Below are 56,422 nucleotides of genomic sequence, written 5' to 3' on the forward strand. Positions count from 1 at the left end.
GTGAAGGGCCGTCGGGACGGTGACGCGGCGACCGAGCTGGTGGAGGCGGCGCTGCCGGCGGTGGTGTCGGTGACGGACCAGTCGGGTGAGGCCCGGTACCCCTCGTTCAAGGGGATCATGGCGGCGAAGAAGAAGCCGGTCCAGTCGCTGGACCTGGACGACCTGGGGATCGAGGCCGACGAGGTCGGTCTGGCGGGTGCGTGGACGGCGGTGGAGTCGGTGGCGGCGCGTCCGGCGCGTACCGCGGGCACCGTCGTCAAGGACGAGGGCGAGGGCGGCAAGCAGCTCGCCGGCTTCCTCGCCGACCAGAAGTTCATCTAGTCCCACCCGTTCGCGCATCCAACGATCGATCAGGAGCAACGAATCATGGCTGAGATCCTGGTTCTCGTGGACCACGCCGACGGTGTGGTCCGCAAGCCGGCCCTCGAACTGCTGACCCTGGCCCGCCGGATCGGTGAGCCGTCCGCGGTCGTGCTGGGCGTCGGCGCCGCCGCGGCCGACATCGCCGCGAAGGCCGCCGAGTACGGCGCGGCCAAGGTGTACGTCGCCGACGGCGCCGAGTTCACCGACCAGCTGGTCGTCCCCAAGGTGGACGCCCTCACCCAGATCGCCAAGGCCAACGACGCCGCGGCCGTCCTCCTCACCTCCTCCGGCGAGGGCAAGGAGATCGCCGCCCGCGTCGCGCTGCGCCTGGGCTCCGGCATCATCACCGACGCGATCGACCTGGAGGCCGGTGACGGTGGTCCGGTCGCCACGCAGTCGGTGTTCGCCGCGTCCTTCCAGGTGAAGTCGAAGGTCACGAAGGGCGCACCGGTCATCACCGTCAAGCCGAACGCCGTCGCCCCCGAGGCCGCGGCGGCCGTCGGTGCGGTGGAGAACGTGGCGGTGGAGTTCACCGGGAACGCGGCCAAGGTCACCTCGCGTACCCCGCGGGTCTCGACCGGTCGTCCGGAGCTGACCGAGGCCGCGATCGTGGTCTCCGGCGGCCGTGGCGTCGGCGAGGCGGCCGGCTTCGGTGTCGTCGAGGAGCTCGCGGACGCGCTGGGTGCGGCCGTCGGCGCCTCGCGTGCCGCCGTCGACGCGGGCTGGTACCCGCACAGCAACCAGGTCGGTCAGACCGGCAAGCAGGTCTCGCCGCAGCTGTACATCGCGGCGGGCATCTCGGGCGCGATCCAGCACCGGGCCGGCATGCAGACCTCGAAGACCATCGTGGCCGTCAACAAGGACCCCGAGGCCCCGATCTTCGAGCTGGTCGACTACGGCGTGGTCGGCGACCTCTTCGCCGTGCTGCCGCAGCTGACCTCCGAGGTGAAGGCCCGCAAGGGCTGATCCTCCCCGCGCGGAGCAGCGGAGGGCGTGGCACCGGGCAGCCGGTACCACGCCCTCCGACGTGTCCGGCGCCGCCAGGCGGGCGGTGGCGGTGGCGAGGCGTCGGCTGTGCGTGGGCCGGACGGGTGTGGCCCGTAGAGTCGGCGCGACAGCGTGAGACGAGGGCGAGGACGGAAGCATGGCACTGCTGACCGCACTTCAGGGCGACTACGGGGACGCGGCGGACGCGCTGCGGATCGACGGACGGGCGCTGTCCCGCGAGGAGCTGCTGGGCGCGGCGACCGCCGTCGCCGACCGAGTGGCCGGCGCCCCCGCGCTCGCGGTGCTCGCCCGGCCCACCGTCGAGACGGTCGTCGCCGTGGTCGGCGGTCTGCTGGCGGGCGTGCCCGTGGTGCCGCTGCCGCCCGACTCCGGGCCCAAGGAGCGCGAGCACATCCTGCGCGACTCGGGCGCGGCGCTGCTCGCGCATGCCGTGGGTGACGCCGGTTCAGGGGGCGTGCAGGGGCTTCCGGTCGACCCGGCGGAGCGCGCCGCGACCACGTACGCCGAGCCGGCGGCGGACGCCACCGGCTTCGTCCTCTACACCTCGGGCACCACCGGGGCGCCCAAGGGCGCGGTGATCCGGCGCGAGGCGATCGCCGCCGATCTGGAGGCGCTCGCCGCGGCCTGGCAGTGGACCGCCGAGGACACCCTCGTCCACGGCCTGCCGCTGTTCCACGTGCACGGCCTCCTGCTCGGCGTCCTCGGCGCCCTGCGCACCGGCAGCCGGCTCGTGCACACCGGGCGGCCCACCCCGGCGGGGTACGCGGCCGCGGGCGGCAGCCTGTACTTCGGCGTGCCGACCGTCTGGTCCCGGGTGGCGGCCGACCCCGAGGCGGCGCGGCGGCTGACCTCGGCCCGGCTGCTGGTCTCCGGCAGCGCGCCGCTGCCGGTACCGGTGTTCGAGAAGCTGGCGGCGCTCACCGGGCACGCCCCGATCGAGCGCTACGGGATGACCGAGTCGCTGATCACGGTCAGCACCCGGGCGGACGGCGAGCGTCGGCCGGGCAGCGTCGGCCTGCCACTGGACGGGGTGCGCACCCGGCTGGTCGGCGAGGACGGTGCGCCGGTGCCGTCCGACGGGGAGAGCGTCGGCGAACTGCAGATCGCCGGGCCGACCCTGTTCAGCGGATACCTCAACCGGCCCGACGCGGATGCCGAGGCCTGGACGGCGGACGGCTGGTTCCGCACCGGGGACGTCGCCGTGATCGGCGCGGACGGCTTCCACCGGATCGTCGGTCGCGCCTCCGTCGACCTGATCAAGAGCGGCGGCTACCGGATCGGCGCAGGCGAGGTGGAGGCCGCGCTGCGCGACCACCCCGCGGTCGCGGACGCTGCGGTGGTCGGCGCACCGGACGAGGACCTCGGGCAGGCGATCGTCGCGTACGTCGTCCCGGACGGCGCCGTGACGGGGGAACAGCTGACGGCTTTCGTGGCCGAGCGGCTCTCCGCGCACAAGCGGCCGCGCCGGGTCGTGCTGGTGCCCGAACTGCCCAGGAATGCCCTGGGAAAGGTGCTCAAGAAGCAGCTGCTGACGGAGGCCGGCGAGAAGAAGTGACGGTGCGTCTGGTGCCATGCGGGTGACGGGTTGTTCACCCTGATGCACCGTCAGCGCCGGGCGAACCCTCCTATTGGCGCACTCCGCTGCGCGCTGTGAGTGGACGCGTGCTTAACGTGACACGCAGGCAGAACTGAATCCCTGGGCGACATGCCGCGGCTTCCGGTCGCACGACCGGAGGCTGCGGCATGTCGGGCGGGGTCTGCCGATCCGTACGTGCCGATCCGTCGGGACGTACCGCGAGTCCGTAGCCGATTCCGCAGCCGTCACCGTGGCGGCAGTTCGCAGTAGTGAGGGAAGACAGCAGGATGACCACTGTCAACACCAGTGCGCCGGGTACCGCCGACGAACCGACCAGGCAGCACGCTGCCGTCACCGTCACCGTCACCGCCACCGACCAGCGGGCGGCCGCCGCCCGTCCCGTCCGTCCCTCCCGGGCCGCGCGGGTCCGGAGGGGGATCGGCATGGTGGCCGTGATCGTGGCCGGCGCGGGTGTGATCGGCCTCGGCACCAGCGTGGGCCCCGCGGCTGCCGAACCGGCACCGGCGCACGCCGGGTGGGACGGCTCGCGGTACTGGTTCAAGAACAGTCAGGGGCAGTGGCGCTGGACCACGCACTACAGCGTGTACGTGGCACGGACGGGGGGCGGATCCTCCTCCGCGACGTCCTCCACGACGAGCACGACGTCGAGCGGTGGGATCAAGCAGGGGTGGGACGGGTCGCGGTACTGGTTCAAGAACAGCAAGGGGGAGTGGCGCTGGACCACGCACTACGACGTGTACGTGGCGCGGACGGGGGACGGGTCGGCGGGGTCCTCCGCTGCCCCGTCCGGTTCGTCCTCGTCGGGGTCGTCCGCCGGCGCGGTGGCGGCGGACCGGAACGTCGAGAACGCCGTGCAGTTCGCGCTCAGCCAGCTGGGCAAGCCGTTCCGGACCGCGGGCAACGGGCCGGACGGGTACGACTGCTCGGGCCTGGTGCAGCAGGCGTTCCGGCGCGGCGGCATCAACCTGCCGCGGGTGGCCAACGACCAGTACGCGGCGACCACGCCGATCAACGCGAGCCAGCTGCGCCGGGGCGACCTGCTGTTCTGGTCCCCCAACGGCACCAAGCGGGGCATCCAGCACGTGGCGATCTACCTGGGCAACAACCAGTACGTCGAGGCGGCGCGGCCGGGGACGCTGATCCGGATCTCCAGGATCAGCAGCGGCTACTACCCGTCGTACATGGGGAGGCCTTAGGCGGGCGGTCGGGCTGGCTGTTGGGCAGGTGGCCGGGGGCGTCCGGGAGTTGTCGTCCCGGGTGTCCCCGGGCGGTGCTGCCGGGGGCGGTCGGTGGGTCGGTCCGCGGATCGCTCAGCGGGCCGGCCCGAGATCGCTCGGGCGGGGGAGCGCGCCACGGGCGCCGAGGGCGGTGACGGCGAACGCGCCGGCGGCCACGGCGGTGGCGGCCGCGTCGGGCAGGGACGTGCCGCGGGCGAGCTCGGCTGCGAGGGCGCCGCAGAAGACGTCGCCGGCGCCGGTGGTGTCGACCACCTGGACGGCGGGGGCGGGCAGCCGGGTCCGCCGTCCGTCGGCGGCGACCAGCGCGCCCTCGCCGCCGAGGGTGAGTACGGCGCCGTCGGCGCGGCGGGCGAGGGCTTGGGCGGCCTCCTCGACCGTGCGGGTGCCGGTCAGCTGGCGGGCCTCGACGGCGTTGGCGACGACCAGGGGGCGGCGTCCGGTCGGGCCGGTGTCGGGGAGCGCACCGGCGGGGGCGGCGTTGTGCACCCAGCGGGTGCCGTCGGCGGGCAGGGCGGCGGCGGTCGCGCGGATGCACTCCTCGGGGACCTCGCCGCTGGTGAGCAGCACGTCGACGGGGAGCAGGCGCAGGCGGGCGAGTGCGGCGGTGACCTCTGCGGCGGTCAGGCGGGCGTTGGCGCCGGGGACGACGACGATGCTGTTCTCGCCGGCGGGGTCGACCATGACGATCGCCTGACCGGTGGGCGCGTCGGGGTGTGTGAGTACGGCGCCCGTCTCGACCTCCGCGCTGCGCAGATCGGTGAGCGCCGCCTCGCCGTCGGCGTCGGTGCCGACCTTCGCGACCAGGTGTGTCGCGGCCCCCATCCGCGCTGCTGCCACGGCCTGGTTCGCGCCCTTGCCGCCGAAGCCCCGGGCGGCGGCGGTGGCGAGGACGGTTTCGCCGGGGGCGGGGAGTACGGGGCAGCGGAGGATGCGGTCGGTGTTGACCGAGCCGATGACGACGACGCGACCGGCGGGGAGCAGCTTCATCGTCCATCTGTACGTGCTGGGGCGTGCACGGCGCAAGCAGGCGCTGGGGAGCGTTGGGGGCGCGAGAGGGGCGCGGGGAGGAATATGCAGACCGGTCTACTGAATTATGTCGACCGGTCTATAGATTACCGGGCGGAGTTTGTCGGTTGGTCGCCGCAGCCGGGCCGGTGGGGGCGATGGTGCCGCACGGGAAGTCGGACAGGTCGAACTCCTGTGCGTGAGGCATGAGGAGTGGGTGTAGCTTTCATGTAGACCGGTCTACATATTCTCCTGGGAAGGTGGCTGGCCTGGGCACATGCCCCTGTCAAGGGGCGGGCTGGGGCGCAACGGCGGGCGCGGTGGGGAGGCATGGGGAGCGGCGTGGCGCGGGTACCACCACGGGTAGCGCTGGTTCGGCCGACGGGGGCGCCGCCCGATGCGAACGGCATCGGGGCAAGTCGAGGGCAGGGGACGTTGTGATCGTCTGGGTCAATGGCACATTCGGGGCGGGCAAGACGAGTGCCTGCCGCGAGCTGGTGGAACTGCTGCCCGGGAGCGTGCTCTTCGATCCCGAGCTGGTGGGCTTCGGTCTGCGTCGGATGCTCCCGTCCGACCGGCTGGCGACGGTGTCCGACTTCCAGGACCTGGCGGCCTGGCGCCGGCTCGTCCCCGAGACGGCGGCCGCGCTGCTCGGTGAGGTGGCGGGCCCGCTGGTGGTCCCGATGACCCTGCTCAGAGAGGACTACCGGGACGAGATCTTCGGCGACCTCGCCTCCCACGGCATAGCGGTGCACCACTTCGTCCTGGACCCAGAAGAAACGATCCTGCGTGACCGCATCGCTCGCCGCGACGAGTGCCCGGGCGATCCGGAGGCCAGCGAGCGGGTCCGCACGTGGTGCTTCGAGCACGTGGCCCGCTACCGGGCCGCCCGGCGCTGGCTGGTCGAGGACGCCCGGATGCTCGACACCAGCGAGCTCACCCCCCGCGAGACCGCCCACCGTATCGCCGAAATGGTCCGCGTCGGCGCCGCCCGCTGCCCGATCGTCCAGACCCCGGAACCGACCGGGGACACCGTGGCCTCCGCGGTCCTGTTCTTCGACGAGCAGGACCGCGTCCTCCTGGTCGATCCCGTCTACAAGCCCGACTGGGACTTTCCCGGAGGCGTGGTCGAGCGCGGCGAGGCCCCCACCGACGCGGCCCTGCGCGAGACCGCAGAGGAGTTGGGCCTGCGGCTCGACCCGTCCGGGCTGCGCCTGCTCGCCGTCGACTGGGAGCCGCGCACCGGCCCGCGCCGCGGCGGCCTGCGCCTGATGTACGACGGGGGCCAGCTGGACGCCGCCGCCCGGCAGAACCTGCTGCTCCAGGCGGAGGAACTGCGCAGTTGGCGCTTCGTCACCCTGGACGAGGCCGCCGACCTGCTGCCCCCGAGCCGCTACCTGCGCCTCGCCGCCGCCCTGGACGCCCGCCGCAGCGGCGAGTTGCGTTACCTGGAGGCGGGCCGCCGGGTCGCGCTCGGCCTGGCCAGCACGGCGGACGCCGCCTAGCCGCACCGATCGCAGAGATCGTTCTCACGCCCCCGAACCACTCCCGACCCCTGACCGCCGTGGGCGTTGGCCGGCCGGTCGGTGGGGGCGGGAGGATGGGGGCATGCCGTTCACACTGAGCCACCCCGCCGCCGTCCTCCCGCTGCTGCGTGCCGCCGGGGAACGCGGGCCGTTGGTCGCCTCGGCGCTGGTCGCCGGGTCGATGGCGCCCGACGTCCCGTTCTTCGCCGAGTCGCTGCTGCCCGGGGTGTACGGGCACGGCGGTCTGACGCACCGCTGGTGGGCCGTGCCGACGCTGGACGTGGCGATCGCGGGCGCGCTGGTGGTCGGCTGGCACGGCCTGCTGCGCGCGCCGCTGGTGGCGCTGCTGCCCGACCGGTGGGCGGGCGCCGCCGAGGCGCTGACGGTTCGGAGGCCCGCCAGTGGGGTGCTCGGTATGGGGGCGCTCCGTACGGGGGCGGCCTGGTTCGCGGCGTCGGCGGCGATCGGTGCGGCCACCCACGTCGGCTGGGACGCGTTCACCCACGAGGGCCGGCTCGGCGTCCGGCTGCTCCCGGTGCTGGACCGGCAGGTGGCCGGGACCCCGCTCTACTCCGCGCTGCAGTACGGCAGTTCGGCGCTCGCCCTGGCCGCGATGGCGGGTTGGGCGGCGCGCGCCGTACGGGCCGTCGAGCCGGTCCGCCCGGCCGTCGTCCTCGCGCCGCGGGCGCGTCGGGCCGCCGTCACGGCGCTGGGCGCGGCGACGGCGGCCGGGGTGCTGCACCGGCTGGTCCCGCTACGGCGGAACCTGATCCCGGAGTTCTGCTTCGGCGCCGGGGCCGGGCTCGCGGTGGGCGCGGTCGGCTACGCGGTGGCGGCGACCGTCGCCCGCAGGCTCCGCGGCGGGCGTCCGGGATCGGGGCCGGGGACCACCACCGGCAGCCCCCGGCCCAACGCGCGTCAGACGGAGCGCAGTTCGGCGTAGCGGCGGAGGAACAGGGCCTCGGTGAGGGCCATCCGCTCCAGCTCCTGCGGGTCGACGCTCTCGTTGACCGCGTGGATCTGGGCGGTCGGCTCCTCGACGCCGATGAGCACGATCTCGGCCTTCGGGTAGAGCGAGCGCAGGGTGCTACAGAGCGGGATCGAGCCGCCCTGGCCGGACGTGACCATCGCGGTGCCGAAGGCCTCGGCCATGGCCTCGCCCATCGCCTCGTACGCCGGGCCGGTGGTGTCGGCGCTGAACGGGGCGCCGTTGCCCTGGCGCTCGATGGTCAGCCGGGCGCCGAGCGGGACCAGCGCCTCCAGGTGGGCGACCAGCGCGTCCTGGGCAGCCGCCGGGTCGCTGCCCGGCGGGACGCGCAGGCTGACCAGGGCCTTGGCGGACGCCTGGACGGAGGAGGTGGCGCCGATCACCGGCGGGGCGTCGATGCCGAGGACCGTGACGGAGGGGCGGGCCCAGAGGCGGTCGGCGATCGTACCGGTGCCGGTCAGGGCGACGCCGTCAAGCACCTTGGCGTCGGAGCGGAACTGCTCCTCGGGGTACTGGACGCCGGTCCAGGTCTGGTCGCCGGCCAACCCGGCCACCGCGACGTCGCCGTTCTCGTCGTGCAGCGAGGCGAGCATCCGGACCAGCGACTGCAGCGCGTCCGGGGCGGCGCCGCCGAACGCGCCGGAGTGCAGGTTGCCGGCCAGGGTGGTGACCGCGACCTCGACGATCGTCATGCCGCGCAGCGAGGCGGTCACGGTGGGCAGGCCGGGGGCGAAGTTACCGGTGTCGCCGATGATGATGGCGTCGGCGGCGAGCAGCTCGGGGTGGGCCTCGGCGTAGCGCTCCAGGCCGCCGGTGCCCTGCTCCTCCGAGCCCTCGACGATGATCTTCAGGCTGACCGGGTAGGCGTCGCCGTACGCCTGGCGCAGCGCCCGCAGGGCGGTCAGGTGCATCAGGATGTTGCCCTTGCAGTCGGCGGCGCCGCGCCCGTACCAGCGGCCGTCGCGCTCGGTCAGTTCGAAGGCGGGGCTGAGCCAGGCGTCCTCGTCGAGCGGGGGCTGGACGTCGTAGTGCGAGTAGAGCAGGACGGTCGGCGCGCCCTGGGGGCCGGGCAGTTCGGCGTAGACGGACTGGGTGCCGTCCGGGGTGTCCAGCAGCCGGACGTTGGTCAGGCCCTCGGCGGCGAAGGCGTCGGCGACCCAGCGGGCGGCCTTCTCGCACTCCTCGACCGGGAACTGGCGCGGGTCGGCGACCGAGGGGAAGGCGACCAGTTCGGCGAGGTCGGTGCGGGCACGGTCCATCAGGGACCGGACGGCGTCGGCCAGGGGCTGTGACATCGGGGCTCCGGGGGACGGGTCCGCCCGAGGGGTGGTGCGGGCGGAGGGGGTCGGTTGGGGTACCGCCGATCATAGGCGGAGTCGAACACGGCGGTCCGGCGGTTCGGCCCGGTGGTTCGGTCTGGCGTTCGGGGGCGGTGCGGCGACCGGCGGGACCGGCGGACGCATAGGATTGCTCGACGTGACTGACTCCGGAAGCTCCGATTCCCGCAGCCCACTCGACACCGAGGCCTCGCCGCTCGACGCCGAGGTGCCCGGACGGCCGTCAGGCCGGTCGTCGGGTCAGGCGTCAGGTCTGCCGTCAGGCGAGGCGGCCGAGGCGGCCGAGGCGGTGCCCCAGGTGGTGTCCGAGACCGCGGCCGAGGCTGAGACCGCGCCCGAGGACGAGACCGGGCTTGCGGCGGTGCCCGAGGCCGCGCCGCAGACCGACCGGGTGGCGTCCGACCCGCACGACGGTGTCTGGGACGTCGTGGTGGTCGGCGCCGGACCGGCCGGGGCCTCGGCCGCGCACGCCGCAGCCGTCCAGGGCCGCCGGGTGCTGCTCCTCGACAAGGCCGAGCACCCCCGCTACAAGACCTGCGGCGGAGGCATCATCGGCCCGTCCCGGGACAGCCTGCCGCCCGACTTCCGGCTGCCGCTGCAGGACCGCGTGCACGTCGTCACCTTCGCGTACGACGGGCGGTTCACCCGGACGCGTCGTTCCCGGCAGATGCTGTTCGGCCTGGTCAACCGGGACGAGTTCGACCTGCGCCTGGTCCAGGCGGCCAAGCAGGCCGGGGCGGTGCTGGTCACGGGAGTGACCGTCACCGGCGTCGAGCAGCGCGGCGGCGAGCACCGGACGGCGCTGGTGACGGCCACCGACGGGCGCACCTTCGAGGCGCGCGCGGTGGTCGGCGCGGACGGCAGCGCGAGCCGGATCGCCCGGCACGTCGGCGTCACCTTCGACCAGATCGACCTCGGCCTGGAGGCGGAGATCCCGGTGCCGCCGCAGGTCGCCGCGGACTGGTCCGGCCGGATCCACCTCGACTGGGGCCCGCTGCCCGGCAGTTACGGCTGGGTGTTCCCGAAGACCGAGTCGAGCAGCCTGACCGTCGGCGTCATCTCGGCACGCGGCGACGGGGAGCGGACCAAGCAGTATCTCGCCGACTACATCCGGCGGTTGGGCCTGTCCGGCTTCACCCCGAGCGTGGAGTCCGGGCACCTGACCCGTTGCCGGGCCGAGGACTCGCCGCTCTCCCGCGGCCGGGTCCTGGTCGCCGGGGACGCGGCCGGACTGCTGGAGCCGTGGACCCGTGAGGGCATCTCGTACGCGCTGCGCTCGGGCCGGCTGGCCGGCGAGTGGGCGGTGAAGGTCGCGGAGGCGGGCAAGGCGGCGGACGTGCGGCGCGAGGCGCTGAACTACGCGTTCGCCATCAAGGCCGGGCTGGGCGTGGAGATGCGCGCCGGCAAGCAGCTGCTGGGGGCCTTCGAGCGGCGCCCGTACCTGTTCCACGCGGCGGTCTGCCTGGCGCCGCCGGCCTGGCGGGCCTTCGCCCGAACCACCCAGGGGCACACCACCTTTGCCCAGGTGCTGCGGCAGTACCGCGCGGCCCGGAAGCTGGCGGCGATGGCGTCCCGCTGAGGGGGGGCCGTCCTGCGCGGGCGTTTCGCTGAGGGATGGCCTGTCCGGCGCGGGCGTTCCGCTGAGGGATGGCCTGCCCGGCGCGGGCGTTCCGCTGAGGGATGGCCTGCCCGGCGCGGGCGTCTCCGTCGTGCGGAGGCCGATGCGGGACGACGAGGGACGCAGGGACGACGTGGGCCGGCGCTCCGCTGCTCTGGAGCGCCGGCCGTCTCGCGTCACCGGTCCAACAGGCCGGTCTTCCCGGCTACTTGAGGCCGGAATCGAGGGCGTTGATGAGCGTGCCGGACGGGGTGTCGCCGGACATCTCCCAGATCATGCCGCCGAGCAGGTTCTTCGACTTGAGGTAGGCCGTCTTCTGAGCGATCGACCAGGTGTCGTCGAAGGTCCACCACTGGCCACCGGCTCCCGTGTAGCCGTACGTCGCAATGGACTTGGGGTCGTGGTAGACGGTGAGGTCGGGGACGCCGGTGATGAGGTTGTTGTAGCCGCGGGTACCGGCCTCCTCGGCGAACTGGCCGGGGGCGGCGCCGTTCGCGGACTGCCACACGCCGGAGGCGCCGCCGTCCGCCACGCCCTGCCAACCGCGCCCGTAGAACGGGAAGCCGATGGTGAGCTTGCGCGGGTTGACCCCGGCGCCGAGGTAGGCCTGGACCGCCGCGTCCACGCTGAAGTGGACGTTGTACGGGTCGTTCGGGTCGCTGTAGAGGTTGGCCTGCGGGCCGGTGCGGTTGGGCTCCCAGGAGTTGTCGCTGCCGGAACCGTGGAAGTCGTAGCCCTGGACGTTGGCGATGTCCAGCGAGCTGAAGATCTTCGTGAGGTCCCAGCCCGCGGCGACCTTCGCCGGGTCGGCCGGGGTGAAGGCGGTGAGCAACTTGTGCGAGCCGCCCAACGCGTCGAGCTGCTTGCGGAATTCGGCCAGCAGCAGGGTCAGGTTGCCCTTGTCGTCGGCGCTCCAGTGGTTGCCGGCGTGGCCGTCGGCGGAGCCGGGCCACTCCCAGTCGAGGTCGATGCCGTCGAAGATTCCGGCCGCCACGCCGTCGCCGCCGGCACCGTTGTAGACCGGCAGATTGCCCTTGATCCAGGTCTCCACGCAGGACTTGACGAACTTCTGGCGGGAGGCGTCGGTGGCGGCGACGTCCGAGAAGTACTTGGAGTACGTCCAGCCACCGAGCGAGACGACCACCTTCAGGTTCGGGTACTTGGCCTTGAGCTTCTTCAACTGGTTGAGGTTTCCGCGGAGTTTGCCCCAGCCGTCGTCGGCCACGCCGTCCACCGACTGGTCGGCGCTCATCGGGCGGGCGTAGTCGGCGTCGGCGTCACCGGCGCCGGTGCCCTGGTCCGGGTCCTGCGGGTTGGCGGTGGTGCCCTTGGTGACGCCCGCCAGGCAGGTCAGATTGACCGGATCGATGTTCTCGAAGGCGTAGTTGACGACGTCGAGCTTGGCCGCGCTGCCCGAGGTGTCGAGGTTCTTGACGAAGTACTGGCGGCCGTAGATGCCCCACTGGACGAAGTAGCCGACCCGGGCGTACTTTCCGGCGCCGACCAGGTCCGAAGTGGTGGCGGTGAGCGGCGAGGAGGCGGGCGAGGCGTTGTCGGCGGGGTCGCGGGCCTTCACGGTGAACGTGTAGGTGGTGGAGGGCGACAGGCTGCCGACGGTCGCGGTGAGGGTGCCGCCACCGACCGTCGTCACCAGCGTGCCGCCCTGGTAGACGTCGTACGCGGCGACCCGGACGTTGTCGGTCGCGGCATTCCAGGCGAGCGTGACGTCCGACGAACTGACTGCTGTGGAGCGGAGGTTGGTCGGCGCGGTGGGCGGGGTGGTGTCCGTCGACGGGTCGAAGGTGGCGGCGGTGACGGGTGCGCTGAGCGGCCCGGTGTTGCCTCGGCTGTCCTTGGCCCGAACGGTCAGGGTGTACGTCGTGGCCGGGGTGAGCCCGGTGACCAGGGTGCCGGCGGTGGTGCTGGAGGCGACCACGGTGCTGCCGTTCAGCACGTCGTAGGAGGCGACCGGGAAGTCGCCGCCGGTGGCGGCCGGCCAGGTGAGGGTGAGCGTGTGCGCGGTGGACTCGGTGACCACCGGGGTGCCCGGCGCCGATGGCGGGACGTCGGCGGTGCCGTCGCACTTGTCGCCGTTGATGTGGCAGTTGGTCGGCGTGGAGACCGGGCCGTTGCCGACGAACCAGAAGCTGTACGGCTCGGTGGTGCTGTGGGCGTTGACGGTGGCGTTGTAGAAGGCGTTGGTGGCGGTGACGTGCCGGCCGTTGACGGTGGCGGTGCCGTTGTAGCTGTTGCCGATGGTGACGCCGGCCGGCAGGTCGAACTCCAGGGTCCAGCCGGTCACGGCGGTGGCGCTGTCGTTGTGGACGATGTAGGTGCCCTGCCACCAGGAGCCGTTGTTGGCGGTGGTGAAGGTGGCGGTGAGCTTTCCGGTGGCGTTCGCCGGGGCTGCCAGCGCGGTGAGCGCGGCGAGGGGCAGGAGCAGGACGGGGAGCAGTGCCAGCAGTCTGCTGCGCACGCGTGGGCGTCTGGCCCGGGATCGAGCGGACATGGTTCTCCCTGTGACTGTGGGGGTTGAACAGGGCGACGTAGAACCGCGGGGCTTGGTGCGTGTGCGATGGGTGCCCGTGTTGTGGGGAGACGGGGCATGGGCACTGTAGGAGGACTGGACCAATGCGTCAACAGGTCTGTACCACTGGGGAGTTGGGGGGGTAGGTCGGGGGTGGAGGCCCGGGTGGCGACTGGGGGTGGCGGCCGACGGGTGACAGATGACAACTTTCAGATTTCAGATAACAGAAGTTGAAATCTGTTATCTGTTATCTGTTCGCCCCCGCCAGCTCGTCCCCGAGCGGGCTGCGCAGGTACAGCACCGAGCGGCCGTGTCGGGCCCGGGTGACCAGGCCGGTGGCGGCGAGGACGGACAGGTGCTGGCTGACCGCGCCCGGGGTGACGCCCAGTCGGTAGGCGAGGTCGGTGGTGGAGGCGGGTTCGGCGAGCAGGGTCAGCAGCCGGGCCTTCGGTCCGCCGACCAGTGCCGCCAGGGCCTGCGGCGGCACCGGCGTACCCGCGCCGGCCATGCCCGCCTGGCCGCGGGCCGGGTAACTGATCTGCGGCGCCCGGTCGTTGCTGATCATGGTGATCGCGCCGCGGGCGAAGAAGGTCGGGATGAGCACGAGGCCGCGTCCGTCCACGGCGGTCTCGGCGTCCCAGTCCGTCCATCGCCGGTTGATCGACAGGACGCCGTCCTCCCAGCGCAGTCGGTGGTCCAGGTCGGCGAAGAGGGCCGCCGCGCCGTGCTGGGAGAGCAACCGGGCCCGGTAGACCAGGTCGGCGTCCAGGACCGCACGGGCCTGCGGCCACCAGGAGGGCGCGAGGCAGACCTCCCAGTACTCCTCCAGCGCGTCGGCGATCCGCTGCAGCAGTCGCGCCGGGTCCGCCAGCCCTGCGGCGAGCGCGGCGGGCATCGGCCGACCGTGCGGCAGGAAGGTCTGCTCCAGTTCGGGGCGCAGCTGCTCCGGCGGCAGCGCGCGGACGGTGGCCAGCTCGGTGCGGAAGTCGGCGGCCGGGGTGGCCGGGCGGGGTGTCAGGAAGTCGGGGATCCAGCGGTTTCCGGCGATGAGCGACAGCAACAGCGTGGAGTCCAGCCGCTCGAAGGCGGGCCGGAGCCGTTCGAAGGCCGGAGTCTGGAGCGAGTAGACGCCCGGGTGGGTCCACATGCGCAGGCTGAGCGAGGCCTCCTGGATCGGGGAGACGGCGAACCAGGTGGTGGCGAGGTCGGCCAGGCCGAGCGTGAAGCGGTGCACGGGGTGCTCTCCTGCCGCGCCGTACGTGGACGCGGGCACGGTGGGGGCGGATGGATTTAGCCAGAGCCTAAAGGAGTACCTGGCCCGGGCCGGCAGGCGGTGTGATCGGGGCATGACCACCACCTCACCGGCGGAGACCTCCGCATCTGACCCCGCCATGCCCGGAAGCACCGGAAGCACCGGAAGCACCGGAAGCGTCGGAGCCACCGGAGCCACCGGAAGCGCCACAAGCGCCGGAGCCGGTGGGCCGTTCGGGGCCGTGCGACGACGGTTGCACCCCGACCCGATGGTCCGGCGGCTGGCCGGGATCACCCTGGTCAACACCGTGGGCAACGGCCTGTCCCTGTCCGTCGCGGTGCTGTTCTTCACCCGGGTGCTCGGCCTGAGCGCCGCCCAGCTGGGCCTCGGGATGACCGCCGCAGGCCTGTGCGGGGTCGCCGCCAGCGTGCCGGCCGGGCGGGCCGCCGACCGCTGGGGAGCCCGCCGGGTGCTGGTGGTGCTGGTCGCGGCGGAGGCGGTCGGCACCGCCGGGTACACGTTGGTGCACAGCTATCCGGCCTTCGTGGTGCTGGCCTGCGGGGTCTCCGCCGTCGACCGCGGGTCGGCCGCGGTGCGGAACGCCCTCTACGCCGAGGTGCTGCCGCCCGACCGCCGAGTGGCGGGCCGCGCTTATCTGCGGGTGGTGACCAACGTCGGCATCTGCGTCGGGACGGCCGTCGGCGCGATCGCGCTCCAGATGGACACCCGGCCCGTCTATCTGACGGCGATTCTGGCCGACGCCGTCTCCTTCACGGTTGTCGCCGTGCTGTTCCACCGCCTCCCCGACCTCGGGCACCCGGGGCCGGTGGCGCCGTCCGTGGACCCGGCGACGGAGAGCGTCCGGCCGGGGAAGCGGCGCAACCCGGCGCTGCGGGACGGCCCGTTCCTGGTGGTGACGGTGCTGAACGCGGTCCTCGGGCTGCAGTTCGCCGTCCTGGAGGTCGGCGTGCCGCTGTGGATCGTCCAGGACACCGACGCGCCCCGGATCACCGTCGCGGGCACCCTGATCGTCAACACCCTGCTGGTGATCGCCCTTCAGGTGCGGGCCACCCGGGGGACCGAGGACCGGGCGACGGCCGCCCGGCTCTGCGGCCGGGCGGGTCTGCTGCTCGCCGCCTCGTGCCTGGTCATCGCCCTCGCGCACGGCCTGCCCGCGATCGTCGCGGCCGTGGTGGTGCTCGGCGGGGTCGCGCTGCAGTCGCTGGCCGAGGTGCTCGGCCAGGCGGGCGGCTGGGCGCTCAGCTACGACCTCGCGGGGGAGCACGACCACGGCGCCTACCAGGGCGTGTACAACGCGGGTTCGGCGGCGGCGCTGATGGCCGGTCCGGCGCTGGTCAGCACCGCCGTGATCGGGTTCGGCCTGGTGGGCTGGGCGGTGCTGGGGGCGGTACTGGCGGCGGCGGGTCTGGCGATGGGCCCCGCCGTCCGGTGGGCCGGGCGGCGGGGCGGGGACGCCGAGGGGAGGTGAGGCGGCTACTCCTGGACGATCGCGAGGGCCTCGATCTCGATCAGCACCTCGGGCAGGAAGAGCGCCGCGACCTGCACCGCCGAACTGGCCGGCGGGCAGGCGGTGTTCACGTGCTCGTCGCGGGCCTCGCGGATGGCCGGGAGGTAGCCGATGTCGGTCACGAAGATGGTGAACTTCACGACGTCGGAGAAGTCGGCCCCGGCGGCGGCCAGGCAGCGGCGCAGGTTCTCGAAGACCTGGCGCGCCTGTGCCTTCGGGTCGCCCACGCCGACCAGGTTCCGGTGCTCGTCGAAGGCGACCTGACCGGAGACCTGGACCAGCCGACCGGTGCCGGTGACGACCTGGGTGTAGCCGGTACCGGGGGCGACTCCGGGCGGCTCGGTGAGGTGGGTGAGGTGCGTGGTGGTCATGGCGCTCATCGTGGCCCAGCCCGAGTACGCGGCGCACCCCCGTTTCGCGGTCGGCGTCACGCCGGTGCCGGATGCACCGGTGCCGGATACGCCGACGCCGGATGCGCCGACGCCGGATCCGGCGGGGGTGGCTCTGGTCGAGGGGCGGGTGGGCGTGCCAGAGTCGTCCGGGCGTCGTCCGGCCACCCCGGGCGGCGCGGCAGTCCGACCCACCCTCAGCCGGAAGGCAGGCCCCGCCGATGACCAGCGCAGAGCCCCTCGTCCGCGTCACCACCGCCGACGCCGTCACCACGATCACCCTCGACTCGCCGCACAACCGCAACGCGCTCTCCACCCGCCTGATGGCCGAACTGCACGCCGGCCTGGCGGTCGCCGCGGCCGACCCGGAGGTCCGGGCCGTGGTGCTCGGGCACACCGGCAAGGTGTTCTGCGCGGGCGCGGACCTGTCCGAGGCGACCGGTGCGGACCCGACGGTCGGTCCGCGCGGCCTGGTCGAGCTGCAGCGGGCGATCGTGGACTGCACCAAGCCGGTGATCGCGGTGATCGACGGGCACGTCCGGGCCGGCGGCCTCGGCCTGGTCGGCGCGGTGGACCTCGCCCTGGCCGGGCCGGCCGCCACCTTCGCGTTCACCGAGGTCCGGCTCGGCCTCGCGCCCGCCGTGATCTCGCTGCCGCTGCGCCCCAAGCTGGAGCCGCGCGCCGCCTCCCGCTACTACCTCACCGGCGAGGTCTTCGACGCCGCCGAGGCCGCCCGGATCGGTCTGATCACCCGCGCCACCGAGTCCGCCGAGGACACCGGGGTCGCGCTGAAGGGCCTGCTGGACGCGCTGCGCCAGGGCTCCCCGCAGGGGCTGGCGGAGTCGAAGCGGCTGGCCAACGCCGAGGTGGTGCGGTCCTTCGAGCGGGACGCGGACGAGTTGGTGGAGCTGTCGGCGCGGCTGTTCGGGTCGGCGGAGGCGCAGGAGGGGATGCGGGCGTTCCTGGAGAAGCGGCCCGCGCGCTGGGTGCGCTGACCCCCAGCTGCCCCGGCCCCGCCCCCGGCCCCGCCTGGCCCCGCCGCCCGCCCCGCCTGGCCTCCGCCGCGCGCCCCGGTCTCAGATGGCCGCCGTCTCCTGCCAGAGGTCGAGCAGCGCCTCGTCGCCGTCGAGTTCGACCCGCGCCGGGCCGACCGGGAGCCGGTTCCACAGCAGCAGGTACAGGTCGTGGGCGGGGCCAGTGAGGGTGAGGTCGGCCGGTTCGGCGGCCCCGCCCGTGGTGGCGGCCGGCGGCTCCTGGGTGATCGTCACGCGCCAGGAGCCGGGGCCGTCCGTCGTCCGGACGTCGACGGTGCGGGGCCGTTCGCTGCGCAGCTTGGACCGGCTGAGGACGGTGAAGCCGCGCAGCAGTTCGTCGATGCCGTCAAGGGCGAGCGCGGCGTCCAGCCTGGGGCCTTCGGTGCCGGCCGCCGCGTCGGCGTCGAAGCGGTGGACGGCGGTCTCGTGCGCCTGGCGACGGGCCCAGAACGCGAGCGGGCTGGTCGACGGCAGGAAGCTCCAGCAGTCGACGTCGGCCGGGGCCAGGGTGAGCGCGTCCACCAGGGCGGCGTGGCCCTCGCGGAACCAGTCGAGCAGTGCGGCGTCCGACGGGTCCGGCCCGATGGCGGCCCGGCGGCCCTCCTCGTCCAGGGGAGCGTGCAGGCCCCGGGACGGGTAGGCGGTTGCCCAGCGGTGGACCTGGCCGACGTGCCGCAGCAGGTCGCTCAGCTGCCACTCCGGGCAGGTCGGTACGGGGGCGGCGAGGTCGGTCCGGGCGGCGGCCTCGGCGAGCAGGACGCCCTCGCGGCGCAGTGCGTCGATGTGTTCGGTGATCTCCATGGGAGGCAGTGTTCCACCGGAACCCACCGTCGTTCGCGGTTTTCGGACCTGCCCGGGCGGATGGCCGGATCCGGCTGCGGGAGGCGTGCGAGGCCGCAGGTCACGGCGGGCACGGCGCCGGTGTGATGTTGGCCGCCCGGCGGCCGGTCGGACCCTACGGGCCGGTAACGTGAGCGCATGTCGATAACCCGTTCGCTGCTCTCCGCCGTCCGGTCCGGCGGCCGCCGGGCCACCGGTCGCCTCGTCCATCGGGGCTGGCGCTGGGTGCAGCGGACCGGCGCGGTCACCCGGCAGAGCCCGGGCCCGTACCGGTTCGGCGAGTTGGGGGACGGCACGACGCTGGCGTTCCCGCTCGGGGCGGTGTTCAACGAGCAGTGGATCACCATCGGACCGTTCTCGATCATCGGCGAGCGGGTCACCATCAGCGCCGGCTTCCTGCCCGGCCTCGACCTCGGGCCCGAGCCGATCGTCCGGATCGGCGGCGGCTGCGTGATCGGCCGGGACAGCCACATCGTCGGCCACCAGTCCATCGTCCTCGGCGACGACGTGTGGACCGGTCCCGGCGTCTACATCTCCGACCAGACGCACGAGTACCGGTCCACCGACCTGCCGATCGGCAAGCAGTGGCCGCGCAACGAGCCGGTGGAGATCGGCGCCGGGAGCTGGATCGGCACCGGCGCGGTGATCCTGCCGGGCGCCCGGATCGGCCGCAACGTGGTGGTCGCGGCGGGCGCGGTGGTGCGCGGCGAGGTGCCCGACCACAGCGTGGTGGCCGGGGCGCCGGCCAAGGTGGTCCGCCGCTGGACGTCCGAGGAGGGCTGGCAGCCGCCGCTGCGCCACGACGCGCCCCAGCCGGTGCCGGACGGCGTGACGGCGGAGCAGCTGCGGGCCCTGGTGGGGTGGGACCTGCGGCTGCCGGGGGAGACGGCCTAGGCCCTGGTCCCTGGTCCCGGATCCCGGTGTCCCGGGATTCCGGGGCACCGAGGTCGGCGGGGCGGCCCCCGGCGTGGGTCCTGGCGCCGACCCTGGTGCTGGTGGTGGCGGTGGACTACCGGACGGGCGTGGCCTGTTCGGCGGTGCGGGCGGCGATCGCGGCGGCGATCCGCAACAGGTCGGCGGGGCGGGCGGGGTCCAGGCCGGTGAGGGCGGCGATCCGGCGCAGCCGGTAGTCGACGGTGTTCGGGTGCAGGTGCAGGGCGCTCGCGGTGTGTCTCCGGTTGAGACCGCCGGCCAGGTGGGTGCGCAGGGTGGTGAGCAACTCGCCGCCGTCGGCGAGCGGTTCGAGCAGTGCGGCGAGGCGGGAACGGGCCTGGCTGGGGCGAGTGAGCTGGTATTCGAGCAGCACGTCGTCGAGCCGGTGGAGACCGGGTGGGCGGCTGAACGCGCGGGCCACGTCCAGGACTTCGTGCGCCAGCGCGGCCGCGCCGGGCACCTCGGCGGGTGCGGCGGCCGCCGCCGCGGCCAGGACGGGGGTGCCCGCGGCCCGGGCCGTCGCGGCGACGGTGGCGGCGAGCTGCTGCCACGGGGTCCCGTCGGGTGCGCAGGCGTGCTCGGACGGCCGCTCGGGCCGTTCGTCCCGGGTCGCGCCGAGCGGGACGAGGACGAGGCCGCCCGAGGGGGTGAGCGCGGTGAGCGCCGACTGCCGCGTGCGATGGTCGAGTTCGGCGACGAGACGGCGCAGCTTGCGGCGGGCGGCGACGCCCGGGTCGACGCCGGCGGCGGTCTCGTCGGGGTGGTCGGCGACGGACAGGCAGAGGACGGCGTACCGGGGCGGCAGCCGGAGCCCGGCCCGGGCGGCGGCCTCGTCCGCCGGGGTGCCGGCGAGCAGCGCGATGAGGAGGGACTGCCGGGCGCTGCTGCGCCGGTCGCCGGTCGGCCGGCGTTCGTCGAGGTAGCCGGCGCCGGCGGCGGTGGTGGCCTGGCGGAGCTGGTCGAGCAGCAGCCGGTTGAGGGCGAGTAGGTCGGCGGCGTCGCCGTCGCGGGCGTGCCGGGTGATGAACTCCCAGCAGACCTCCAGCCCGATGTGGTGGGCGAGCAGGACGGCGTCCAGCGGCAGACCCTCCTCGGCGCGGCGGGTGGCGGCCTCCCGGACGGCGGTGAACTCCTCGTCGGGGGCTGGGAGTCCGGTGCGGACGGCGTGGGCGAGGGCGCGGATCCGGAGCTCGGTGTCGCGGGTGAGTTCGCCGGTCAGCTGCTCGCGGGGAAGGCGGCGGTAGACCGGTACGCGGTCCAGCAAGGCGGCGACCACGGTCTCGGCCAACTCGCGTACACCGCCCAGGAGTCGCCGGTCGGCCGGTCGGCCGCCGATCAACGGGACGTGCCAGCCGGGCGTGGCGCCGGGCTTGTCGCTGGGGGTGGTGTTGGGCGCGGTGTTGGGCGTGGCGCCGGGTGAGGGGTCGGACGCCCTGTGGGGGACGGCGTCGGGTACGGCGCCGGGCGGGCGGTCGGGTGCATTGTGGCCGGTCACAGAGAACACCGTCCAGGTCTGGGGAACGCCCAAGGGCCGGGCCGGAGGGGCGACCGCATGATGGAGCCACTCGGGTTACCTGTTGGTAACAAAAATCCGCCGTGGAGGCAACAGTTGAGAACCCCACTTCTCTGCTTGTCCGCAACTCCCTTGCGTCGTAGGCTCGGAGGAGCCTTCGGCGTGACCCTGCTGGCAGGGGCGCTGCTGGTCGGCGCGACGACGGCTCCGGCGAGTGCCGCGTCCGCCGCGCCTGGCAGGCCTGCCGTGGCGGCCGCCCCCTCCGCCACCGCCTCCGGCCGCACCCCGTCCGTCGCCGAACTGCCGCCCGACGGCGACTCGGTGGCCTCGCCGCCCGGCGCCAACGACTGGAGCTGCCGGCCGACCGCCGCCCACCCCGACCCGGTGGTCCTCGTGCACGGCACCTTCGCCAACCGCTACGAGAACTGGCTCACGCTCTCCCCGCTGCTGAAGGGCCTCGGGTACTGCGTCTTCGCCCTCGACTACGGCACCATCCCCGGCATCACCTCCAGCGGCAGCGGCCTGCTGCTGCCGATCGGCGGTCTCGGCCCGGTGCCCGAGTCGGCGGCCCAACTCGGCCGGTTCGTCGACCTGGTGCTGAACGCGACGGGAGCGGCCAAGGTCGACATCGTCGGGCACTCGCAGGGCGGCATGCTGCCGAACTACTACCTGAAGTTCCTCGGCGGCGCCGCCAAGGTCGGCCGACTGGTCGGCCTGGCGCCGTCCAACCACGGCACGACGCTCGACGGGATCACCAAGCTCGTGCCGTACTTCCCCGGCGCCGCGGACCTGATCTACACCGTCTGCCAGGCCTGCCGGGACCAGGCGGTGGGATCCGACTTCAACCGCACGATGGCCTCCCGTCCGGACACCGTGCCCGGCGTGAGCTACACCGTGATCTCGACCGTGTACGACGAGGTCGTCACCCCGTGGCGGACCCAGTTACTGACCGGCCCGAACGTCGACAACGAGGTGCTGCAGGACCACTGCCCGATCACGCTCGCCGAGCACGTGGCGATCGCGTTCTCGCCGACGGCGCTGCACCTGGTCACCAACGCCCTGGACCCGGCCCACGCCACACCGGTGTTCTGCGGCTGAGCCGAGCACGCCGCGACGCCCCGGCCCGGGAGGCCCCCCCGAGTCGGGGCGTCGTCGTCGGCGGCGTTGGAGATCGAGCGTTGGAGATCGGGCGTCAGTGCGTAGGCGTCAGGGCGCGGGCGTCGAGCGGAGGGTGACCACGGCGACGGCTCCGCCGGTCCGGACCCGGACTTCGCACGTGCCGGGCCCCGCCGGCAGGGCGGCGTCGAAGCGGTCGAGCACGGCTTCGTCGCCGACGACGGCCCCACCGGCGAGGCAGACCAGCAGGACGGTCGCCTCCGGCGGGACGTCCACGGCGGCCGGCGCGGTGAGCACGTCCACGGTGGCGCCGACCCGGCCGCGGCGGGTCATCACGTTGAAGTCGACCACCGGACCGGCCGGCAGCCGGCAGTCCGTCGCGGCGTCACCGGGGAAGGCGAAGGGACGGAAGGGCATGTCGACGAGGTGCTCGGCGCCGTCGACGGTGAGCGTCATGCCGGGACCCTCGACCAGGGTGATCACCCGGTCGACGCCTGGGAACGGCGAGAACGGCCCGGCCGACGCGACGTCCGCGAGGCTGACCCGCCAGTCGAACGCGTCCAGCCCGGCCCCGGTGGGGAAACCGGCGACCTCTCTGGTCACCCCGCCCCCGTTGAGCCACGTCGTGGCCGGGCGCTCGTCCGCCCGCAGTATCTGGATCCGTCCGCTGGTCGTCATGGCTCGCATCCTGCCACCACGTCCGCGAGCGGCCACGCCGAGGCGCCGTCAGCCGTATCAGCCGCATCAGCGCCGTCCGCCGCATCAGCGCCGTCCGCCGCGTCCGCCGCGTCAGGCTGACCGGGCCCGTCAGCGCCGTCCGACGGCCAGCGGCAGGAGCGCCGCCGCCGTGGCGGCCACCGCGACGGTGGTCAGGGCCATCGGCAGCCCGGCCGCGTCGGCGAGGAAGCCGATCACCACCGGACCGATCAGCATCCCGCCGTACCCGAGCGTCGAGGCGAGCGCGACGCCCTGCGGGCCGCCCGCCGCGCCGGCCCGGGCGATCGCGAGCGGGAAGAGGTTGGCGAGGCCGAGGCCGACCAGGACGAAGCCGCAGACGGCCAGCGGCACCACCGGGGCGAGCGCGGCGACCAGCATGCCGGCCGCCGCGGTCAGCCCGCCGAGCAGCATCAGCCTGGTCTGGCCGAGCTTGATGGACAGCCAGGTGCCGCCGACCCGCCCGCTGGTCATGGCGAACGCGTACGCGGCGTACCCGGCGGCGGCCGTCCCGGGGCTGGCGTGGACATCGTCGGTGAGGTGGAGCGTGGTCCAGTCCGCGATCGCGCCCTCGCCGTACGCGGTGCACATCGCGGTGAGGCCGAGCAGCAGGACGAGCAGGCGCAGGTGCGGCGCTGCGCGACCGGCGGTGCTCGCGGTCTTGGTGCTGGTGCTGGCGCTGGTGCCGTCGTCGCTGCGGCCGTCGCCCGTGCGGCCGGGCGCGATCAGTGGCGCGGCCGGGCTGCGCAGCAGGACGACGCCCGCGGCGGCGGTGACGGCGAGGCCGAGCAGTCCGCCGAGCGCGAGCGCCCAGGCGGTGCTCAGCGATCCGGCGAGCAGCCCGCCGATGCCCGCGCCGAGCAGGCCGCCGAGGCTGTAACCCGCGTGGAAGCTGGGCATGACGGGCCGTCGAAGCTGTGCCACCAGATCGACGGCTGCGCTGTTCATCGCGACGTTGGCGCCGCCGTACCCGGCGCCGAAGAGCAGCAGCACGCCGCCGAGCGCGGCGACCGAGTGGGCGTGCGCGGGCAGGGGGACGGCGAGGCTGAGCAGGGCGAGCGAGCCGACGGTCACCGGGCGCGAGCCGTAGCGCAGGCACAGCCGCCCGACCAGCGGCATGGTGAGGACGGCGCCGATCGACAGGCAGAGCAGGGCGAGCCCGAGGGCGCTGTGCGAGGCGCTGACCTGGCTGCGGACGTCCGGGATGCGGACCACCCAGGCGGCGAAGAGGAAGCCGTCGACGGCGAAGAACGCGGTGAGCGCGAGCCGTGCGGCGCCCCAGGGGCTGTCGGTTCCGGGGGGTGTGCTGCGAGACTGGGAGGAGGCCGGGTCCGGCCGAGGATGCAAGCGGATTTTGTTTCGAAGCGGCACAAAGTCACAATAGGGGCGTGCAGCTCTCACCTTCAAGTCCGCGACCAGGTTCCGGGACCGACCTCGAAGCGCAGCGCGACGCCCACCGCCGCGCGGCCCCCGACCGCGGTCGGACGCTGCTCGGCCCCGCACTCTCGCTCATCCACACCGGCCAGACGCCCACCCGCTCGGCGCTCACCCGCGCGCTGGACGTCACCCGGGCCACCGCCGGGGCCGTCACGGCCGAACTGGAGGCGCTCGGCCTGATCACCGTCGACTCGCGCCCGGCCGGCGGCGGACGCGGCCGGCCCTCGCACCGGCTCGCGATCGACCCGCAGGGCCCGGTCGTGGTCGCCGGGCAGATCCACGCCGACGGGCTGAGCGTCACCCTGGCCGGCCTCGGCGGCCTGCTCGACCCGCCCGTCCATCTGCCGCTGCCCGCGGCCACCGACCCGGTCCGGATGCTGCGCGCCGTCGCCGAGGCGGGCGCCGAACTCGCCCGCTCCACCACGCGGCGCTGCCTCGGCGCCGCGCTCGCCCTGCCCAACCCGGTCACCGAACCGGACGGTGCCGCGCTCGCCGCACTGCACTTCGCCTGGCCCAGCGGCACCCCGGTCGCCGACCTGTACGACGTCGAGGTGGGCCGCGCCGACCACGGCCCCGGTGCCCTCCGCCCGCTGCCCACCGCGATCGCCAACGACGCCAACCTCGCCGCGCTCGCCGAGTACCGGCACGGCGCCGGGCGCGGCGCCCGCCACCTGCTCCTGGTCACCTCCGGCCACCGCGGCGTCGGCGGCGCGCTGGTGATCGACGGCCACCTGCACACCGGCAGCGCCGGCCTCGCCCTGGAGGTCGGCCATCTCACCGTCGACCCGCAGGGCCGTCCCTGCCAGTGCGGCAACCGGGGCTGCCTCAACTCCGAGACCGACCCCGACGCGCTGTTCGCCGCCGCCGGGCTCACCCCCGAACCGGGACGCCCGCTGCTCGACCAGGCGCGCGAACTGTGCCAGGCGGCCGCCGGTGACGAACGCGCGCGGGCTGCCGTGGAGCACGTCATCGACCGGCTGGGGCTCGGACTGGCCGGTGTCGCCAACATCCTCAACCCCGACCAGGTGGTCCTCAGCGGACTCCACCGCGACCTGCTGGAGGCCGCGCCCGGGCGGCTGCGCGCGGTGGTCGCCGAACGCAGCCTGTGGGGGCGCAGCGGACGGGTGCCGATCGTCGGCGCGAAGCTGGCGCACGGGGCCCTCGCGGGTGCGGCGGAGCTGGCGTGGGGGCCGTACCTGGCGGACCCGCAGTCGGTGACGGCGGGCTGACGGCGGGGCGGCGGCGGGGTCGCGCGGCGGCGGCGGGGCTCGGGACAGCAGCAGGGCTCGGGGCAGGCCGCGCGGCAGGGGCGATAAGCGGAAGCTGGCCCTTCGGAAACGGTCACTTATCGTGACTCTCATACACTCGTAGTGAGCAGTGGGGGGTCGCGACGAGGGAGAGTGGCCATGAGCACCCAGCCGGGCAGAATATACGACGTCGAGCCGACCGTCGACGTCGACCGGACCGATCCGCAGTACCGCGACTGGCTCAAGGAGGCGGTGCGCAAGGTCCAGGCCGACGCCAACCGCTCCGCCGACACCCACCTGCTGCGCTTCCCGCTGCCGACCGAGTGGGGAATCGACCTCTACCTCAAGGACGAGTCCACCCACCCGACCGGCTCGCTCAAGCACCGCCTCGCCCGCTCGCTCTTCCTCTACGGGCTCTGCAACGGCTGGATCCGCCCCGGCAAGCCGGTGATCGAGGCCTCCAGCGGCTCCACCGCCGTCTCCGAGGCGTACTTCGCGCAGCTCGTCGGGGTGCCGTTCATCGCCGTCATGGCCAAGAGCACCAGCCAGGCCAAGATCGACCTGATCGAGTTCCACGGCGGCGAGTGCCACCTCGTCGACCGCCCGGACGAGGTGTACGAGGCCTCCGCCCGGCTCGCCGCGAACACCGGCGGGCACTACATGGACCAGTTCACCTACGCCGAGCGGGCCACCGACTGGCGCGGCAACAACAACATCGCCGAGTCGGTCTTCGCCCAACTGCGCCTGGAGCCGCACCCCGAGCCGACCTGGATCGTCGCCACCGCCGGTACGGGCGGCACCTCGGCGACCATCGCCCGGTACGTGCACTACATGCAGTACGACACCCGGATCTGCGTCGCGGACCCGGAGAACTCCTGCTTCTTCGACGGCTGGGTGCACCACGATCCGGAGGCCGTCTGCGAGCGGGGCTCGCGGATCGAGGGCATCGGACGGCCCCGGATGGAGCCGAGCTTCGTGCCGGGGGCGATCGACCGGATGATGAAGGTGCCGGACGCCGCCTCGATCGCCGCCGTACGGGTGCTGGAGCAGGTGCTCGGCAAGAAGGCGGGGGCGTCCACCGGGACCGGGCTGTGGAGCGCGCTGAAGATCGTCGCCGAGATGCGGGCGGTGGGGGAGCGGGGCAGCGTGGTCGGCCTGATCTGCGACCCGGGCGACCGCTACCTGGACAAGTACTACTCGGACGACTGGCTGGCCGGCGAGCGGATCGACATCGCGCCGTACCGGGCCGCGGTGGAGTCCTTCCTCGCCGGCGGCGTCTGGACGGGCTGACGCCGACGCGGGCGGACGGCTGAGAGCTGACGGCGGGCGGCGAACAGATGACAGCAAACAGATAACAGATTTCAGCGAACAGATTCTGTTATCTGTTTGCCGCTGCCCTCGCCCTCGCCCGCCCGCCCGCTCCGCCGGATGGCCGCTCGCCCACCCGCGAGGTCGATCCCGGTGCGCGCCGGTGCGCCGTCGTGCTCGTCGTCCCGCAGCACCAGCTCGACCCGGCGCTGCTCCAGCTGCACGCGCTTGCTCGGGTAGAGCAGCGCGTGCAGCTCCTCCGTCGCCGTCGCGCCCGCGCCGCATCCACCCGCCGAACCCGCAGTCCCCGTCGAGCCCGTAGCCGGGCCGACCCGCAGTCGTCGCACCACCGCGCCGAGGAAGAACAGCACCACCAGCCCGGCCGGCAGCAGCAATCCGCCCGCCGCACCTGTCAGAATCATGCCCATGACCGCCCCAACGCCCGGGCCGCAGTGGCGAGTTCCCGGCGTCAGGGCAGCGGCGCGCTCGGCAGGTCGGCCGGGACGAGGAGTTGGAGCTCCTCGGTGGAGGGGTCCGCGAGGTGGGCGACCCGCATCGCGTGCCGCTCGACCATGGTCTCGAAGACCTGCCGCGCGGTGCGCCCGTTACCGAAGTTGGGGCCGCGCTCCAGCCGGCCGAAGTGGTCGAGTAGCACGCCCTCGGTCGCCTCGGCGAGCGCGTACTCGTGCTCGGCGCACTGGGCCCGGGCGATCTCCAGCAGCTCCTCCGCCGTGTAGTCGGGGAAGGTGATGGTGCGTGAGAAGCGGGACGAGACACCGGGGTTGGCGGAGAGGAAGCGCTCCATCTCCAGGGTGTAGCCGGCCACGATGACGACCACCTCGTCCCGGTGGTCCTCCATCAGCTTGACCAGGGTGTCGATGGCCTCCCGCCCGAAGTCGCGCGCGCCGTCCTCGGGGGCGAGCGCGTACGCCTCGTCGATGAAGAGCACCCCGCCGCGCGCCCGGTCGAAGGCGGCGGCGGTGCGGATCGCGGTGGAGCCGATGTGTTCGCCGACCAGGTCGACCCGGGCCACCTCGACCAGGTGTCCGCGCTGGAGCACCCCGAGCGCGGCGAGGATCTCGCCGTAGAGCCGGGCGACGGTGGTCTTTCCCGTGCCGGGTGCGCCGGTGAAGACCAGGTGCCGGCGCAGCGAGGGCGCCTTGAGCCCGGCCTGGCGGCGGCGCTTGCCGACCGAGATCAGGTCGATGAGCGTGCGCACCTCCTGCTTGACCGTGGCGAGCCCGACCAGCGCGTCCAACTCGGCGAGCGCCTCGTCGGCGGGTCGGCAGTCCGGGATCGGGGAGATCACCGGCGCGGCGGCCGGCGCGGTCGCGGTCGCCACGGCCGACGGGGTCGTGGCGGAGGCCAGGTGGGCGGCGCGCGGGGCCGGCAGCTCGGCCGCGCCGGAGAGCGGTCCGGGCGGCGGGCCGACGTCGTCCGAGATGCAGCCCTGCGCGACCGGCCCGGGCTCGGAGAACTCGAAGCCGGCCCGCTCGTTCTGCTCGGCCCGGCAGCGGGTCAGCTGGGTGCGGCAGCCGTCGATGATGTGGAAGCCGAAGCCCTTGCCGTGCGAGACCCGGCAGTCCTCGAAGGTGCCCCGCCCCTGCGCCGAGACGTACACCCCGGCGTCGGTGCTGGCCCGGACAGTGCAGTCGCGCAGCACCGGGTCGGCGCCCTTGGTGACGATCACCCCGGTGGCCACGTCGGAGATCTCGCAGTCGGTGAGCAGCCCGCTGCTCCCGTGGTCGCGGAACCACAGGCCGGTGCCGGCCTCCTGGACCCGGCAGCCGGTGAGGGTCACCGCCGCGCCGCCGCTGACCGAGACCGCCGAGCTGCGGATCCGGCTGAAGGAGCAGTCGGCGGCGGTGGCGGCGGAGTCCCGGTCCAGGACGAACAGCGCGTCGGGCAGGTCGTACAGCGAGCAGTCGGTGAGGGTGAGCCGGGCGCCGTCGCTGACCCACAGCGCCGGGTACTCGCCGGTGGAGCCGTGGATCCGGCAGGACTCGGCGACGGCCTCGGTGCCCTGGTCCCAGACCGAGAGCGCCCCGCGCCCGAAGTCCCGGACGGTGCTGTTGGCGAGGCTGAGCCGGGAGCGGCCGCGCAGGTCGGCGCCGTTCTCCGGCAGGTCGTGCACCCGGCAGCCGGTGAGGACGAGTTCGGCCGCGCCGTCCAGGGTCAGGCCGTTGCCGGTGACCCGGTGGATCTCGCAGTCGACGAGCCGCCCGCCCGCCTGCGCCTCGGCCTGGACGCCGCTGCCGCGGATCTCGTAGATCTCGCAGCCGGTCAGTTCGGCGGCGCTGCCCGGGTCGGAGAGCAGGACGCCGGCGCCGGCGGCATGGTGCACCCGGCAGCGTTCGAGGGCGGCGGTGGCGCCGCCGAGGACGGCGAGTCCGGCCTGGCCCGCGGCGGCGACCTCGCAGTCCTCGAAGGCGGCGGCGGTGCCCTGACCGCGCAGGCGCAGCCCGAGCCCGGCCGGGTTGGCGACGACGCAGCCGCGCAGGGTCGGCCGGGCGCCGTCGGTGATCTCGACGCCGGTCGCGGAGCGGGTCTCGATCCGGCAGCCGCTGAGCGCGGGCGCGACCTGCGGCCCGGTGATCAGGACGGCCGGCGTGGAGCTGTCGCCGCCCTCGACGACGAGGTCGCGGACGGTCGCGTCGGCGGTGACGGTCAGCGCCACCCCGGACGGCGGGTCGATCCGGACGGTGCCCGGGCCCTGGGCCGGGACGATCGTCACCGGCTTGTCCAGCAGTACGTTCTCCCGGAACGTCCCCGGCCGGACGGTCACGGTGTCGCCCGGTTCGGCGGCCGCGAGGGCCTCCGCGAGGGTGTCGTACTCGCCCGCGCGGCGACGCCAGCGGGATGCGCTGTCCTGGGTGACCCGGACCCTGTGCTCTGCCATGACGGTCTGTCGTCCCCACCTTCGTCGAGCCGGCGTTCAACGGGCCGTACCCGCGGGGCGCGCGGTCGGCCCGCCCACCGTAGCGCGCCTGCCTGGGTGGTCCGGTCGGCCGCGGTCGCGCGGGCACCGGGGGCTCGCGCCTTCGCCACAGGTTCCGACCACATGTTTCAACGAGCGCGCACAGCCGTGGTTCCGAAGCCGGCGCCGGGCGTCGGTGCCACCGGGGGCGCCGGTGGACCGGCACGCCGCTGGTTCACCCCCGTGCGTCGGCCGGCCACTGCGCCCCGTCCTCCAGCACCTCGACCTCGTCGCCGACGCGCAGCGTGCCGAGCGCGTCGCCGGTGACGCCGGCCGGCCGCTCGGGGATCAGGTTCTGGCCGAACGCGGCCTTCTTCAGCAGCCGGTGGTGCCGGGCCAGGGTGCGCAGCGGCTCGGGGCCGCGCCGCTCGCCGCTCTCCTGGTCGGTGGTGGTGACGACACAGCGGCCGCAGGGCTTGACCACCTTGAAGGTGAGGTCGCCGATCCGGATCCGGCGCCAGCCGTCCTCGGCCCACGGCTCGGCGCCGCCCACCACGACGTTGGGGCGGAAGCGCTCCATCGGCAGGGTCTCGTGGCCGTCCGGGTGCTCGGCGGCGATCAGCTCGTTGAGCCGGTCCAGCGAAGCGGTGGTGGTGAGCAGCAGCGGGAAGCCGTCGGCCATCGAGACCGTGCTGCCGGGCTCGGAGTAGTCGGGGTCGACCGGCCGGGCCCGCGGGTCGTCCAGGTGCACCAGGCGGTAGTCGCCGAGGTGTTCGGCGATCCACTGGTGCGCGTCCTTGGCGGCCTCGGCGGCGCGGAAGCGGGTGCCCCAGACCTCGACCTCGGCGAGCGGGTCGCCGGCGGCGACGGCGGGGGCGGGGACCTCGATCCGGGAGCCGCCGGGGGCGGTGAGGGAGAGCGCGCCGTCGGGGAGCAGCCCGGCCCGGATCTGGCCGAGGGCGGCGTTCTCGCGTTGGCTGACGAAGCGCCCGGTGGCGTCGGCGAGCATCCAGCGTCGGTCTCCGGCCAGGCCCCAGGGCTCGACGGCGGCGGTGCCCGGGCTCAGGCGGTACATGGACTTGACGGGGTAGACGTGGAGTCCGGTGAGCTGCATTCCCCCATCCTGCCAGCCCGGCCCCGGCGGTCCGCAGGCCCCCGTACGCGCACGGACCGCCCGGGACGCCGTGGGGGGCGTTCCGGACGGTCCGTGGATGACCCGTTCTCCGTACGCCCGGCGCGAGGAGCGCGCCGGGTGGTGCTCAGGTGGTGCGGGTGCGGGCCGGGTGGGGTCGGCCCTGGGGTGTCAGCGGCTCAGTAGCCCTGGCCCTGCGGCTGGTAGCCGCCGCCCTGGTACTGGCCGGGCTCGCCGTACGGGCCCGGGCGCTGCGGCTGCATCGGGCGGGCCGGCGCCATGGCCGGGCGCAGCTGGGCGCCGCCGAAGCCCTGCTCGCCGCCCTGGCCCTGGTAGCCGGGGCCGGCTGGGTTCGGGCCGCCGAAGGACTGCTGGCCACCGAAGCTCTGCGGTCCGCCCTGCGGCTGGCCGCCCGGCTGCCCGGGGCCGAACGCGCCCGGTCCGCCGATCGGCTGCGCGCCGAAGGACTGCTGGCCGCCCTGGCCGCCGATGAAGGTGTTCTGGCCGCCGAAGCTCTGGCCGCCGGTCGGCTGGTAGCCGCCGCTGGCGGTCTGGGCGAAGGCCGGTGCGGCGGGCTGCGGTCGCTGGTACGGCTGGGGGCCGCTGTAGCCGGGGACGGGCGGCTGCGGCGCGGAGGCGTACGCCGGTGCGGGCTGCGCGGGGATGTACGCCGTGGCGGGACCGGCGGAGGGACCGCTGCTCGGGCCGGGGCCCAGGGCGAGGCGGGCGGGCGGCAGCGCGGGGAGGTTGCTGCCGGCACTCTCGTACCCGTTGCCGTACCGGTTCTCGTAGGACGGGCCGGCGGTGGCCCCGTAACCGGACGACAGGGCCGGCGGCAGGGCGGCCGGCACGTTGATGGGTGCGATCTGGGGGACGCCGCGCTCAGCCACGAGGCTGTCGTAAATCGGCGTGCCGGAGGAAAAGGACGGAGAGGGGTAGCCGACTCCGTCGTAGGAGCGGGGCGAGGTCATGGGGCATACGGTAAGCCCACAACGAGCCTGCTGAGGAGAGCGGGAGGGGGAGCAGTTCGAGTGTTTACACAGTCTTCGCTCGCACAAAGGTTTCGAAAGTAGGAAGAACGGACATACCGGCGTTCAGTTCCGGACAACCTTGGCGCGCCGTCAGTGATCGAACAGTGCCCGGACGGAGGCGTCGCGAACCCTTGCGGTGACCGGGCGGTGGACGGTTCCGGACCCGGCGGAGAAAACTTTGCGGACAGGGCGTGCGCCGGCGCATTCGAGCCCCCGCCGAGGGTGCGGCGGAGGCTCGTGAATGTTTCGGGAATAAAGTCCCTGTCAGCGGCCGTGGAGGCCCGCGACCAGTGCGTCCGCGGTGCCTGCGGCGCCGGGTGCGGTGCTTGCGGCGCCGGGTGCGGTGCTTGCGGCGCCGGGTGCGGTGCTTGCGGTCAGTGCGCCTGCAGCGCCTGCGTCTGCGCCGGGAGGCCCGGCCGGCTGGAGACCTCCGAGGTGCAGAAGGAGCAGCGGCTCGCCGCGGCCGGGATCGAGCTCAGGCACTCCGGGCAGTCGACCTTCGCGACCGGCGCCGGCTTGGCCGACTCGAAGCGCGCCTGCAGCCTGCCGACCGGCAGCACCACGGCGAAGTAGATCACCGCGGCGATCAGCACGAACCCGATCAGTGCGTTGACGAAGACCCCGTACGGGAACCGGGTGCCGGCCACCTCGAAGGTCTTCTGGGTGAAGTCGCCGACGGCGCCGGTGGCGACCCCGATGAGCGGGGTGAGGAAGGCGCTGACGAACCCGGTGACCACCGCGGTGAAGGCCGCGCCGATCACGATGCCGACTGCGAGGTCCACCACGTTTCCGCGCAGCAGGAAGCTGCGGAATCCCTTGAACACCGGGTGGCTCCAAATCCGTACGGGGAAGGGGGAGATGAGGCGGCGCGACGGGCGCCCCGGCCGGATATCCTGCCGACCGGGCCGGGCCGAGGTCCAACCGCGTTCACCCGATCCGCGTAACCGGCCCCGGGCCGTGCCGGCAGGTCCGGGCGGCGCCCGGACGCTCCGCGTACGGGTCGATCCGGCTGCCGTACGCGCTCCGGTAGCACCCCCGGCGGAAACCCCGGGAGGGTCAGAGCGGCCGCACCCGCAGCGCGCGCTCGTAGAACTCGACCATGTGCGCCGACACCTGAGGCAGCGTGAACGAGGTCAGGAAGCGCGCCCGCGCGGCCTTCGCCCGCACCCGCGCCGCCGCCCGGTCGTCCAGCGTGTCGAGGACCGCCGCCGCGAGTTCGGTCGGCCGCTCCGGTGCCACCAGCCGGGCGTAGTCCTCCGAACCGACCGTCTCGCGCAGCGCCGGCACGTCCGTGCAGACCAGCGGTACCCCGACGCCCATCGCCTCGATCGCGGTGCCGCCCTGGCCGGCCCAGCGGGACGGTACGGCGACCGCGTCGGCGGCGGCCATCAGGTCGGCCACGTCCTCGCGCGGCCCGAGCAGGCGGACGCTCCCGGCGGACTCGGCGAGCGCCCGCAGCCGCCCGCTCTGCGGGCCCGCCGCGCCGGCCAGCAGCAGCACGGCCCCCGGCTGTGCGCGCCGGACCGCCGGCCAGGCCGCCAGCAGGACGTCCAGGCCCTTCCGGTACTGCTGGCAGCCGGCGGCCAGCACCACCGGCACGTCCGGCGCCAGCTCCAGCGCACCGCGTACGGTGGCCCGCCGCTCCGGGGTGGCCGTGCCCAGCAGCTCCGGGTCGAGCCCGCGCGGCACCACGTCGATCCGCTGCCGGGGCACCCGCAGCCGCCGCGCCATTGTGGTGGCGACGTGCCGGGTGAGTGCGTGGAAGCGGCGGGCGCCTTGGGCGGTGGCCGCGTCCAGGGCCTGCGCGGTGCGCATCCGCCAGGGGCTCGCGCCGTGCGCGGCCGACTGCTCCGGTCCGTAGGCCGGGTCGAGCAGGCTGGAGACCACCGGGGTGCGGGCGGCGAGGGCGGCCGCCCGGCCGAGCACGTCCGAGGCGGGGCGGGCGGTGTGGACGAGGTCGGGCCGGCGCTCGCGGATCAGCCGGCGCAGCGCGGCGGCCGTCCCGGCCCGGGTGGGCCGGCCGATCCCGAACACGGCGGCGCCCGCCGCGGTCAGTTCCGGCTGCCAGCCGCCGGGGGAGTCGTACAGGTAGGCGACGTCCAACGTGACGCCGGCCCGGACCAGTTGAGGGGCCATCGCGACCAGGGCACGCTCCGCCCCGCCGATCCGGTTCACGCTGTCGACCACCAGAAGCACCTGCACCGGCCACCCCCGCCCGCTGCGGGCGCGCCCGTTCTCCCGTGCCGGACGCCCCCTGACTGGTGATCAGCATCGCAGGTGGTCGGCGGGCCCGCCAGCGGTTCGTCCGCGGACCCCGGGCGGCGGCCAGGGGCGGATCGCGGGGCGGGGCGGGGCGAGTGGGGGGTACGGCGAGGCGAGCGGGGGCGAGGCGGGGTGCGGCAGGGCGGGAGGGGGCGGGACAGGGCGCACGACGGGGGCAACCGGCGCGCGGCCGCGGCCGACCCGCGCACACCAGGTGTATTCGCGTGGTCGCACGGACCACCACCAGGTTGCGCGAAGGGGCTGTACGGCGCGGAGCACTGTGTCAAGGTCGGTCCATGCCCGACGATACGTCGGCCGACCCGGCCGGAACCCGCCCCCGCGTCCTGCACTTGATCAGCGAGCCACGTCGCGGCGGCGCCCAGAACTTCGCCCGTGACCTCCACCGGGAACTGCGCCGCCGGGGCCAGGCCTCCGCCCTGTGCGCCCTCGCCCCGCACCCGGCCCCGAGGCCCGCCGGGCCGGCCCTCCCCGGGCCCCGGACCGAGGCCTGCACCGGGGAGTGCACCGGGGCGCACGGCGCTCACCCCACCGCGCACGGCGCTCACCCCACCGCGCACGGCGCTCACCCCACCGCGCACGACGTACGCCCCACCGCGCACGACGTACGCCCCGACGCGTACGACGCGCGCCCCGACACGTACGCCGACGCGGCGGGCCTGCACGCCGCCGCCGTCCTCGGCTCCGGCCGCCTGCACCCCGGCACCCTGCGGGCGCTGCGCGCCACCGCCCGCGCCGCCGACGTGGTGCTCGCCCACGGTTCGGACACCCTGGCGGCCTGCGCCCTCGCCCTGGCCGGTACCCGTACCCCCTTCGTCTACGTCTCCGTCGGCCACCCCCGCTACTGGACCGCGAACCGGCTGCGCCGGGTGCGCGGCGGCGCGCTGATGCACCGCGCGGCCGCCGTCACCACGCTCACCACCGAGGCCCGCACCGTCCTGGAGGAGCAGTTCCGGCTGCCCGACGGCAAGGTGCACGTGATCCCCAACTCCCGCGCCGCCGAGAGCTATCCGCCCGCCGACGGCCGAGCCGACCGGCGTGCCGCCCGGCACGCGCTCGGCCTGCCCGCGGACGTGCTGCTGGTCGCCTGGATCGGCGCGATCGCCCCCGAGAAACGGCTCGACCTCGCCCTCGACGTGCTCGACCGCCTGCCCGACGTCCGACTCGCCGTCGCCGGGGACGGTCCGCTGCGCGAGACGCTGGCCCGCCACCCGGCCGCCGCCCGCGCCCACTTCCTCGGCGCCCTGCCCGACCCGGCGCCGCTCTACCGGGCCGCCGACGCGCTGCTGCTCACCAGCGACAGCGAGGGCGTGCCCGGCGCGCTGATCGAGGCGGCACTGGCCGGCGTGCCCGCCGTCGCCACCGACGTCGGGTGGGTGCGCGAGGTGGTCCGGGACGGCGCCACCGGCGCGCTCGTCGCGCCGGGGGACCCGCTCGCCCTCGCCGAGGCGCTGGCCAAGGTGCTGGCGTGCAACCGCGCGGGCCTCGGCGCGGCCGCCCGGGCGCACGCGCTGGAGCACTTCGAACTCGGCGCCGTGGTGGACGCCTGGCAGCGGCTGGTCGCCGAGGTGTGGGCGGGCGGCGGGGCGGGGGCGCGTCCCGGCCCGTGACGGGCCCGGTGGCCTCGGCGGCCCGGGCGGCTCCGGCGGCGTCGCGGCCCCGACCAGCAGGACCATCGTGGCGGCCCGGACAGCCCGGACAGCCCGGACAGCCCGGACAGCCCGGACAGCCCGGACGGTCCGGAAGACGGCCCGGCTGCGCCGATCGGGCGAATCCGGGCCTGCCCGCTCGGGCCGACTCGACGGTAACGAACCGTCACCAGCACACTGCGCGGTGTGAACTCGAAGTCGCTGCTGCGCTCCACCGTCCTGTTCGTCGTCGCCGCCGGGATCGCCGTATCCCCCGTCCAGGCCGGCGCAGTGACCCACCAATCCCCGTCCGAGGGTGCCCAGTTCGTCAAGCTCGACCATCCCCAGCCGGTGCGCGAGAGCGCCCGCACCGAGGCGGTCGAGTTCTTCTGGTACGACTGCGGTCACTCCCAGCAACTCGAACAGCCCCTGCAGGCCTGGGCCTCGAAGCACCGTGCGGACGTCGCCCTGCGGCGTGTCCCGGCGATCTGGCCCAACAGCCAGGATGAGGGCGTGCAGCGCGGCCACGCGCGCCTGTACTTCACGCTGGAGCGCCTGGGCCTGGTCGAGCGCCTGCAGACCAGCGCCTTCCGCTCGGTTCACACCGAGAAGGCCGACCTCACCACCGAGGCCACCGCGACCGACTGGGCGGTGCGACACGGCGCGGACGCCCAGCTCTTCCGTCAGGCGTACCGTTCCCCCGACGTGGCGCGGTCGGTCGACGAGGCCGCCGCCGAGTTCGTCCGCTACGGCGTCAACGAGCTGCCGACGGTGGTCGTCCAGGGCGAGTACCGGACCTCGCCGACCAAGGCCGGCGGCGTCGAGGAGATGCCCGAGGTGCTGGACTACCTGGTCCAGCAGGAGCAGCTGCGCGGGAACTGACGCCCGCCGCCCGCCTGGGCGGTGACCTGGCGCCGGTCCTGCCCGTCGGTCGTGCGCACCGGCCGGAGCGCGCCGCACACGGAAGTGGCGCGCTCCGGCCGGTGGTTCAGTCCTGGCGCAGCAGGTACGTGACGAAGCCGAACGTCCCCCGGTAGCCGTGCAGCCATTCCTGCCGGTGCCGGTCCGCCGCCGCCTGGGCGGGCGCCGCGTCCGGGTGGTCCGGGTGGTCCAACGCCCACGCGGCCAGCGTGCCCGTCCAGGCGAACTCGTAGTCGTCCCACTCCTGCGGGCTGCTCACGTACCCGGACACCGGCGTCCAGCCCTCCGCCATCACCCGGTCCGTGGTGGTCGCCAGGTCCGCGTAGTCGTCCCGGGCCACGCCCAGCCCGTCCAGCGCGGCCTGGGACGGCTCCCGCTCCCAGAAGCCCTCGCCGACCAGCACCCGGCCGCCCGGGGCCAGGTGCTCGCGGGCCGCCGCCAGCGTGGGCAGCAGCCCGCCGAAGGCGTGGGTGGCGCCCACGCACAGCACCAGGTCGAAGGGCTCGGCGGAGCTGAACTCCCGGGCGTCCACGTGGTGCAGGCCGATCCGGCGGACCACCCCGAGCGCCTCGGCCGACTCCCTGGCCAGGGTCAGCGCGGCCGCGTCGAGGTCCACTCCCACCGCCCGCCAGTGCGGGCGCGCCGCCAGTGCCCGGACCAGCCACGCCCCTTCGCCGCAGCCGAGGTCCAGCGCGAGGCCGGCGTCCGTCCCGGCGGTCGCGCGGTCCAGCAGCCGGGCCACCGACTCGTCCGTGAGCGGCGCGGCGATCGGGTGGTGGGCATGGGCGAGGCGGGAGATCAGCTGTCGGTCCATCCGAGCAGTATGGAGCCACCAGGCCTGCCGCGCCCGCGAATCAGGCCTTCAGGGCCCGGGACCCTCACGCCCGCGAGTACGTCCGGCCCTTCCACGCCGCGCCCCGGCCGCGCCAGTGCTGCACCGCCGAGTCCACCGTCATCAGCAGGTACAGCCCGGCCGTGAAGGGCAGCAGCAGCACGGCCGGCGCGGGCTGCCGGTAGTACCGCACCATCGGCAGGTACGTGCCCGCCATCAGCGCCCAGGCCGCCCCGCCCACCGCCGCCGCCGCGGGCACCCCCGCGACCAGTCCGGCCACCGTCGTCACCGGCGGCACCAGGTACACCAGCGCCAGCCCCAGCACCGTCCCGAGCAGCAGCAGCGGCGAATGCCGCAACTGGGCGTACGCGCTGCGCGACACCATCCGCCACAACTGCTCCAGGCGCGGGTACGGACGGACGCTGTCCACCTCCCCGGCCAGCCCCAGCCAGGTCCGCCCGCCCGAGGACTTCACCGCCCGGGCCAGCGAGACGTCGTCGATCACCGCGCCCCGGATCGCGGCCACCCCGCCCGCCCGCTCCAGCGCCTCCCGCCGCACCAGCGAACAGCCGCCCGCCGCGGCCGCCGTCCGGCCACCGGGCCGGTTGCTCCGGCGGAACGGGTACAGCTGCGCGAAGAAGTAGACGAAGGCCGGCACGATCAGCCGCTCCCAGCCGGTCTCCACCCGCAGCCGGGCCATCTGCGACACCAGGTCCAGCCCGTTGGACTCCGCCGCCGCCACCAGCTCCGCGAGCGAGTCCGGCCCGTGCGCGATGTCCGCGTCCGTCAGCAGCAGGTACTCGACGTCCGGACCGGCCAGCTCCACCCCGTGCCGCAGCGCCCACAGCTTGCCCGTCCATCCCGGCGGCAGTGGGGGAGGCGTGGTGACGGTCAGCTCCAGCCCGTCCATCGTCCGCAGCTCCGCCGCCAGCGCGCCCGTGCCGTCCGAACTGTGGTCGTCCACCAGGATCACCCGCGCTCGCCCCGGGTACTTCTGCGCCAGCAGCGTCGGCAGGCTCACCGGCAGCACCTGCGCCTCGTCCCGGGCCGGCACCACCACCGCCGCCTGCGGCCAGCGAGCCGGCGGACGGCGCGGCGGCAGCCGCACATCGGTGCGCCAGAACAGCCCGTGGCAGCACGCCAACCAGAGCCAGACCAGCAGGGAGGACGCGGCGATCCACAGCAGGACGGTCACCCCGGCAGTCTGCCGCAGAACAGGCCCGATCGGGCGGATCGACTAAAGTCTTGCCCCGTGAAGATCGCACTGATGGACTCCGGAATCGGCCTGCTGGCTGCCGCCGTCGCCCTTCGGAAGGTGCGCCCGGACGCCGATCTGGTGCTCTCCTCCGACCCGGCCTCGATGCCCTGGGGGCCGCGCACGCCCGAAGAGGTCACCGACCTCGCCCGCGGCTGCGTGCTCGCCGCCGCGGCGCTCGAACCGGACGCGCTGGTCATCGCCTGCAACACCGCCTCCGTGCACGCGCTCGCCACCCTCCGCACCGAGTTCGAGCCCGGGCTGCCCGTCATCGGCACCGTCCCGGCCATCAAGCCGGCCGCCGCCCTCGGCGGCCCGGTCGCCATCTGGGCCACCCCGGCCACCACCGGCAGCGCCTACCAGCGCGGCTTGATCCGAGACTTCGGCGGCCCGGCGGACGTGACCGAGGTCGCCTGCCCCGGCCTCGCGGACGCCGTCGAGCACGGCGACGACGCGGCCATCACCGCCGCCATCGCCGCCGCCGCCGCCCGCACACCGGCCGGCACCGCCGCGATCGTGCTCGGCTGCACGCACTACGAACTCGTCGCCGACCGCATCCGCGCCGCCGTCGCCCCCACCGCCTCCCCGGCGCTCACCCTGCACGGCTCCGCCGACGCCGTCGCCGCCCAGGCCCTGCGCCGCGTCGCCGACCCCACCCGCACCGGCGCCGGCACCGTCACCGTGCTCCACGCCGGCACCCCCGCCGCCCTCCCCGCGGCCGCGCTGCTCTACCCCGAGGGGCAGGCCCTCGCCGCTTTGACGCGCAGCCCGCTGTCGGCATGACCGGCAGCGCCGTCGCCGGGGACCGCACGGTGATCGACGGCATGCTCGCCGAGCCCTGCGGCGGCCCGGGCCACCGCGGTCTGCGGTGCCGGGGCATCGGTCTGCTCGCGGCCGTCGGCCCCACGCCCGCTCCGGCCCTCAGCGCCCGCTGACCGCGCTCACCGCGCTCACCGCTCCCGCCTCCTGCCGGCGCAGGAGTCGCGCCCGGATGCCGTGGGACTAACTTTTACCCGCTGGCTGCCATCGGCGGCGTCCGGGTGTGCGGCGGGAAGATCTTTTGCCCCCGATCCCCGATCCCCGATTCCCGATGGTCGGGCCAGGGCGAAGAAGGCCGCAGGTTGTGCGGCACGCCGTTGGGCCAGGTTTCGCTCCTGACCGTCATCCCCGGGGTGTCCCGGCTGTACCAGCCATACCTGGTACTGCAGGGCACATCTTGGCCCCTCGGCCTGGGTGGCCGTGGGGCTCAGATTGACCCCCCGAAGCCCGCCGGAGCGGGAAGTCGGCCCCGCCGACTTCCCGCGTACCGGGCGCGGCCGGTCAGGCGACGGCCTGGCGGCGCCAGCGGCGGTAGGCGGGTTCCAGGCCGGAGAGGATGGTGTCGAAGCGCCGGGTGCTGGTGGTGGAGTCGACCTGGAGCCGGCTGATCTGGAGGGGGTGCGAGGGGATGCGCGGGCCGAGCCGGTGGTCGGAGAGGAAGCCGAGACGGTAGCCCAGCTCCTGCAGGACGGTTTCAGCCCGCGGGTCGTGCCCGCCGTCGGGGTAGGCGAAGGCGATGGGGGGTTCGCCGAGCCAGCGGGTGAGGGCCTCGTGGGCGCCGGTGATCTCGGCCCGGACGGTGGCGTCGTCGCAGCGGCCGAGACAGGGGTGCCCCTGGGTGTGGTTGCCGATGGCGACGCCGCCGTCGCGCAGGGCGAGCAGGTCGGCGGGGGTGAGCTGTTCCTGGCGGGGCGGCCGGCGGTCGGCGCTGACCCGTAGCTCGTGCAGGCTGCGCCGCCGGTCGGGGTCGGGCATGGCCTTGAGCCGGGGGAGCAGCTGCGAGGGGTGCCCGCAGTCGAGCGAGCGGGCGCGGCCGCCGTGCCGGGCGAGGAAGTCGGCCTCGTGCCACCAGAAGGGGCGCTCGGTGCCGATGAGTTCGGAGATGACGAACGCGGTGGCGGGGATACCGCGGGCGTCGAGGGCGGGCAGGGCGTGGGTGAGGACGCTGCGGTCGGCGTCGTCGAAGGTGACCAGGACGCTGCGGGGCGGCAGGGGCCGCTGTTCGGTGACGGCCTGCAGGACGGCCGTGAGCGAGACCGGGGTGGCCAGTCTTCGCAGCCGGTCGAGCTGGGCGCCGAAGGACCGGTGGTCGGTGACGCCGTGGTAGGCGAGCACGGCGAGGCGCTGTGCGGCGCGGGCGCGGAACAGCGGCTGGACGGGGGCGAACCGCAGCCATTCGCCCCGCGCGTCCGGCCGACCCGGCTCGGGGGAGGGCCGGCCCCTCTCGGTGGGCGGGCGGCGGCGGCCGGTGGCCGACGTCAGCGTGCTGACGACCGCGGCGGGCCTGGTGGGGGCCATGGAGATCGACGTGGTGGACTGGGACTGCGGCACGGTTCCCCCTCGGTCGCCGAGCGGCGTGGCGGTACCGCCGGAGGACGGAGCCCGGCCTCCGACTCCAGGGGGCGGCGGCTCCGGCCCCTGGGTATTCCGGTCCGCGGTGGGGGCTCGCACCCTTCCCGCGAACGGCTCCTGGATCGCTCAATGCCATTGAGACCGCTGCACCGAGCGGATGGTTGTACCGGGGGGACGAGGATTTTTCGTGGACTGATTGTGGAGCCGGAATGCACGACCGGGGCCGGATCGGAAGGGCTTCGGCGGGGCCCGCGGCGAGGGCTGTGGGCCGGTCGCGCCGGGTGGCCGAACGATCACTCCCCGCGGGCTGCCGCCGGCGCCCGTCGGGGGTACCTTGGGCTCATGGCAGATGCGGACCGTGATCCATTCCACCTGCACGGCGCGACCCGGATGGCCCGCGCGTGGAGCGGTGGAGCCCTGGTCACCCACCAGCTCCTGCTCGCCGTGGTGGGCTTGGCCTGCCTGGCGTTGGGCATCGTGGTGGCGGTGATCGTTCCGGACAGTGACGGTCCGGCCTGGGCGATGGCGGTGGCCGGCTGCCTCGCCGCGGGCGTGCTGCTGCTCGGCCGGATCGCGTTCGGGCTGCTGCGCTACCGCCGGGGTGCGGCGCTCTGACCGCCTGACGCACCCGCCTGACGGCCCGAGCGCCTCGGCGGACGGCTGTAGTTCGATTGCCCTCGGCATTCCGGGCGGCGGATCGAGCGATATTGGTCAGATCGACCGAATTTCGGCCTGTCGGACAATGTTCTGCTCACCTCTTTCACCATTCCCGGGCGGCGGCTCCATGGCGCCTCATACTGTGAATGCGTTCTTGCGGCTCGACGGCGCCGCGGAGGGGGAGCGATGGGCGGCAGCGTCGTGTCCGAACCGGACAGCGGACCGAGATGAGACGCGGCGGGGACCTCGCCCTCGCCGCCCTGGCCGGGATCGTCGCGCTCCCGCTGGCCCTGGTCATCGCCGGCCTGCTCCGCTGCACGGCGGGCGGCCCGGTGCTCCTGCGGCTGACTCGGACCGGACGGCACGGCCGGGAGTTCCAGATCCTCCGGTTCCGGACCAGCCGCGGCGGACGGCTCGGCACCCTGCTCCGCCGGACCGGCCTGGACGAGCTGCCCCGGCTGTGGAACGTCGCCCGCGGCGAGATGGGGGTGATCGGCCCCCGGCCCGCCCGCCCGGACCAGGTGGTCCGCTACTCCGGCCGCGAGCGCGGCCGGCTCGACGTCCGACCCGGTCTGACCGGCTGGGCCCAACTCCAGGCTCGCCGCCCGCTCGCCCGGCCCGACTGGGCCGAACTCGACCTCTGGTACGTGGAGCACCGCTCGCTCCGGCTCGACCTGAGGATCCTCGGGCTGACCGTCCTGGCCCTGCTGCGCCCGGAGGGAGACCTCGTGCGGTGAGGCGGCGCGGTCGCGGGCCGCCACCGGCCCGCCGCCCCGCCCCGGTGGCTCGATAGGCTGCGACGCATGGCCATTCCCGCGTTCCTCGCCGAACTCCGCGCCCTGGTGGGCACCCGTCCGCTCTGGCTGAGCGCCGTCGTCGCCGTCGTGCTGGACGACCACGACCGGGTCCTGCTGGCCCGACGGGCCGACGACGGGCGGTGGGCGCCGGTGGGCGGCATCCTCGACCCCGGTGAGCAGCCCGCCGACGCCGTGGTGCGCGAGTGCCTGGAGGAGACCGGGGTGGTGGTCGTGCCCGAGCTGCTCGTCTCGGCCACCGTCTCGCCGCAGGTCACCTACCCGAACGGCGACGTGACGCAGTACCTGGTGCTGACCTTCCGCTGCCGGGCGGTCGGCGGCGAGGCGAGGGTGAACGACGACGAGTCGCTGGAGGTCGGCTGGTTCCCGCTGGACGGGCTGCCGCCGATGATCGAGGTCGAGCACGAGCGGCTGCGCCACGCACTGGAGTGCGAGGGCCCGGCGGTCTTCGCCTGGGAGGGCAAGGAGCGCCCCTGACCGTGTGACGGACCGTCCGCATGCTCGCCTCCCCGCCCCGGGCGGGCCGGGAGCCCGGGCCTGTGCCGATGGTAGCCGTCCGGTCACCCCGCGTGGGCGGAAACCGTGGCACGGCCCGCTCAGCCCTTGTACTGCCGGTAGGCCTCCTCCGCGGCGTCCAGTACGGCGGCGAGGTCGCCACCCGCGGTGGCGGTGGCGGCGGCGGCCACCGCGCCCTCGACGAACGGCGCGTTCGCGAACCGGACCGGGAACGGGAGGCCGTGCTCGTCGGCGTCGGACAGCAGGGCGCGCACGGTGGTGACGGCGCTGCCCAGGTCGGCGATCACCACCACCCCGTGGCCCTGGTCGACCCGGCGGGTGGCGGCGGCCACCAGCACCGCGCTGATGCCCGGGCCGGCCGGCTCCCCGCCGGTCGCGGCGATCGGGGCGGGGGAGTCGGATCCGGTCAGTGCGAGTGCCAGGGTGCGGACGGCGGTGGCCAGTTCCTGGCTGTGCGACACCAGGACGACCCCGACCCGGCCGTGCGCGGCGGGCCGGCCGGAGGACGGCCGGGGCAGGGTGGCGGGCGCGGGTGGCGTGCGGGGCGCCGGGGGGTGGGCCGAGGGCGCGTCGGAGATGGGGATGACATCGGCGCGGGTGCCGTCCCGGCGGCTCATCGGCTGCTCCCTGTGGGCGGTGGTGGGCGGTTGACGGGTGGTCGGTGGGCGGGGCAGCGGCGGTCGGGGTCGGCACGGGCCGGTGCGGGCCGCCGAGGGCCCGCGTACGGTCGGCGGAGGCATTCCCGCACGCTGCCATGCACTCTGGCAGCTCCTGCGGCCTCCGACCGGCGGGACACGCGTCGAGCGGGCCCGCGGCGGCGTCGGTGCCCGGCTGATGGAGTCCTCGTCAACCCGCTGACCGGGGCGGGCGGGTGTGGCTAGGCTGGGCCGGGAACGCCGTCGGGAGGAGACCGGGTAGTGGCAGTCAACAGCGGGATCGACGTGGAAGCGGGCGGCGCACAGCCTGAACTGGCGCCGAGCGGGAAGCCGAAGGTGGACTTCACCGGGGCGAAGTGGCTGTGCAGCAGCCAGGGCGTCGGGGACGTCCAGATCGCGTTCGTGGACGGGTACATCGGGATGCGGGACGGTCGCCAGGAGGACGGCCCGGTCCTGGTGTTCACGCCGGGGGAGTGGCGGGCCTTCGTGCTCGGCGCCCGGGACGGCGAGTTCGACCTCACCTGAGCCGCGAGCCATCGTCGCACGACCGCGGAGCGGGCCCCAGTGGTACGGGGCCCGCTCCGCGGTCGATTTCGGCCCCGAACATCACAACTGATGATCTATTGAGCGTGCCCCGTCAGAATTTCTGTTGACTGTTAGACAAACGCAGCTCAGAGTATGAGCACAGGCAGACGCCGTGCCCACCGCCCCCACGCGGCCAGACACGGCGCCTGCTGTGCGGCCCGGCAGCGTTGCCAGGCCATCCTCCCAGTCATCCCCTGCGCACCGGGGGTGCGTCGGCCGGTCCCGGCCCACGAGGGGCCGGCAGTCGCCGGGAGGCTGGCGTCGACGCCGAGAGCGACTCGACGACGACACCGTTTGCTCGGGACCCGCACGCCCCCACGCGGCGGCGTCCCGGGCAAGATCCACGGGAGCGACGGGCCGGGGCCCCGCGGATCTGGCTTGTGGTGCATGGAACTGTTGGCTTGTGTGCTGTGCTGTGTGCGACGACGAAGCTGGGTGCTCGGCAGTTCGGCACGACAATGTGCACAGTGAGGGAAACGCGTGTAGGGCCGCGTTGCGACATGCCGTCCCCCCGGAGGGTGAAACCCAGAACGGCTGTCGTGCAGAACCGAACGTAGCCCGGACGGTTGCTCAGAGTCAACATTGGTCTCTGAGCGTCGATCTCCCGCCGGTGCCCCACCCACCTCGCGAGCGCGGTGTGCCGGACACGTACGATGTTCCCATGTCTTTTCTCCGCCGTCGCTCCGGACAGCCCGCCGGCCCGGACTTCGACGTGCTCGCGATGGACCCGGGCGACTGGCCCGGCGACTTCGGTGCGGCCATGATGACCGGCCCGGACGGCTCCTGCCAGGGGATTTTCCTGCGCTACGACCTGTTCGGCGGCAGAGGCCCGGCGATGTTCATCGGCAACCTCCCCGAGGGCTCGCCCGCCCGGGAGACCGGCGACAGCGTGCCCTTCGAGGTGCGGCAGCTGCTCGCGGCGCTGGAGAACGACGAGCCGGTCGACTTCGTCTCGGCCGAGGACTTCCCGGTGATGCTCGGGGACGACCTGCTGATCGTGAAGAAGGTCAAGGTCAGCGAGGAGCGGGTGTTCTGCGCGCAGTTCGGGCGCAGCGACGGCGTCCAGGTCACCATCGCGTCCTGGGACCGACCGATTTCGGACGACCTGTATCAGCTGTTGAAGCCGCTCCCGGCCGACATGTTCCAGCAGGGCTGACCGGCGCCCCGACCGGGGCCCGGACGCTGCTTGACGGCTTCGATCACAGGTTCGTACAGTCGCGAACATGTCGTGCCGTCTCCCGCTGCTGACCCGCCGCAGCTACCTGGACCTGCGGCGCACCGCCAGCGCGGTGTGTCCGGGCCACTGAGGGGATTCGTCCCCGAGGCGGCGGGCGGCCGGTTGTTCGTGGCCGGCTCCGAACCCGGGGGCGGGCCGTGAACCGACCTCCGGAGCCGCCGAGCCGGTACCGCGCGCCCGTCCGGCGTGCCGCCCGCATTCGCCGAGCCCACGCTGCCGCCCGGAGGCCCCAGCACCATGACGACCACCGCTGCCGACCGTTCGCCCGCGGACCGCCCGTCCGCCGCGTCCCAGACCACCGAGCCACCGGCCACCCCGCCCTCGGCCACCGGGGCGGCGTCGGCTTCCGGCCACACCGCTTCCGGCCACACCGCTTCCGGCCACACCGCTTCCGGCCACACCGCGCCCGACCGCTCGGCGGTCGCCGACGCCCTCGCCGGGCTGCCCCGGGTGGTCGACCTGCTCTCCGCCCGCGCCGAGGAGCACGACCGTGACGCCACCTTCCCGTACCAGGGCATCGAGGCGGTGCACGAGGCCGGCCTGCTCACCCTGACCGTCTCCCAGCGGTACGGCGGCCCCGGCGGCACGCTCGCCGACACCGTCCGGGTGCTGGCCCAACTCGGGCGCGGGGATGCCTCGGTGGCCGTGGTCACCGCCTTCACGCTGCTCCAGCACGCCGAGCAGGGCCGCCGCGGCGCCTGGCCGACGGCCGGCTACCGGCGCCTGCTCACCGAGTCCCGGCGCGGACCGGCCCTGGTCAACACGCTGCGCGCGGAGCCCGGGGGCCGCCCCGGCGCGCTGCCCGGGACGGTGGCCCGACGGGACGGCGACGGCTGGCTGCTGACGGGCCGGAAGACGTACTGCACCGGCGCCGAGGCGCTGGCCTGGATGGCGGTGACCGCGCGGACCGACGAGCCGGAGCCGCGGGTCGGGACCTTCCTGGTCCGCGGCGAGAGCGAGGGCCTGGAGATCGACCCGACCTGGGACCAGCTCGGCCTGCGGGCCAGCGCCAGCCACGACGTCCTGCTGGAGCAGGTCCGGGTACCGGCCGATCTCGCGCTCGGCCTCACCGCGCCCGGTGGAGCGGCGGGTTCCGCCGGCCCGGCGGCCGGGGCCGCCGAACTCTCCCTCGCCTGGCACGATCTGGCGCTCTCCGCGGTGGCGATCGGAGTCGCCCGCGCCGCCCAGTCCTGGCTGGTCCGCTTCCTCAACCAGCGCACTCCGGCCAATCTGACCGAGCCGCTCGGCACCCTGCCCCGCTACCGCTGCGCCCTCGGCGAGATCGAGGCCCAGCTGATCGGCGCCGAGGAACTGGTCGAGGGGCTGGCCCCCCGGGTGGACCGGGGTGAGCCGGACGCGGTCGCCCGGACCGGACCGGCCCACCTGCTGGCCACCCGGGCCGCGACGGCGGCCGTCCAGCAGGCCGTGTCGCTCACCGGCAATCCCGGCCTGAGCCGACGTCACCCGCTGGAGCGCTACCTGCGGGACGTGCTGAGCAGCCGGGTGCACCTCGCCCCGGACGAGGCCGTCCTGGAGGCCGCGGGCCGGGCCGCCCTGGAACGCGGCGGCCGGCCGTAGGGCGACCAGGGCCGGTCCGGGCCCTGAGGGCTTGGCTGAACTATCCGCGTCGCGCGCGGCGGGAATTGTTCAGCCAAGCCCAGGCCGGTCAGCGGGTGCCGACCGCGGCCCGGACGGCCCGGCGGGCGAGCGCGGCGTCGTCGTAGAGCCGGCGGATCATGATCCGCTGCTCCTCGCCGGCGCCCGGCACGTCGTACAGCCGGATCTCCCGCATCAGCACCAGCACGAGGTTGACCAGGAACGCGTCCCGGGCCAGCGTGCCGCCGCTCTGGGCGAGTTGGCTGATCTGGCGGCGTGCCGCGGTGTCGCCGGACAGCACGCTCCACAGCACCGCCAGGTCGTAGCCGGGCAGGTACCAGCCGGCCTGCTCCCAGTCGACCAGCACCGGGCCGGACGGCGCCAGCAGCATGTTGCTGAGTAGGGCGTCGCCGTGGCAGAGCTGCAGCGGGGTGTGGCCGAGGCCGTGCAGCAGGCCGCGCAGGTCGCCGGCGTCCCGGTCGGTGAGCTGGCCCACCGAGTGGTAGCGGGCGATCTCCATCGGGTAGTCCATGCGCGGCTGGAACACGTCGGTCGGCGGCCGCCACAGGTTGAGCGTGCGGACGGCCGTCAGCAGCGCCCGCACCTCGCCCGGGGTGGGCGCGTTGACCGGGTGGCGCTCCCGCGCGGCCGGCCGGCCGGGCACGCGCTCCATGACGAGCACGCAGCGGTCGTGGTCGGCGGCGACCAGCCGGGGCAGCCGCACCGGCGGGCGGTGCCGGACGAACGCCCGGTAGACCGCGACCTCGTGGTGGAAGTCGGCCACCAGCTGCTCGAAGTGCCCACTCCGCACCGCCTGCGGCGCCAGGCACTTGGCGACCACCGGGGCCCGCCCGATGGTGCCCGCCACCAGGATGTGGCGGCTGCCCTCGCGCAGCACCTGGCGCGGGGTGAACGCGGGACATATCCGCGCGACGCTCGCCAGCGCGGCCCGTACGGCCGGGGTCTGCAGCGCCGACGGGTCGATCCGCTCGGGGCCGCCGACCTGGCCGGGCCGGTGCGGCTGGCGCAGCACCCGGCCGTCGGCCTGCCGGGCCAGCGGCAGTCGGCCGCCGACGGGCGGGGCCGACTCGGGGCCGCGCAGCCCCAGCGCCGTACGGCCGGCCGGGACCCGGGCGTCCGTGGACCGGCCGTCGGTGCCGTGCGGAGCCACCGGGCGGCTCGACGGGGGCACCTGCTTCGGGCCGGGACGGCCGGCGGCTGCGGTGGGGGGGCGCAGCGCGGAGCGGGTCGCGGTGGGCGTGGGGGTCGTCGCTGAGGAGTACATGGGGTGAGGGTGGTCCCTTTCAGTCCGTCGGCGGGTGCGCCCCGCGGTGCGGGGAGGGCCGGTGCCGCGTGCTTCCTGGCGTGACGGCGACCCTGGCTCGGTGCGGTGGGTGGTGCGCGGGCGCCGGGCACGGACGCGGGGTCGAGAGGACCCTGTCGACGGCGGTGCTCCAGCCTTCCGCACCCTGGGGAGTACGGTCGGCCGGACTGCCGTGGCCGTGCCCGGCGCCCCCGCGCCACCCGGCCGCGCCACCCCCTCGGGTGAGGACCGGGAGCGTCCCGTGCCACGGTCGGGGGAATGCCCCGACGCTGGTGGGACGCCGCCCGACCCGGGGGCGAGGTGGCGCACCCCTACAACACACCCACCGCGCACTGGCTTAGTAGTCTGGCGGGCCCTGGCGAACGGTGGCGAATGCTCGCCTGGCACTTGCCGGAGCCTCTAGCCTCGAAGCAGCCGAGGAACCTGGGGGCTTCGTTGAGCAGGGAACCCAACACCCGACTCGCTGATTTGTTCGTCCTGACCGGATGGTCGAAGGGCGAACTCGCGCGGCTGGTCAACCGTCGGGGTGCCGCGATGGGTCAGCAGCAGCTGTCCACCGACACGTCGAGGGTACGGCGTTGGATCGAGCAGGGGGAGATCCCCCGCGATCCGGTCCCGAGGGTGCTGGCGGCCGTGTTCACGGAGCGGCTCGGCCGTGTCGTCACCACTGAGGACCTCGGTCTGGAACGACACCGGCCCACCAGGTCCGGAGCGGCGCCGTCCGCAGCAGTGCCATGGTCGCCGGATCGAACGGCCGCGGTCCTCACCGAGTTCACGGGAATGGACCTCATGCTGAACCGACGTGGATTGGTGGGCGCGGGCGCCGCGCTCACGGCCGGAACGGTCATCGCCGATTCGTTGAAGGGCTGGCTCGGGGGGGACGCGGTCGCGTACGCGGCCTCCGTCCCCGGGCCGCGCCAGGTGATCACCCAGGGCGGGGCGCGCCCGGTGGTGGACGTGTACGACGCGGGCCCGGTGGGGCTCGACGAGGTGGAGGCGCTGGAGCGCTCGGTGCAGGTGTTCCGCGCCTGGGACGCGGCGCGCGGCGGCGGACTCCAGCGCAAGGCGGTGGTCGGTCAACTCAACGAGGTCGGCGGGCTGCTGACGCACCGGCACGCGCCCGTGGTGGAGCAGCGGCTGTGGCTGGTCGCGGCCAACCTGGCGGTGCTGGCGGGCTGGATGTCGCACGACGTGGGCCTGGAGCCCACCGCCCAGCGGTACTTCATGATCGCGGCGGAGTCGGCCAAGGAGGCCGGCGACCGGCCGCGGGCCGGCGAGGCGATCTCCCGGGCCGCGCGGCAGATGGTCCACCTGGGCCGGGCCGACGACGCGATCGACCTGATGTCGGCGGCCAAGGCGGCGGGCGGCCGGGTGCTGCCGAGAACGCGCGCGATGCTGAACACCGTCGAGGCCTGGGCGCATGCCTCGATCGGGCACTCCCAGGACACCTGGCGGCTGCTCGGGGAGGCCGAGGAGCTGTTCGCCGAGGGGGTGCCGGAGCCGCCGCCGTCCTGGATGCAGGTGTTCGACGAGGCCGAACTGCGCGGCATGCAGGCGCTGGTGCTGCGCACGCTCGCCGAGCACGACCCGTCGGCGGCCCCGCAGGCGCAGCGGCACGCGGAGCGGGTGATCACCCTGCGGGAGGGCACCGGGCAGTTGCGCTCGGCGCTGTTCGACCGGATCACCCTGGCCTCGGTGCACTGGCTGACCGGCGAGCCGGACGCGGCGGAGTTCCAGGCGAAGATGGTGATGAACCTGATCGGCCAGAACTCCTCGCACCGGACCTGGGACCGGCTGCGCGAGATGTACCGGCTGACCGTGCGCTACCGGGGGCTACCGGTGGTGGACGAGCTGCGGGCCGAGCTGGGGCGGGAGCTGCGGACGGCGGACACGAAGAACCGGCCGAAGCGGTCCTGAGACGGCCGGCCCGCGGTCGTGCGTCGGCGGTGCCGGGAATCGTGAGCCCGGTGAGCCCGGTGAGCCCGGTGAGCCCGGTGAGCCCGGGGTGGCCCAGGTCAGTTCGGCGGCGCCGGCCGGAGCAGCATCCGCAGCGCGGTGACGGTGCCGTCCGCGCCGAGGACGGGCTCGCCCGCGCACTCGACGTCGGCGTGCGGGGCGCCGGTCCGGCGGATCCGCAGGGTGCCGGCGGAGGTGCGGCCGTGCACCAGGGCGTCGGTCATCATCCGGCGCAGCACCGGCCGGTCCGCCTCGGGGAGGCGGTCGGGCAGCCGGTCGAGGCTGAGCGGGCCCTTGTCCGGGTCGCAGCCGAGGAGCAGGTAGGTTTCCGCGTCCCAGTGGACGCGGTCGGTGAGGAGGTCCCATTCGGCTGAGCCGATGACGTTGTCGAGATCGCCACCGGCGCCCGGTCCGTGGCCGGGGTTGGACGGCTCCTGCGCCGTGCCGTCCACTCTGCCGTCCGTTCCGCTGTCGGCGTCGCCGCCCGTTTCGCCGCAGGCGCCGTCGTCCGTCGCGCCCGCCGGGGCGCCGTCCACCGTGGCGGTGTCCGGCGGGCGGGCGGGAGCCAAGGGCATGTTCATGGCAGGTCCATCGCTCAGGGCCCGCTGCGCACGGGCCGTCGGTGGTGAGAAGACTGTCGCACAGCGCCCTCACCCCTGCGGGCGATTTGGACATATCGCAGGCAAAATACCCGTGGCATATGCCACTGTGGCAGGAGCCTTCGTCGCCCTGTGTGCGGACGGGGGTCCGAGGCGGTAACCTTCGGTGATTCCGGCGCCCGGGCGCCCACCGCAGTACCGACCACAGACCCCGGCGACGGAAATCCCGTTGCCACTACGACCGCCGCAACGGATGCTGACCTCATGTTCGAGCCAGTGATAGCACCCAGTGCCAGCCTCCTCGGCCTCCTGCAGCGAGGCCGCGGTGACGGGCAGCTCCACGCGCTGGCCGCCGACCGTACCGAGGCCATCGCCGCGCTGGAGGAGTGCGTCACCAGGGATCCGCGAGCCGACTGGCAGGTCGAGAGCCGCTCCCTCTACTACGCCCGCCTCTACATGGAGCTGGAGGCCCCCCTCGACGGCATCGAGGACCACCTCCACTCCGCCGAGGACCTCGTCAGCGACGACGAGAACCGCACCGGCCTCGCCCTCTCCGTCCTGGGCCACCTCGCCGCGTACGGCCGGCGCGACGCGCTGCTGATGCTGCGCGAGTACACCGCCACCGGCGCCAACTGGGCCTGGGCCCTCGACGAGCTCGCGCTGCGCGACGACGACCGCGGCCTGCTGCTGCTCGGCACCGCCGTGCTGGACCGCTTCGCGCCGGGCCCCGAGGGCGACGCCGAGCTGCGCGAGTTCATCCGCAACGCCTACGAGCCCCGGCCCTGGCGGCTGTGGGCGGCCTACCACCCCAGGGTGGCGGCGGCCAGCGAGCAGTCCCCCTTCGACCTGTGGCAGCGCCAGCTCAACCGCGGCGGCGTCACCCCGGGCTGGTCCACCGCCGACGTCCTGGCCTGGGCCGATCAGGGGGACCTCGGCGCCCTCGGGGTCGGCGCCTTCCTCGGCCGCCCCGACGGCCGGCCCGAGCCCGCGCAGGACACCGCCGATCCGGCCGGACCCGACGCCGTGGACCGCCGCGCCGCCGCGGCCGCCAGGTGTCTGACCGCCGTGGTCCGGCCCGAGGACCGCCCCGCCGTGCTGGAGGCCGCTCGCGGCGGCCTGCCCGGTGCCCGCCGGGCCGCCCTGCGCTACCTGGTCGACCAGCGCGACCCGGCCGCCGCCGAGCTGATCGAGGCCGCCGCCGTCGACGTGGACGACCGGATCGTGCGCGCCGCCCTGGAACTGCTCGGCCGGATGCGCGGCCCCGAGGTCCTGACGCACGCCCGCCGCTGGGCCGACCCGGCCACCGGCGGTGCGGACAGCGCGCTCGGCGAGGCCGCCGTCAAGCTGCTCGCCGACGCGGGGGAGCCGTCCGACGCTCCGCTGGTGGTCGCCGGGCTGCGCCGCTGGATCTCCGTCCGCGGGGTCAGCGGTACCGGGCTCGGGTCGCTGGTCGACGGTGCGGGGCGGCTGGTCGCCGCCGACGCCGTACCCGTGCTGCGCCACATCTACGGGGAGGCCGCCTCCTCCGAACTGCGCGGTCGCGCCGCCCGGGCGCTGGCCGTGACCGACGTGCACTTCCCCGAGGGGCCCGCCGTCGAGTGCCTCTGGGACTGCGAGGAGTCCACCCGCGAGCTCGCCGCGCGCCACGTCGCCACCACGGGCGACGCCCGTGTGCTGGAGCGGCTGCGCCGACTCGCCGCCGATCCGGCCGAGGAGGCCGAGGTCCACGCCGCCGTCCGCGGGCGGCTGACCGCCGCGCGGGAGTTCGGGCGGTAGGGCCGTCCGCCCCACGATCCCCTGCTCGGCGAACGGTGGGCCGGGACACCCCCTCGGGTGTCCCGGCCCACTGCTGTTGCGGGGTCGTTCTGAAACGCGGTTCTACTTGGCGACGCCCGCGTCCGGGGCCAGGACGCCGCCGGCCACCAGTCCGATGATCAGGACGCCGAGCAGCACCCGGTAGACCACGAACGGCAGAAAGCTGTGGTGCGAGATGTACTTGAGGAACCAGGCGATCGCCGCGTAACCGACCACGAAGGCGATCAGGGTGGCCAGGATGGTCGGCCCCCAGGCCGGTGCCGGGCCCTCGCCGATCTTGAACAGCTCCAGCACCCCTGAGGCGAGTACCGCCGGGATCGCCAGCAGGAAGGAGTAGCGCGCCGCCGCCTCCCGGCTGTAGCCGAGCAGCAGGCCCGCACTGATCGTGCCGCCGGAGCGGGACACCCCGGGGATCAGCGCCAGCGACTGGGCGAGGCCGTAGATGCCGGCGTGCGGCAGGGTCAGGTCGCTGATCGGCCGGGCGTGCCGGATCGCACGGGTGCGGTCGGCGAAGGCCAGCACCAGGCCGAAGACGATCAGCGTGGTGCCGATGATCCGCAGATCGCGCAGGTGGGTCTCGATGCCGTCCTGGAACAGCTTGCCGAGGATGCCGATCGGCAGGGTGCCGATGATCACGAACCAGCCCATCCGGGCGTCCGGGGCCGAGCGCAGCGCCGGGCGGAACAGCGACAGCGTCCAGGTCTTCACGATCGAGGCGATGTCGCGGCGGAAGTAGATCAGCACCGCGGTCTCGGTGCCGAGCTGGGTCACGGCGGTGAAGGCCGCGCCCGGGTCGTCCCAGCCCAGCAGGGCGGAGAAGACCCGCAGGTGGGCGCTGGAGGAGATGGGCAGGAACTCGGTGAGCCCCTGGATCAGGCCGAGGACGGCCCCGTGGAACCAGCCGATCACCAGACACCCACCCGGGGTATCCGTAGGTCGTCGTACATGTGCGGTCCTCGCAGGTCGGAACGGGCGTACGGGCATGCGGGCGTGCCGCGACCCGCACGGCCCTCGGGCCGCGCACGGGCCGGCGCGCGGCCGATGGTACGGGGTGAAGATGACTATTCTTTGTTCACCCTTTGACCCGGCTTTGCCCGCCGGTCCTTCCGCGACCCGCCGACCTTCGGTGATTCAGCGCGTGGGCCGGGCGCGGACCCAGGTGCGGTCCTCCGTCAGGTAGCTCTCGACCGTCAGACCGGCGTCCGTCAGGGCCTGCTCGAACGCGGCGGTGGTGAGTGGCCGGGACCGGAAGGTGTGCGTCCAGCGGGCGTCCGGGAACTCGTACTCGGCGTGGACGGAGTTCACGCCGTCCCCGACCCGGGTCGAGGAGACGATGCGCGCCACGCCGTCGGCGCCGAGCCTGCTCTCGCGCGGCACGTTGAGGTGCCAGTCCTCGCCCTCGCGCTGCATCAGCACGCAGCCGTCCGCGGCGACGTGGCGGCGGCAGGTCTCCAACAGGCCCTGGCGGACGGTCTCGTCGCCGGCGTGCACCAGGAAGGAGGCGAGCAGGACGACGTCGAAGCGCTCGCCGAGGACCAACCGCTCGATCGGGCTGCGCACGGTGCGGACGTCCTCGCGCACCCTGGCCAGCATCTCGGCGGACTCGTCCACCGCCGTCACGGTGAAGCCGCGGTCGGTCAGCGGGTGCGTCATCCGGCCGATGCCGCAGCCCAGTTCGAGGATGGTGGCGCCGGCCGGCACCGCCGCCTCGATCACGTCCGGGGCATCGCCGACGGGGAGCCGGGCCCAGAGCTCGACGGCGCAGCCGTCCGGGGTGATCGGGCCCGGGCCCGTGCCGTCGTGGCCCTCGCGTCGTGTGCTGTCGGTGTGTGTGTCGTTGCCCATGGGCGCCATCGGAACACGGGTCGGGTGGGGAGGGAAGGCGCCGGAGCGGGTTTCGGTCAGTCCGTCAGTGCGCCCTCCAGTTCGGCCAGGGTGGCGTGCAGCCAGGCGAGTTCGGCCTCGCTGGTGGCGCGGGCGATCAGCAGCAGGCCGCGCCGGAACGGGTCGGCGAACTCCTCGGCGCCGAGCGGGCGGTCGCCGTCGTAGAAGAAGCTGGCCGGCTCGGCGAGGAAGGCGAGACGGCGGCGGAGCACGACGGCCTGGGCGGCGGGGTCGTCGAGCTGGCGCAGGAAGGCGAGCAGGGTGAACCAGCGGTTCTCGTCGCTGATGTCCAGTGGCTCGGGTTCGCGCAGTTGGTCGAGCAGTGCGGTGCGGCCGGCCCCGGTGAGGTGGAGGGTGTGCCGGGGCGCGGCGGCGGTGCCGGGCTCGGTCTCGCGGACCAGCAGGCCGTCGGCCTCCAGGCGCTTGATCGCCGGGTAGAGCGTGCCGTCGCTGATCGGGCGGACGTGCCCGGTGAGCGCGGCGAGGTGGCGGCGCAGCTGGTAGCCGTGCAGCGGGCGGTCGTAGAGGAATCCGAGGATCGCGAGCTTCAGCATGGGGCCACTCTCGCAGATCGTCCCTCGGATCGTCGGTATATCGCTTCCGTGATACCTCGATTGCGAGGTATGGTCTCGGTGTTCCCAGCCACCTGGTCGAGAAGGAGTTCCCGTGCTGCGCCACGCCCCCGTCACTGCGAACGGCGATCTGATCCGATGGGTCGAACTGCCCGGTGCCGAGCCCGCCCGGCTCTACCTGCACGGCCTCGGCTCCAGCTCACCCGTCTACTTCGCGGCCGCCGCCGCCCACCCGAGGCTCGCCGGGCGCCGCTCGCTGCTGCTCGATCTGCTCGGCTTCGGGATCAGCGACCGGCCCGCCGACTTCGGGTACACCCTGGAGGAGCACGCCGACGCCGTCGCCGCGGCCCTGACGGCGGCCGGGCTCGCCGGCGTCGAGGTGATCGGCCACAGCATGGGCGGGGCGATCGCCGTCGTGCTCGCCCACCGGCACCCGGAGCTGGTCGCGCGGCTCGTCCTGGTCGACGCCAACCTGGACCCGATCACCCCCGGCCGTGGCCCCGGCAGCAGCGGCATCGCGAGCTTCACCGAGCAGGAGTTCCTGGCCGGCGGTCGGAGCGAGGTCGCGCAGTGGGCCGGCCCGTTCTGGTGGTCCACGATGCGGCTGGCCGGCCCGGAGGCGTTGTACCGCAGCGCCGTCCACCTGGCCCGGGCGACGGTGCCGACGATGCGCGAACTGCTGCTCGGCCTCGACCTCCCGCGCACCTTCCTGCACCCGGCGGCGGACGGCGAGCCCCGCGGCGCCGACCGGCTCCGCGCGGCGGGCGTACGGCTGGCGGCCGTCCCGGACTGCGGGCACAACATCATGCTGGACAACCTCGACGGCTTCGCGGCGGCGGCCGGGATCGCCCTGGACGGGTCGTAGGCTGGGCGGGAGGCGGAGAGGAGCCCGCGCGATGCCTGTCGACGTCCCGCCTGCGCTGGCCGCCTCTCTGGAGGGCTTCCTCGGCCCGGACGGCCGCAGCTGGGCGGCCCGACTCCCAGCCCTGGCAGGCGAGTTGCTCGACCGCTGGGAGCTGCGCCCGGACGGCCCGCCGGCGCACGGCGCCGTCGCGCTGGTGCTGCCCGTACGGCGCGCCGACGGCACGCCCGCGGCGCTCAAGCTCCAACCGGTGGACGAGGAGACGGCGGGCGAACCCGTCGCCCTCCGGGCCTGGGGTGGGCGCGGCGCCGTTCGGCTCCTCGACCACGAACCCGTCTCGGGCTCGCTGCTGCTGGAACGCCTCGACCCGGGGCGTTCGCTGCTCGACGTCGCCGACGACCGGGCGGCGCTGCGCGTCCTCGCGGGACTGTTGAGGAAGTTGA

Annotated in this window: 50 protein-coding genes and 1 pseudogene (1 of these 51 cut by a window edge); 27 read left to right on the plus strand and 24 right to left on the minus strand. The window is 74.5% G+C overall.

What is annotated here, in order from left to right; genetic code table 11:
• The 4 genes and pseudogenes from P3T27_RS34520 to P3T27_RS34535 form a co-directional block, all read left to right on the plus strand.
• Positions 1-321: pseudogene (locus P3T27_RS34520) on the plus strand (electron transfer flavoprotein subunit beta); the annotation flags it as partial.
• Between the two features lie 45 nt (positions 322-366).
• Complete coding sequence (locus P3T27_RS34525) at positions 367-1,329, plus strand: electron transfer flavoprotein subunit alpha/FixB family protein (RefSeq protein ID WP_280685238.1); 963 nt, start codon at positions 367-369, stop codon at positions 1,327-1,329.
• Positions 1,330-1,507: 178 nt separating this feature from the next.
• Entirely contained in the window at positions 1,508-2,926 is a 1,419-nt protein-coding gene (locus P3T27_RS34530; RefSeq protein ID WP_280685239.1) for an acyl-CoA synthetase, read from the plus strand.
• Positions 2,927-3,234: 308 nt separating this feature from the next.
• Positions 3,235-4,164 carry a C40 family peptidase gene (locus P3T27_RS34535; RefSeq protein ID WP_280685240.1) on the plus strand — a complete coding sequence of 310 codons (930 nt, stop codon included), beginning with the start codon at positions 3,235-3,237 and terminating at the stop codon, positions 4,162-4,164.
• Between the two features lie 114 nt (positions 4,165-4,278).
• Here P3T27_RS34535 and P3T27_RS34540 read toward each other — a convergent pair whose 3' ends face one another.
• Positions 4,279-5,193, minus strand: coding sequence for a ribokinase (locus tag P3T27_RS34540; protein ID WP_280685242.1), 915 nt, complete (start codon positions 5,191-5,193; stop codon positions 4,279-4,281).
• Between the two features lie 455 nt (positions 5,194-5,648).
• Here P3T27_RS34540 and P3T27_RS34545 point away from each other — a divergent pair, with 455 nt between their 5' ends.
• Both P3T27_RS34545 and P3T27_RS34550 read left to right on the plus strand, forming a co-directional pair.
• Positions 5,649-6,716 carry an NUDIX hydrolase gene (locus P3T27_RS34545; RefSeq protein ID WP_280685243.1) on the plus strand — a complete coding sequence of 356 codons (1,068 nt, stop codon included), beginning with the start codon at positions 5,649-5,651 and terminating at the stop codon, positions 6,714-6,716.
• Positions 6,717-6,819: 103 nt separating this feature from the next.
• Entirely contained in the window at positions 6,820-7,680 is an 861-nt protein-coding gene (locus P3T27_RS34550; RefSeq protein ID WP_280685244.1) for a DUF4184 family protein, read from the plus strand.
• Here P3T27_RS34550 and P3T27_RS34555 read toward each other — a convergent pair.
• Positions 7,656-9,020 (minus strand): dipeptidase, encoded by a 1,365-nt coding sequence (locus P3T27_RS34555; RefSeq protein WP_280685245.1) that lies wholly within the window; start codon positions 9,018-9,020, stop codon positions 7,656-7,658. The two genes, P3T27_RS34550 and P3T27_RS34555, sit on opposite strands and share 25 nt — an antisense overlap.
• A gap of 403 nt (positions 9,021-9,423) precedes the next feature.
• On the opposite strand from P3T27_RS34555, the gene P3T27_RS34560 reads away from it, so the two are divergent.
• The gene (locus tag P3T27_RS34560) at positions 9,424-10,641 is read left to right on the plus strand and encodes a geranylgeranyl reductase family protein (protein ID WP_280685298.1); all 1,218 of its coding nucleotides are present in this window, start codon (positions 9,424-9,426) and stop codon (positions 10,639-10,641) included.
• Between the two features lie 244 nt (positions 10,642-10,885).
• Here P3T27_RS34560 and P3T27_RS34565 read toward each other — a convergent pair whose 3' ends face one another.
• Positions 10,886-13,189, minus strand: coding sequence for a glycosyl hydrolase family 18 protein (locus P3T27_RS34565; protein ID WP_280685246.1), 2,304 nt, complete (start codon positions 13,187-13,189; stop codon positions 10,886-10,888).
• A gap of 265 nt (positions 13,190-13,454) precedes the next feature.
• Positions 13,455-14,441, minus strand: a complete 987-nt coding sequence (locus P3T27_RS34570; protein ID WP_280685247.1) for a helix-turn-helix domain-containing protein — start codon at positions 14,439-14,441, stop codon at positions 13,455-13,457.
• A 259-nt stretch (positions 14,442-14,700) separates the two neighbouring features.
• Here P3T27_RS34570 and P3T27_RS34575 point away from each other — a divergent pair, with 259 nt between their 5' ends.
• Positions 14,701-15,948 (plus strand): MFS transporter, encoded by a 1,248-nt coding sequence (locus P3T27_RS34575; protein WP_280685249.1) that lies wholly within the window; start codon positions 14,701-14,703, stop codon positions 15,946-15,948.
• Between the two features lie 5 nt (positions 15,949-15,953).
• Here the strand turns inward: P3T27_RS34575 and P3T27_RS34580 are convergent, their stop codons facing one another.
• Positions 15,954-16,367 carry a RidA family protein gene (locus P3T27_RS34580; RefSeq protein WP_280685250.1) on the minus strand — a complete coding sequence of 138 codons (414 nt, stop codon included), beginning with the start codon at positions 16,365-16,367 and terminating at the stop codon, positions 15,954-15,956.
• A 230-nt stretch (positions 16,368-16,597) separates the two neighbouring features.
• Here P3T27_RS34580 and P3T27_RS34585 point away from each other — a divergent pair, with 230 nt between their 5' ends.
• Entirely contained in the window at positions 16,598-17,371 is a 774-nt protein-coding gene (locus tag P3T27_RS34585) for an enoyl-CoA hydratase family protein (protein ID WP_280685251.1), read from the plus strand.
• Positions 17,372-17,452: 81 nt separating this feature from the next.
• Here the strand turns inward: P3T27_RS34585 and P3T27_RS34590 are convergent, their stop codons facing one another.
• Positions 17,453-18,211: a maleylpyruvate isomerase family mycothiol-dependent enzyme gene (locus tag P3T27_RS34590; protein ID WP_280685252.1), complete on the minus strand. Its 759-nt coding sequence runs from the start codon at positions 18,209-18,211 to the stop codon at positions 17,453-17,455.
• A 177-nt stretch (positions 18,212-18,388) separates the two neighbouring features.
• Here P3T27_RS34590 and P3T27_RS34595 point away from each other — a divergent pair, with 177 nt between their 5' ends.
• Positions 18,389-19,144 (plus strand): acyltransferase, encoded by a 756-nt coding sequence (locus tag P3T27_RS34595; protein ID WP_280685256.1) that lies wholly within the window; start codon positions 18,389-18,391, stop codon positions 19,142-19,144.
• Between the two features lie 115 nt (positions 19,145-19,259).
• On the opposite strand, the gene P3T27_RS34600 is transcribed toward P3T27_RS34595, so the two are convergent.
• Positions 19,260-20,678 carry a helix-turn-helix domain-containing protein gene (locus P3T27_RS34600; RefSeq protein WP_280685257.1) on the minus strand — a complete coding sequence of 473 codons (1,419 nt, stop codon included), beginning with the start codon at positions 20,676-20,678 and terminating at the stop codon, positions 19,260-19,262.
• A gap of 264 nt (positions 20,679-20,942) precedes the next feature.
• Between P3T27_RS34600 and P3T27_RS34605 the strand changes: the two genes are divergently transcribed.
• A complete protein-coding gene (locus P3T27_RS34605) occupies positions 20,943-21,794 on the plus strand; it encodes an alpha/beta fold hydrolase (protein ID WP_280685299.1) in 852 nt (283 codons plus the stop codon).
• Positions 21,795-21,902: 108 nt separating this feature from the next.
• Here P3T27_RS34605 and P3T27_RS34610 read toward each other — a convergent pair whose 3' ends face one another.
• Positions 21,903-22,490 (minus strand): HutD family protein, encoded by a 588-nt coding sequence (locus P3T27_RS34610; protein ID WP_280685258.1) that lies wholly within the window; start codon positions 22,488-22,490, stop codon positions 21,903-21,905.
• A gap of 129 nt (positions 22,491-22,619) precedes the next feature.
• Positions 22,620-23,873: an MFS transporter gene (locus P3T27_RS34615; protein WP_280685259.1), complete on the minus strand. Its 1,254-nt coding sequence runs from the start codon at positions 23,871-23,873 to the stop codon at positions 22,620-22,622.
• Between the two features lie 140 nt (positions 23,874-24,013).
• Between P3T27_RS34615 and P3T27_RS34620 the strand changes: the two genes are divergently transcribed.
• Entirely contained in the window at positions 24,014-25,192 is a 1,179-nt protein-coding gene (locus tag P3T27_RS34620) for an ROK family protein (protein WP_280685301.1), read from the plus strand.
• Between the two features lie 177 nt (positions 25,193-25,369).
• Positions 25,370-26,500 carry a PLP-dependent cysteine synthase family protein gene (locus P3T27_RS34625; protein WP_280685260.1) on the plus strand — a complete coding sequence of 377 codons (1,131 nt, stop codon included), beginning with the start codon at positions 25,370-25,372 and terminating at the stop codon, positions 26,498-26,500.
• Between the two features lie 71 nt (positions 26,501-26,571).
• Here the strand turns inward: P3T27_RS34625 and P3T27_RS34630 are convergent, their stop codons facing one another.
• The 6 genes from P3T27_RS34630 to P3T27_RS34655 form a co-directional block, all read right to left on the minus strand.
• On the minus strand, positions 26,572-26,940 hold the full coding sequence (locus tag P3T27_RS34630; RefSeq protein ID WP_280685262.1) for a DUF6191 domain-containing protein: 369 nt from the start codon (positions 26,938-26,940) through the stop codon (positions 26,572-26,574).
• Between the two features lie 47 nt (positions 26,941-26,987).
• The gene (locus tag P3T27_RS34635) at positions 26,988-29,417 is read right to left on the minus strand and encodes a right-handed parallel beta-helix repeat-containing protein (protein ID WP_280685264.1); all 2,430 of its coding nucleotides are present in this window, start codon (positions 29,415-29,417) and stop codon (positions 26,988-26,990) included.
• Between the two features lie 253 nt (positions 29,418-29,670).
• Entirely contained in the window at positions 29,671-30,549 is an 879-nt protein-coding gene (locus P3T27_RS34640) for an MOSC N-terminal beta barrel domain-containing protein (RefSeq protein WP_280685265.1), read from the minus strand.
• 197 nt (positions 30,550-30,746) lie between these two features.
• Positions 30,747-31,538, minus strand: a complete 792-nt coding sequence (locus P3T27_RS41095) for a DUF6643 family protein (protein WP_348534180.1) — start codon at positions 31,536-31,538, stop codon at positions 30,747-30,749.
• Positions 31,539-31,972: 434 nt separating this feature from the next.
• Positions 31,973-32,422 carry a large conductance mechanosensitive channel protein MscL gene (mscL, locus tag P3T27_RS34650; RefSeq protein ID WP_280685266.1) on the minus strand — a complete coding sequence of 150 codons (450 nt, stop codon included), beginning with the start codon at positions 32,420-32,422 and terminating at the stop codon, positions 31,973-31,975.
• Positions 32,423-32,654: 232 nt separating this feature from the next.
• Entirely contained in the window at positions 32,655-33,785 is a 1,131-nt protein-coding gene (locus P3T27_RS34655) for a glycosyltransferase family 4 protein (protein ID WP_280685267.1), read from the minus strand.
• 371 nt (positions 33,786-34,156) lie between these two features.
• On the opposite strand from P3T27_RS34655, the gene P3T27_RS34660 reads away from it, so the two are divergent.
• Both P3T27_RS34660 and P3T27_RS34665 read left to right on the plus strand, forming a co-directional pair.
• Positions 34,157-35,488, plus strand: a complete 1,332-nt coding sequence (locus tag P3T27_RS34660) for a glycosyltransferase family 4 protein (protein WP_280685268.1) — start codon at positions 34,157-34,159, stop codon at positions 35,486-35,488.
• A gap of 225 nt (positions 35,489-35,713) precedes the next feature.
• Positions 35,714-36,388 (plus strand): thiol:disulfide interchange protein DsbA/DsbL, encoded by a 675-nt coding sequence (locus P3T27_RS34665; protein WP_280685270.1) that lies wholly within the window; start codon positions 35,714-35,716, stop codon positions 36,386-36,388.
• Between the two features lie 106 nt (positions 36,389-36,494).
• Here P3T27_RS34665 and P3T27_RS34670 read toward each other — a convergent pair whose 3' ends face one another.
• Together P3T27_RS34670 and P3T27_RS34675 are read right to left on the minus strand one after the other, a co-directional pair.
• Entirely contained in the window at positions 36,495-37,241 is a 747-nt protein-coding gene (locus P3T27_RS34670) for a class I SAM-dependent methyltransferase (RefSeq protein ID WP_280685271.1), read from the minus strand.
• A gap of 64 nt (positions 37,242-37,305) precedes the next feature.
• Entirely contained in the window at positions 37,306-38,445 is a 1,140-nt protein-coding gene (locus P3T27_RS34675; protein ID WP_280685302.1) for a glycosyltransferase, read from the minus strand.
• A 66-nt stretch (positions 38,446-38,511) separates the two neighbouring features.
• Here P3T27_RS34675 and P3T27_RS34680 point away from each other — a divergent pair, with 66 nt between their 5' ends.
• Together P3T27_RS34680 and P3T27_RS34685 are read left to right on the plus strand one after the other, a co-directional pair.
• Complete coding sequence (locus P3T27_RS34680) at positions 38,512-39,297, plus strand: aspartate/glutamate racemase family protein (RefSeq protein ID WP_280685272.1); 786 nt, start codon at positions 38,512-38,514, stop codon at positions 39,295-39,297.
• A complete protein-coding gene (locus P3T27_RS34685; RefSeq protein ID WP_280685273.1) occupies positions 39,294-39,449 on the plus strand; it encodes a hypothetical protein in 156 nt (51 codons plus the stop codon). Before P3T27_RS34680 ends, P3T27_RS34685 begins: the two co-directional genes overlap by 4 nt.
• 385 nt (positions 39,450-39,834) lie before the next feature.
• Here P3T27_RS34685 and P3T27_RS34690 read toward each other — a convergent pair whose 3' ends face one another.
• Complete coding sequence (locus tag P3T27_RS34690) at positions 39,835-40,884, minus strand: polysaccharide deacetylase family protein (protein ID WP_280685274.1); 1,050 nt, start codon at positions 40,882-40,884, stop codon at positions 39,835-39,837.
• A gap of 363 nt (positions 40,885-41,247) precedes the next feature.
• Here P3T27_RS34690 and P3T27_RS34695 point away from each other — a divergent pair, with 363 nt between their 5' ends.
• The 3 genes from P3T27_RS34695 to P3T27_RS34705 all read left to right on the plus strand — a co-directional run bounded on the left by P3T27_RS34695 (position 41,248) and on the right by P3T27_RS34705 (position 42,854).
• Entirely contained in the window at positions 41,248-41,520 is a 273-nt protein-coding gene (locus P3T27_RS34695) for a hypothetical protein (protein ID WP_063350167.1), read from the plus strand.
• 269 nt (positions 41,521-41,789) lie between these two features.
• Positions 41,790-42,299 carry a sugar transferase gene (locus P3T27_RS34700; RefSeq protein WP_280685275.1) on the plus strand — a complete coding sequence of 170 codons (510 nt, stop codon included), beginning with the start codon at positions 41,790-41,792 and terminating at the stop codon, positions 42,297-42,299.
• Positions 42,300-42,365: 66 nt separating this feature from the next.
• Positions 42,366-42,854: an NUDIX domain-containing protein gene (locus tag P3T27_RS34705; protein WP_280685276.1), complete on the plus strand. Its 489-nt coding sequence runs from the start codon at positions 42,366-42,368 to the stop codon at positions 42,852-42,854.
• Between the two features lie 119 nt (positions 42,855-42,973).
• On the opposite strand, the gene P3T27_RS34710 is transcribed toward P3T27_RS34705, so the two are convergent.
• Entirely contained in the window at positions 42,974-43,510 is a 537-nt protein-coding gene (locus P3T27_RS34710) for a PTS fructose transporter subunit IIA (protein WP_348534181.1), read from the minus strand.
• Between the two features lie 324 nt (positions 43,511-43,834).
• Here P3T27_RS34710 and P3T27_RS34715 point away from each other — a divergent pair, with 324 nt between their 5' ends.
• From P3T27_RS34715 to P3T27_RS34725, 3 genes are all read left to right on the plus strand, one after another.
• A complete protein-coding gene (locus tag P3T27_RS34715; RefSeq protein WP_280685305.1) occupies positions 43,835-44,074 on the plus strand; it encodes a DUF397 domain-containing protein in 240 nt (79 codons plus the stop codon).
• 721 nt (positions 44,075-44,795) lie between these two features.
• Positions 44,796-45,290: a hypothetical protein gene (locus P3T27_RS34720; RefSeq protein WP_063350170.1), complete on the plus strand. Its 495-nt coding sequence runs from the start codon at positions 44,796-44,798 to the stop codon at positions 45,288-45,290.
• A 318-nt stretch (positions 45,291-45,608) separates the two neighbouring features.
• Entirely contained in the window at positions 45,609-46,949 is a 1,341-nt protein-coding gene (locus P3T27_RS34725) for an acyl-CoA dehydrogenase family protein (RefSeq protein WP_280685278.1), read from the plus strand.
• Positions 46,950-47,037: 88 nt separating this feature from the next.
• On the opposite strand, the gene P3T27_RS34730 is transcribed toward P3T27_RS34725, so the two are convergent.
• Entirely contained in the window at positions 47,038-48,252 is a 1,215-nt protein-coding gene (locus P3T27_RS34730; RefSeq protein ID WP_348534182.1) for an aminoglycoside phosphotransferase family protein, read from the minus strand.
• A gap of 474 nt (positions 48,253-48,726) precedes the next feature.
• Between P3T27_RS34730 and P3T27_RS34735 the strand changes: the two genes are divergently transcribed.
• Positions 48,727-50,208, plus strand: a complete 1,482-nt coding sequence (locus P3T27_RS34735; RefSeq protein ID WP_280685279.1) for a hypothetical protein — start codon at positions 48,727-48,729, stop codon at positions 50,206-50,208.
• A 98-nt stretch (positions 50,209-50,306) separates the two neighbouring features.
• Here the strand turns inward: P3T27_RS34735 and P3T27_RS34740 are convergent, their stop codons facing one another.
• Positions 50,307-50,828 (minus strand): hypothetical protein, encoded by a 522-nt coding sequence (locus P3T27_RS34740; protein ID WP_280685280.1) that lies wholly within the window; start codon positions 50,826-50,828, stop codon positions 50,307-50,309.
• Positions 50,829-51,110: 282 nt separating this feature from the next.
• Here P3T27_RS34740 and P3T27_RS34745 point away from each other — a divergent pair, with 282 nt between their 5' ends.
• Positions 51,111-52,622: a HEAT repeat domain-containing protein gene (locus P3T27_RS34745; RefSeq protein ID WP_280685281.1), complete on the plus strand. Its 1,512-nt coding sequence runs from the start codon at positions 51,111-51,113 to the stop codon at positions 52,620-52,622.
• A gap of 102 nt (positions 52,623-52,724) precedes the next feature.
• On the opposite strand, the gene P3T27_RS34750 is transcribed toward P3T27_RS34745, so the two are convergent.
• The 3 genes from P3T27_RS34750 to P3T27_RS34760 all read right to left on the minus strand — a co-directional run bounded on the left by P3T27_RS34750 (position 52,725) and on the right by P3T27_RS34760 (position 55,099).
• Positions 52,725-53,567, minus strand: coding sequence for an undecaprenyl-diphosphate phosphatase (locus P3T27_RS34750; protein ID WP_348534183.1), 843 nt, complete (start codon positions 53,565-53,567; stop codon positions 52,725-52,727).
• 225 nt (positions 53,568-53,792) lie between these two features.
• The gene (locus P3T27_RS34755) at positions 53,793-54,506 is read right to left on the minus strand and encodes a class I SAM-dependent methyltransferase (protein ID WP_280685283.1); all 714 of its coding nucleotides are present in this window, start codon (positions 54,504-54,506) and stop codon (positions 53,793-53,795) included.
• Positions 54,507-54,562: 56 nt separating this feature from the next.
• On the minus strand, positions 54,563-55,099 hold the full coding sequence (locus P3T27_RS34760) for a PadR family transcriptional regulator (protein WP_280685284.1): 537 nt from the start codon (positions 55,097-55,099) through the stop codon (positions 54,563-54,565).
• Between the two features lie 115 nt (positions 55,100-55,214).
• On the opposite strand from P3T27_RS34760, the gene P3T27_RS34765 reads away from it, so the two are divergent.
• Both P3T27_RS34765 and P3T27_RS34770 read left to right on the plus strand, forming a co-directional pair.
• Positions 55,215-55,982: an alpha/beta hydrolase gene (locus P3T27_RS34765; protein WP_280685307.1), complete on the plus strand. Its 768-nt coding sequence runs from the start codon at positions 55,215-55,217 to the stop codon at positions 55,980-55,982.
• Between the two features lie 31 nt (positions 55,983-56,013).
• On the plus strand, positions 56,014-56,422 hold the 5' portion of the coding sequence (locus P3T27_RS34770) for an aminoglycoside phosphotransferase family protein (RefSeq protein WP_280685285.1). The gene runs 518 nt beyond the window's last position; only the first 409 of its 927 coding nucleotides appear in the window; its start codon is at positions 56,014-56,016; the stop codon falls past the right edge of the window.

It is taken from the genome of Kitasatospora sp. MAA19 (assembly GCF_029894125.1).
GTDB lineage: Bacteria > Actinomycetota > Actinomycetes > Streptomycetales > Streptomycetaceae > Kitasatospora.

Coding starts and splice junctions, on each gene's coding strand:
- P3T27_RS34730 (WP_348534182.1), bottom strand. CDS start 48,252: ATGTACTCCTCAGCGACGACCCCCACGCCCACCGCGACCCGCTCCGCG.
- P3T27_RS34725 (WP_280685278.1), top strand. CDS start 45,609: ATGACGACCACCGCTGCCGACCGTTCGCCCGCGGACCGCCCGTCCGCC.
- P3T27_RS34535 (WP_280685240.1), top strand. CDS start 3,235: ATGACCACTGTCAACACCAGTGCGCCGGGTACCGCCGACGAACCGACC.
- P3T27_RS34595 (WP_280685256.1), top strand. CDS start 18,389: ATGTCGATAACCCGTTCGCTGCTCTCCGCCGTCCGGTCCGGCGGCCGC.
- P3T27_RS34700 (WP_280685275.1), top strand. CDS start 41,790: ATGAGACGCGGCGGGGACCTCGCCCTCGCCGCCCTGGCCGGGATCGTC.
- P3T27_RS34635 (WP_280685264.1), bottom strand. CDS start 29,417: ATGGCAGAGCACAGGGTCCGGGTCACCCAGGACAGCGCATCCCGCTGG.
- P3T27_RS34590 (WP_280685252.1), bottom strand. CDS start 18,211: ATGGAGATCACCGAACACATCGACGCACTGCGCCGCGAGGGCGTCCTG.
- P3T27_RS34670 (WP_280685271.1), bottom strand. CDS start 37,241: ATGGACCGACAGCTGATCTCCCGCCTCGCCCATGCCCACCACCCGATC.
- P3T27_RS34685 (WP_280685273.1), top strand. CDS start 39,294: ATGACCGGCAGCGCCGTCGCCGGGGACCGCACGGTGATCGACGGCATG.
- P3T27_RS34610 (WP_280685258.1), bottom strand. CDS start 22,490: ATGACGACCAGCGGACGGATCCAGATACTGCGGGCGGACGAGCGCCCG.
- P3T27_RS34565 (WP_280685246.1), bottom strand. CDS start 13,189: ATGTCCGCTCGATCCCGGGCCAGACGCCCACGCGTGCGCAGCAGACTG.
- P3T27_RS34720 (WP_063350170.1), top strand. CDS start 44,796: ATGTCTTTTCTCCGCCGTCGCTCCGGACAGCCCGCCGGCCCGGACTTC.
- P3T27_RS34525 (WP_280685238.1), top strand. CDS start 367: ATGGCTGAGATCCTGGTTCTCGTGGACCACGCCGACGGTGTGGTCCGC.
- P3T27_RS34745 (WP_280685281.1), top strand. CDS start 51,111: ATGTTCGAGCCAGTGATAGCACCCAGTGCCAGCCTCCTCGGCCTCCTG.
- P3T27_RS34755 (WP_280685283.1), bottom strand. CDS start 54,506: ATGGGCAACGACACACACACCGACAGCACACGACGCGAGGGCCACGAC.
- P3T27_RS34695 (WP_063350167.1), top strand. CDS start 41,248: ATGGCAGATGCGGACCGTGATCCATTCCACCTGCACGGCGCGACCCGG.
- P3T27_RS34740 (WP_280685280.1), bottom strand. CDS start 50,828: ATGAACATGCCCTTGGCTCCCGCCCGCCCGCCGGACACCGCCACGGTG.
- P3T27_RS34580 (WP_280685250.1), bottom strand. CDS start 16,367: ATGAGCGCCATGACCACCACGCACCTCACCCACCTCACCGAGCCGCCC.
- P3T27_RS34625 (WP_280685260.1), top strand. CDS start 25,370: ATGAGCACCCAGCCGGGCAGAATATACGACGTCGAGCCGACCGTCGAC.
- P3T27_RS34630 (WP_280685262.1), bottom strand. CDS start 26,940: ATGATTCTGACAGGTGCGGCGGGCGGATTGCTGCTGCCGGCCGGGCTG.
- P3T27_RS34640 (WP_280685265.1), bottom strand. CDS start 30,549: ATGCAGCTCACCGGACTCCACGTCTACCCCGTCAAGTCCATGTACCGC.
- P3T27_RS34555 (WP_280685245.1), bottom strand. CDS start 9,020: ATGTCACAGCCCCTGGCCGACGCCGTCCGGTCCCTGATGGACCGTGCC.
- P3T27_RS34705 (WP_280685276.1), top strand. CDS start 42,366: ATGGCCATTCCCGCGTTCCTCGCCGAACTCCGCGCCCTGGTGGGCACC.
- P3T27_RS34550 (WP_280685244.1), top strand. CDS start 6,820: ATGCCGTTCACACTGAGCCACCCCGCCGCCGTCCTCCCGCTGCTGCGT.
- P3T27_RS34660 (WP_280685268.1), top strand. CDS start 34,157: ATGCCCGACGATACGTCGGCCGACCCGGCCGGAACCCGCCCCCGCGTC.
- P3T27_RS34710 (WP_348534181.1), bottom strand. CDS start 43,510: ATGAGCCGCCGGGACGGCACCCGCGCCGATGTCATCCCCATCTCCGAC.
- P3T27_RS34530 (WP_280685239.1), top strand. CDS start 1,508: ATGGCACTGCTGACCGCACTTCAGGGCGACTACGGGGACGCGGCGGAC.
- P3T27_RS41095 (WP_348534180.1), bottom strand. CDS start 31,538: ATGACCTCGCCCCGCTCCTACGACGGAGTCGGCTACCCCTCTCCGTCC.
- P3T27_RS34760 (WP_280685284.1), bottom strand. CDS start 55,099: ATGCTGAAGCTCGCGATCCTCGGATTCCTCTACGACCGCCCGCTGCAC.
- P3T27_RS34540 (WP_280685242.1), bottom strand. CDS start 5,193: ATGAAGCTGCTCCCCGCCGGTCGCGTCGTCGTCATCGGCTCGGTCAAC.
- P3T27_RS34585 (WP_280685251.1), top strand. CDS start 16,598: ATGACCAGCGCAGAGCCCCTCGTCCGCGTCACCACCGCCGACGCCGTC.